This window comes from Xenorhabdus szentirmaii DSM 16338 (genome assembly GCF_002632585.1).
GTDB classification, from domain to species: Bacteria; Pseudomonadota; Gammaproteobacteria; order Enterobacterales; family Enterobacteriaceae; genus Xenorhabdus; species Xenorhabdus szentirmaii.
In genome coordinates this window covers 229143-286813 of sequence record NZ_NIBV01000001.1, presented here as the reverse complement: position 1 = coordinate 286813, position 57671 = coordinate 229143, and the positions used below count along the sequence as shown (strand labels likewise).

Here is a 57671-nt window from a genome sequence, read left to right as displayed (position 1 = left end):
GAATGAATTGTTCAATTTTGAAACAACACATCCTCCCCATTAAAATCAGATGATTTTATCTATTTTTCTGCCGTCACTTCGCTTCTGGCATGGTATGTCAGTGTATCTTCCTCGCCTTTTAAATTGCAGGATTGCGGGTTATGCGACTTGATTTTTTACAGCGGCACGCCAGTGATCGTTGCGTTGCAATTCGAAATCCATTAGGTATATATTCTATTTTTAAATATGATATTTGTTTTTTTTATAGGCTCATGCTGGATGAAGTACGCTAAGGAATGAGCTTTGATGAAATATCAGCCGGAAAAAAGATAATGTCATTGATTCCTGAGATTGTGACCGGCGCCTTTGTTGGTTTGATTATCAGTACAACTGGTGTGGGTGGAGGCGTGATAGTCTTGCCGATACTGACCTATTTCTTTGGGTTGGATGCATTGTCTGCGGTTGCTACCGCCAATCTTCTTTCGATGCTCATGAAAATATCATCTTCCTATATGCACTTTCGCATAGGAAATATCCCGCTATTTCAGTCTGTCGTGATCTTGCTGATTATGCTGCCCGGTACCGTATTGGCAAGTTATGGGGTCACAATACTGAGTCATTTGAGCCATTACCAAATGCAGCTTGAATGGGGGATCAATTTGTTGGTTGTCTTTGCCATCTTATTTTCGCTGTATCTTTTTTACCATCAAATAAGGCAGACACCGAAGCCTGACAGTCATGGCGGCTTGCAATCAGGGTGGGTTAAGTCACTCTTGTTGCCCGCAACAGGGGCCGGGTTAGTATTGGGTGCAACCGGTGTTGGTGGTGGCGTGGTCGTGTTGCCGCTGTTGCTGCGTTATACACAGATGAATATCAAACAGGCGATTGGCGTTTCTCTGTTTGTCACCATGATATTATCCGGCTCTTCGGCATTTGCTTATGCCTACGGCGATCACACTCATTGGAAATTGGCTGTAATGCTGTTCATGGGTTCTCTGCTGGCGATTCCCTTCGCTAAATATTTAATGAAATGCTTGCCTGACAACGTGTTTCAGTATGCAACATTCTCCCTGATATTATGCAGCGCGGTGTTAATGGGAATACGGCTCATTGAGTAGTTTCCCATGCTAATAAACCCATAAAAGGTGAAAGACCGGTTTCAAAGATCTAAAGAAGATGCATTACCCGTTGGTTTCGCCGATATTTTTCAGGGCATCAATCACTAATTGCCAAAATTTTGTCTGATCCAATTTAACGGCAACCTGAGTATGGCAATCTTCCGGTATAGGGTAACGGAAATCTGCAACGGTCATGCCTGTTGTTAACGCGCCTGCCAGCTCGATATTGACGGGGACTTTTTGCGTCGTCATTACGGTGGGATCAATAACATAAGCGACAGCGCAGGGATCATGTACCGGAGGGTAATTGAACCCCTGATTCTGGCGATATGTTTCTCCATAGAATTCCAGGGCATCTAAAACAAATTTAGCAGGGCGTGTTTTTATCCGGGAAATTGCTTCAATGACATCAGGCGTTGCTTGGGCTTGATGGGTAAGATCTAATCCGACCATCGTCAGCGGCCATTTTTCATTGAAAACAATGTGCGCGGCTTCCGGATCGATAAAGATATTAAATTCCGCAGTGGCACTTCGGTTACCCTTATGATATCCCCCGCCCATCAGGACAACTTCTTTCACCCTTTCAACAATGTGTGGCGCTTTTCGGACTGCCATTGCAATATTCGTTAATCCCGCAGTGGGAACCAAGGTCACACTTTTGGGGGGATTTTCCATAATCACATCAATAATGAGATCAACTGCGTGACGGGCATCTAATCTCATTGATGGATCAGGCAGGGTTGGGCCATCCAGACCTGTTTCACCATGAATATCGGGGGCAGTTTTGATTTCCCGTACAAGTGGCCGGTGACATCCGGCAGCAAAAGGAACATTGTGGATGTTAGCGATGCGGGCAATGCAGAGTGCATTACGGGTAACTTTATCCAGAGTTTGATTGCCGGCAACGGTTGTTACAGCCAAGAGTTCAATATTAGGGTTGCCGTGAGCAAGCAGCATCGCAATGGCGTCGTCATGCCCAGGATCACAATCAAGGATAATTTTCTTGGGTAACATACAGGTTCCTTTTTGTTATTAAATGAAAATATCTGTTTTAAGAATAATTCACTGTCAGAAAAATTCCTCAGCAGGCCATCACAAAATAGCAATACAAAAAATATCAATTATTAATGAGCGACTCATTAATTGTGATTTAATTAACATATAAACAGTAAATGGTTTGAGCATTTCATGTACATATGATTCATATATGATTAAAACAAAAAATAAATGAATAACCGTTATTTTTATTTTTCATTAACTTGTTAATATGACTCTTGGATTTCTTTACTGGCACATTTAGCTAACCAAATATTCAATGGATATGATAAATGCCCTTGTAACACAGTCTGATAAGGCAATTGGCTGTGGTTATCAAGGGGTGAATAGATGCTCACGGGGTATAACATGAATAATCAAATAGATTCATTAACATACTATGCGGCAACTAAGAAATATGATCTGCGCTTTCCTATCTTGAAAGAAGATCTTGATGTTGATGTTGTTATTATTGGTGGCGGTTTTTCCGGCATCAATACAGCACTGGAACTCGCTGAAAAAGGCATCACCAATATTGCGATCTTAGAAGGCCGGACATTGGGATATGGCGGTACAGGCCGCAATGGTGGGCAGGTTATGACAGGGATTGGTCATGATATAGAAAGGATCAGGCGTCATGTCGGTGACAAAGGTCTGGAAACCATATTTAAAATCAGCAACCTGGGTGCAGGGATCATTCGGGAGCGGATCGCCAAATATGATATTCAGGCTGATTTCTGTCGGGGCTATGCCTATCTTGGCTGGAATGCACGTCATGAAAAAACATTGCAGAGTTGGTTGAAAGAGTTTCGCTCGGCTTTACCGGATGAAGAAATTGAACTTTATACGGGTTCTGATGTTAAAAAAGTCATCGGCTCAGAACGCTATACCAGTGCATTAAAGCATATGGGAGGCGGGCATGTTCACTCACTGAATCTGATGTTGGGTGAAGCCAAAGCAGTGTCAGAATATGGCGTCAAGATTTTCGAAAACAGTCAGGTTTTGAATGTGGAATATGGCCCAAGAGTGACAGTGCGCACAGCTATGGGATCTGTCCGTGCCAATAAAATGTTGTGGGCATGTGATTCATTCCTGAACGGGCTTGAACCCACGATTTACAGAAAAACGATCAATACGTATGCCTTCCAGCTAATGACAGAAGAACTGTCAGATGAGCTTATCGAAAGGATCAGCCCGATCCGCGGAGCATACAGCGATATCAGTCCTATCATCGACTACTACCGTGTGACCAAAGAAAACCGCCTGTTATATGGCAGTGCGACACAGTTTATTGAATATATGCCTGCCGATTTAAAAGCATGGAACCGCAATATCATGCTGAAAACGTTCCCTTACCTGAAAGATGTAAAAATAGAACTGGCATGGGGCGGCCCAATGGCTTGCAGCGTTAATTTATTCCCGCAAATTGGTTCTCTGCCTGATCATGATAATGTGTTCTATGTGCAGGGATATTCAGGTTTTGGTGTAACACCGAGCCACATTATCTGCAAAGTTTTGGCTGAGGGCATGAGCGAAGGCTCTGATCGCTACTCGCTGCTGAGTTCGATCCAACATCTGAATATTATTGGGAAAGATGAATTGAGGCATGTCCTTTTATCTGCCGGCAAGATTTGGCATCAGGTTTCGGGTTACTGGATGGGACGTCTTTAATTTTATCTCTGTTTAGCATTTTTTCTTCTCTTTGTTTTTGAACGGTAAATATTGAAAGGTGAAAGTCATGATAAAGCCATTGATGCTAGATAACTCACTTCCTGAATTAATGCCAATCGGCAGTGTCACCAATCTTGGTTCTGTTGTCGTGGAAGGTGATCCACAGGCGAGTGGGGCAATGATCCACGGAGAGCCAACGGATAATCTGACTTGCGGTATTTTTGCCTGCACTAAAGGTAAATTCAAAATGACTTATCCCTTTGATGAAATGGCAACAGTTCATGAAGGCTCAGTGAAATTGACGGATGTTAAAACTGGCGTGGTGGTTGAATATCATAAAGGTGATTCGTGGTTTGCGGCGAAAGGAACTGAAGTCTTGTGGGACATCACGAGTGAGCGCTTCGTCAAACATTATATGGCCTGTATCAATGGGTAACTGTCTGGCTAAACAAGGGAAAAGATGATGAGTGAAATTAATTTGCTGGAGTCCGTTACGGCTTTTTTACAACGTACTCACGGCCACTATATTAATGGAGCCTCTGTTTTTGGTCAGGGAAATAAAACCTTCTCTGTCGTTAACCCGGCTTCCGGTGAAACCATCGCTACGGTCAATCAGGGTGAAGAGGCTGAAGTGAATCAGGCGATGCAGGCTGCATCAGAGGCTTTTCATGGAGTCTGGGCGCAAACTTCCCCTCTGGAACGGGGAAACTGCCTGAATCGATTGGCTGATTTACTGCAAAAAAATAGTGAGGAATTAGCCCAACTGGAAAGCGTATGTTCCGGTAAACCCATTCAATTGTCCCGCATACTGGATGTGGGAGCATCTGCTGATTATCTGCGTTATTTTGCCGGATGGTCGAGCAAAATCAGTGGCGAAACCCTGAATGTTTCATTGCCATCACTCAAGGGGGAGAAATATACCGCTTTCACCCGCCGTGAACCCATTGGTGTCGTGGTCGGAATTATTCCGTGGAATTTCTCCATCATGATTGCTATCTGGAAACTCGGGGCCGCATTGGCCAGTGGTTGTACGATAGTGCTTAAACCCAGTGAATATACCCCCGTAACCCTACTCCGTGTTGCTGAATTGGCAAAAGAAGCGGGTATCCCTGATGGCGTCATCAATATTATCAATGGCTCAGGCAGACATGTTGGCTCATCTTTGATTCATCATCCTCAGTGCGCCAAAGTCACTTTTACCGGCTCCATTCCAACAGGGATAAGTGTTGGCAAGTCGGCGTTGGAGCAGGGGTTGAAACGCACGACATTAGAACTTGGCGGGAAGAATGCAGCTGCTTTTTTGGCGGACATGAGCGTTGAAAAAATTGTCGATGGTATATTAGAAGCAGGATATGTGTATCAAGGACAAATCTGTGCGGCTGCTGAACGTTTCTTCATTCCTTCTGTGCATATGGAAGCGGTTCTGCAATTGCTCTCTGAGCGCTTATCAGCTATGAAGATAGGCTCCCCTCTTGATGAATCCACAGAAGTAGGGCCACTGGCAAATCGGGAACATTACGAAAAAATTCTCTCTTTATTTGATAAAGCGCGCCAAGAGGATTGTGAAATTGTCTATGGAGGCTATGCGCTGGAAAGGGCGGGGTTTTTTGTCGCACCGACGATCGTGAGGGCAAAGAGCACCGAAGACGCGTTAATGAAAGAAGAGACATTTGGGCCGATTGGTACGTTCCTCAGTTACGAAGATGAGGAAGAGTTAATTGCCATGATGAATGCGACACCATTTGGCTTGTCTGCCAGCTTATGGACGAATGACCTGAGCAAAGCAATGCGGATGATCCCGCGTATTGAAGCGGGTATTTTGTGGGTCAATATGCATACTTTCTTAGATCCTGCTGTCCCGTTTGGTGGTATGAAATCTTCAGGAATTGGCCGTGAATTCGGTAGTGCTTTTATTGAGCATTATACGGAACTGAAATCAGTGATGATGCGCTATTGATAGTAACAATTTAGTCAGCAAGCTTCTTATTTCAGGGAGTTTGTCTCAGTTTTTACAATTTAGCAAAATCCGCCATAATCCCTCGCCCAATGCGGGCGGGGATATAAGGCGGAAAGCCCGAGGGGTTTTAAAGAGCAATCAGGCGGTGATCAATCTGGATATCGCTTTTTCCCACTTCTTCAACCCGAAGCTGAAAGCGGGGCTCCCGAGTTTCAATTCAAGAAGTGCAGCCTCATATTCTGATTTAACCGTTAATATATTTTTCTTTTCCGGTACTGATCAGTACGGCATTGATCCCTCATTTATCATTGGGGCGGGATCGTGGAATGTATAGTTATTGCGTGCCAATCTTTCGACTAACCGACTCATCAAGCTTTGATTCACATTCAATAGATTCGCGAATTCCTGCATCCGCAACTCACCTTCGTGGGGAGTTGGAGAGAAGGTGCAATGCCCTATATTCAGACATGCGAATGTTATGTTTGTTATGAAGACGTTTTGCCACAAAATTTTTGGTTGAATCAAAAATATGTTGGAGTTTATGTCATATGGGTAATTGAGGACTCATTAGATAAATACCTTAAAAGAATGCAGGCATATGCTTTATCTCAAATGCTGTAATTATATACAAGTCTAATCATTGGATCTTCTCCCTGTTTTGAAGGTGGTAAAGCCTGAGGGATAATCAATAATATTATCTATTATCAAGTAATTATATTGATTTTATTGAGGTGGTGGCTTGCTTTTTTGTGTGTGTTTTTTGTTATTACCATGTAGTGATAAGTTCAAATAACTATTATTTGGTATATCAATAATCCTTATAGTTTAAGATGATAATTTCTTTTGCTTTATCTGATTACAAGGAAACTCTATGTCGCGTACATATCAAAAAAAATTGCTTGCTGCTGTGGTCACTACATTGATGTTGGGAGCAAATGTCCCTGCGTGGGCAATTGACGATTCAAATAACATCATGGCACAGAAGCGTGAAGCGCAAAGCGATATAACTCAATTTGGCGGAGCCCGTCGTTTGACACAAGATCAGACTGAAGCACTTAAGGCTGTATTGAGCAATACCAAAGCTAGGAATGTGATTTTGTTCATTGGTGATGGCATGGGAGATTCTGAAATTACGATTGCCCGTAATTATGCAGAAGGGGCTGGTGGGTTCTTTAAGGGCATTGATGCGTTGCCGTTTACCGGACAATACACCAATTATTCACTGAATGAAAAAACACATAAACCCAATTACGCGACAGATTCTTCTGCTTCTGCCACAGCCTTTGCGACAGGGGTAAAAACTTATAACGGTGCTGTAGGCGTTGATGTTTTTGGTCAGGCCCAGCAATCTATTCTGGAATTAGCCAAAAAGAATGGCAAAGCAACCGGCAATATCACCACAGCGATAGTACAGGATGCAACACCAGCATCGATGTATGCGCATGTGATACAGCGTAAGTGCTATGGACCTGAAGAGGTTTCGAAAAAATGTCCGGCCAATGCGCTAGAAAATGGCGGCAAAGGTTCCATTACAGAACAATTACTGGCAGTACGTGCTGATGTGACATTAGGGGGCGGTGCAAAATATTTTGATCAAAAATCCGTTTCCGGCGCGAATGCAGGAAAGACACTGAAAGATCAGGCTCTGGAACAAGGTTATCAGTGGGTTACCAATGCGGCGTCATTAACCAACGTTAAAGAAGCCAATCAACAAAAACCGTTATTAGGGTTATTCCATAAAGAAACGATGGATGTTGCCTGGCAAGGGCCGAAAGCGGTTTATCGCGGTAATATTAATGAAGCGCCTGTAAAGTGCGAAATAAATGCGAAGTTAGATCCTAATGCACCGACATTAGATCAAATGACAGAGAAGGCGATTGATTTACTTAAAGAGAATGAAAATGGCTTTTTCTTGCTAGTCGAAAGTGCATCAATTGATAAACAGAATCATAAATCCAACCCTTGTGCGCAAATTGGTGAAACTGTTTTACTAGATAAAGCCCTTCAAGTTGGCCTCAACTTCGCAAAAGAGCGTGGTGATACGTTGGTTATTGTGACCGGTGATCATGCTCATGCCAGTCAGATTATCGAACCTGAAATTGAATCACCAGGTTTAACCCGTTCTCTTATTACTAAAGATGGCGGGATCATGGCAGTCAATTATGCGACATCAGAAGATAAAGATGCCCAGGAGCATGCGGGTACACAACTGCGCGTTGCTGCTTATGGCCCACATGCTACCAATGTTGTTGGTTTGACTGATCAGACAGATCTGTTCTTCACGATACGTGATGCGTTGGGTTTAAAAGAGAGTGGCAACAAATGACAGAAAAATAAGCCTGTAACTGCTTTCTCTTGATATTGAATGAATTGATTGAGGAGGCATTTTCAGGTTTTGATTAAGCCGTCGCCATATATGGTGTTGTTAAACTCATCATTTCATCATCATTTAAGGTGGCGGTTTATTCAATGTGCTGTCAAACGCCGTCTCCGGCAGGTGTTAATAAGGACCCTGTGAAGCAGAATTTGCAGCGTACCGACAGAGTGAGTGAATGTTCAGCAAGAAAAGGGATTATACAAAGGAAGCTAAGGTGTAATGCTGAGGAAATAAAACCAGAGAAAGGGATTATGTAACAGTGGTGCGAAGGGGGGGACTTGAACCCCCACGTCCGTAAGGACACTAACACCTGAAGCTAGCGCGTCTACCAATTCCGCCACCCTCGCAGGTACTGCCATTTATCCGATTTATTTAACCAATAGTTATCTGATTTGGTGCGAAGGGGGGGACTTGAACCCCCACGTCCGTAAGAACACTAACACCTGAAGCTAGCGCGTCTACCAATTCCGCCACCCTCGCAAATTCAGACACTACCACTTAAATGCATAGTATGGAGGCGCATTCTAGAGATTTTATGGCTGGCGTCAATCATTATTTAGTGTGAAACAGTGTGATTGACGTAAAATTAGACACCTTGAAATAACGGAAAAATTGCCTGCTCATTAAACCGGAGCAGGCAAAGGTCGTCATGCAGGGCTAAGCTAGTTTTTCGTTGCTTGATACACCTTAAATTTACCTGTCTGAGCAATGACTTCATGCTTGCCAAAAGTGTGGTCCAGTAAATCAGGGTAAGGCAGAAAAGCATTTGCCACAATCCGCAGTTTACCGCCTGGTTTCAGATAGTTTGGTGCCATGCGGATCATATCATCAGCTGCCGCCAGATTAGTCTTCAGGCCATCATGGAAAGGGGGATTGGAGATAATCCAGTCAAACTTTTCTTCAATGGCAGAATACGCATTACTGGCGATAACCTTACCTTCCAGTTTATTGGCTTTCAGCGTTGCTTTACTGGAGGTAATTGCGGCAGCATTGACATCACTTAATGTCAGCGTTAATTCAGGGTTTTTCTTACCCAGAACCGCAGCCAATACTCCGGAGCCACAGGCGAGATCCAATAAATTGCCGGAAAGAGGGGCATCAAAAGTCGAAAGCAGCAGACGGCTGCCAATATCCAAATCGTCTTGGCTGAATACACCAGGCAGTGTATTGACAGTCACATCACCCACTTGATAGCTGTTCCACCAATTGTTCTGGTCAAACTGAACCTGATTTTTAAGCTGACCATAAAACAAGCTACAGCGGCGTGCCGTATCGATTTTATGGAAAGTCACAATGCCTTCCATTAATTTATCAACACTGCGCACACCACTGCGGTTTTCGCCTACCACAAAGATATCTGTGCCGGCAGGCAGAATGGAAAACAAACTGCGCAGTTGGAAACGTGCTTCCTGTTTGCTTTTTGGCCAATAAAAAATCAGCGTATTGCATCCTGCTATGAATGCGCTGTTTGCTTTGAGCCCAAACTGAGCATTGTCACCGAGTTGACGAATGAGAGATTGCCAGTGGTGATATTGATTGGTATGTACCTTGACATTTGCAGCTTCGATTTCTGTTGCTAGGTTGTCCTGCAAATCACCGGCGAAGAGCAGATTATGGGAGCGAAAGTGGTCTTGATGGCGCAAGATGACTTCGCTGGCCGGGGTTAAAACTGACATCTATGTATAGCTCCTTATAAATCTTTATCCAAGTATCAATACCAGCGGGCAAAACTGAGATGCCATGCTGATTGGCGCAGAGTTAAGCCCTCTGATAATATATTACCTGTTATTTTTTTATGGCAGATGGAATAAAACACGATGACGAAGCGTGACAGATTACTCTCCCGAATGGGAATTACCCAATGGGTTTTGCGTAGCCCGATGGCCTTGCAGGGTGAATTGTCTGTCCTCATCCCTGATTCAACCCGTCTATTGATCATTGCCTATGATCAGATTGACTTAAGTCATTCATTGTTTGCTGATATTTTCACAACCATGGGGATTGACGCCTCATTGGTATATTGCATCACGACAAAAGATGTTGAGCTACTTTCGGAATCAATCCATTGCCCATGCTGGTTGCTGGGAGTTGATATTACCTTATCAATACAAGGGATTTCTTTGAGAAGCCCGGCATTAAATGACTTATCTCTTGATGGGAATGCAAAACGCGCTCTTTGGCAACAAATTTACCATTATGAAGAATATTTCTCTATTAACTCACGTTGATCTTCCCGCAGCATTTCAAATAGAACAGGCCAGCCATGCGTTTCCCTGGAGTGAAAAAACCTTTTACACCAATCAGGGAGAACGCTACCTCAACTATAAAATGACGTTGAACGGCCGGATCATTGGTTTTGCAATAATGCAGTATGTCATGGATGAAGCCACCTTGTTTAATATAGCCATTCATCCTGAACATCAATCAAAAGGATATGGCAAAGAATTACTAACTCATCTCATCGATGTATTGCCTGAAAAACAGATAAACACGTTGTGGCTTGAAGTACGACGCTCAAACCAGCCTGCTATCCGGCTATATGAATCGCTTGGATTTAATGAAGTTTCCATTCGCAAAAATTATTACCCGACAGCAACGGGAAAAGAAGATGCGATTATTATGGCATTGCCGTTGTTTGGGGAAAATTGGTAGAAAACAATTGTGTTTTTTTGTGCTTTATTAGTTCAGAATCTCATTTCTGATGTCAGAATATATGCATTTTTCTGTTAAATAACATAAGGTTTTGTAACTCCTCTGGATAGGGGGAGAATATCAGTTGGTTAGCTATATGAATTTAAGGATTTTAGCTCTGTCTCACGTAGGCATTGGAATTTTCCTTCAACCATTTCAATGACAATCGAAATTAGCTTGTCCATTTTTTCATGAGCATTAGGTGTGATGACGCCGATGATTTGTATATGGATAGGATAAGTTCGATGTACGGCATAAATAAGAAAGCTGTCACTGCTCCTCTGAGGTTGCCTGACAGCTTTATTCCATGGTTGCTCTAGCACTGGTATCCTGACATGAGCTTTATAGATCCCAGCTGCGTTTGAGTGAGGATTTCTTTCGAAGCCACCTAACTTTCCTAGGTAACCAGATAACTTGTTTCTGTTTAAGAAATCAGCTAATGCTTTAGCAAAAAATATTTCCAATCGTTCCGATTCTGCATAAACGATCACGCTTACGCATTTGTCCATTTAGAAGGCTCCAGATTAAAGCGTATGTGATTATTTTCAATTGATTTTTTAAAAAACTCAGCTTCTTCTTGGCTAAATCCTATTTCATCATCACAATATTCAACATCTTCGTATTGCTTTATGAGCATAGCGACATCGAGAGTTAATCTTTTGTATTCGATGAAAGTATTTATTGTAGCGCGTTTCATCTGCTTTAACGTTAATAGATGTGGCTGCCAAACTGGATCTAGGTCAGCCCTAAAAAAAACATAAAGCAGTCTTGAAATCCCGTTATCGACTTCGTTTGCCATAGAAATAAGTTCTCTAGAAGATAAGCTAGGTATATCCATAGCTTGAATTTCTTCATCAGAACCAAAACTGATGATATCTATCACGGCTTTTGATTCATTAATCTTTGCCTTAACAACATTCATTAACGAATTAATTCTTTCTAATGCATTGGTTGATTGTTTTTGAGTGATAGACTTACTATGACTTCTATCGAAGTCACTAAATGGCCTTTCAATGGGGAATACTACGTCACTGAACAGGCTTTCTATGTTCCTCTCAGTATTTGGATTCAATAGAGCCATAAATTCTAACCCCGTCATAATCATGTGATCACCTTATAATTTTATAGGTTAAAAAATAAACACGCAATAAAGGGGAGTCATTTAACGCACCTAAACTAAAGAGAGCCTGGATCATACATCAGATTGTTTGAATTATATACATGAGGATGTGCGGTGATGTACATTTTTTGTATGACAGAGAAATATCCAACTCTTGAATTTGCATAAAACTTAAAATAGCAATCAATCATTGAAATAACCCTTCTTTCGAATCCTCTCAACCATTGCCGTGTTGGTGAGAATGGGGTATCTGACTGTTTTCCCGATAGCAGGTTGTATTTTGCAAAGAGGCACTATCAGTGTAAAATTTTCGCAAATTTATTTTCTGTACATAATTTTGTGCATAATTGGAAAAATTAATATGCGAGAACTTAGTTTTGCCAAGGAAGTGGCGGCAAGAAGAACTTTTGCAATAATTTCTCACCCTGATGCGGGTAAAACAACAATTACCGAAAAAGTATTATTGTTCGGACAGGCTATCCAGAAAGCGGGTACGGTAAAAGGCCGTGGTTCCAACCAACACGCTAAATCAGACTGGATGGAGATGGAAAAGCAGCGTGGTATTTCGATTACCACTTCTGTGATGCAGTTTCCTTACGGTGATTGTCTGGTTAACCTGTTGGATACCCCGGGACACGAAGACTTCTCCGAAGATACTTATCGTACTTTAACCGCTGTTGACTGTTGTTTGATGGTCATTGACGCCGCGAAAGGGGTTGAGGATCGTACCCGTAAATTGATGGAAGTTACCCGTCTGCGCGATACGCCGATCCTGACCTTCATGAACAAGCTTGACCGTGATATCCGCGATCCGATGGAACTGATGGATGAAGTGGAAAATGAGCTGAAGATCGCATGTAGCCCAATTACTTGGCCTATCGGCTGCGGTAAATCCTTCAAAGGTGTTTATCATCTTTACCTTGATGAAGTGTATTTGTATCAAACGGGTCAGGGGCACACGATTCAGGAAGTGCGGGCGATCAAAGGATTGGATAATCCTGAACTGGATGCGGCTGTGGGCGATGAACTGGCGAACCAATTACGTGAAGAGCTGGAGCTGGTTAAAGGCGCATCCCACGAATTTGATCAGGACGCTTTTTTACAGGGTGAGTTGACTCCTGTATTTTTTGGTACGGCATTAGGTAACTTTGGTGTTGACCACATGCTGGATGGCCTTGTTGAATGGGCACCGACGCCAATGCCCCGCCAGACTGATGCGCGTGAAGTGAAGGCCGCTGAAGAAAAATTCACCGGCTTTGTTTTCAAAATTCAAGCCAATATGGACCCGAAACACCGTGACCGTGTGGCATTTTTGCGTGTTGTTTCTGGTAAATATGAAAAAGGCATGAAACTGCGTCAGGTCCGCACAAAGAAAGATGTTGTTATTTCTGATGCATTGACTTTTATGGCGGGTGATCGTTCTCGCGTTGAAGATGCTTATCCGGGCGACATTATCGGCCTGCACAATCATGGCACAATTCAGATTGGTGATACGTTTACCCAAGGTGAAGAACTCAAATTTACGGGGATCCCGAACTTCGCACCGGAATTGTTCCGCCGCATTCGTCTGCGTGATCCATTGAAACAAAAGCAATTGCTGAAAGGTCTGGTTCAATTGTCAGAAGAAGGTGCTGTACAGGTCTTCCGTCCGCTGACCAATAATGATCTTATCGTTGGGGCAGTCGGTGTTCTTCAGTTTGACGTTGTTGTTGCTCGCTTGAAAAGTGAATACAACGTCGAAGCGTTGTACGAGCCTGTTAACGTTTCCACCGCTCGCTGGGTAGAATGTGGTGATGCGAAGAAACTGGAAGAGTTCAAGCGCAAAAATGAGATGAACTTGGCGCTCGATGGTGGTGATAACTTAACTTACATTGCACCGACAATGGTTAATTTAAATCTGACCAGTGAACGTTATCCTGATGTTTCTTTCCGCAAGACACGGGAGCACTGATACTTTTCTGGGCTGACTATTCTGTTGGCCCTTTTTATTTCATGAATATCATCTGCTTTTTTCTTAATTAAAAGAATAATTATTTGTCTTAATGAAAAAGTACGTTATTTTTTGTAAAGGCTATTTTATCGCCTGATTCTAGTTGACATACTGTTCCGGTAACGATTCTGGCTTATGTTAAAGAAGGTGGTAGGATGAAAAGTATCAAATTTACACATTCACTGCTGGCTGTTGTCCTGGGTTCGGTACTGATGAGTGGTAGCGCTCTGGCAGCAGAAAATTCGGTAGGAAAAGCAGTGGAAAATACGGGGCAAAAAATCGATAGCTCTGTAGACCATGCAGAGAAAAAGATTGATGATACCTTGCTGAATGCTGATGTTTACTTGGCTGACAGCGCCATTACGGCAAAAGTCAAAGGAGCATTGCTGGAGCATAAGGGTATCAACAGTAATGATATCTCCGTGAAAACAGAAGACGGCATTGTCTACCTTTCCGGTTTTGTCAAAAACAAACACCAGGCGGCACAGGTAGCTAAAATTGCTCATGGCGTGAAAGGTGTCAAGTCGGTGAAGAGTACCATTCAGATCAAAAAATAACAGGCAGACTGAAAGGGTGGCCAGGAACAAGCCACTCTTTTGATAACGGAATATTCACAACACGATAGCCATTCAAATTTGTACTGGCTTCAATGATATTGATGAATGTCACTTCTGATTCAAACAGGATATTCCTTTGTCAATGCATTTCCTTATTAATATATTCCTTTGTTAATAATAGAATTTTCCCATTTTTATCGTCTATCTCGTTGTCAAAAAGCATGATAAGCGTGGGGAAATTTTATTAATTGAGTTATGCTGTTTCCTGCATTATTAGGTAAATACGTTTAAACGGATATCCATCGTATCCTAGAATAGAGATATGACTGTTTAACTCAAGCATTACAAATAAGCTTTTTGAGTAACAATATACTGATAGAAACTCAGTAAATGCTTTAGTATTGCCAATAATGATTAGAGGGGAAAAGAGTGGGAAAACATATTTCAATTACGCTGGGTAATATAGAACCTTTAGCTTACAACTCGCAAATCAAACCAGGGAAAATTGCTCTTGTTTGTGAAGGAGGTGGGCAAAGAGGCATTTTCACCGCCGGTGTTTTGGATGAGTTTCTCCGCTTGGGTTTCAATCCGTTTGAATTATTTCTCGGGACATCGGCGGGAGCTCAGAATATTTCTGCCTATATTTGTGGCCAACGAGGCTACGCTCGTAAAATCATCAATCGTTATACGACGGATTCTGCCTTTTTTAATCCACTGCGCTTTGTCCGTGGCGGACACTTAATCGATCTGGATTGGTATATTGATACAATATCAGAACAATTACCCCTCAATATCTCTGCTGCGATGCGCCAATTTGATGCGGGGCGTGAATTCTACATGTGTGCCTGCCGTGCAGATGATTTTGTTGCTGACTATCTGCATCCCGATGAAAAAAATTGGATGAACGTTATAAAAGCTTCCAGTGCTATTCCGGGATTTTATCGTAATGGTGTTACCCTTGGTGATGTGGTTTATCAGGATGGCGGCATTTCTGATGCGATCCCTGTGCAAGAAGCTTATCGTCGTGGTGCAGATACGATTGTTGTGATCCGGACAGTTCCTTCCCAGCTCTATTATACTCCCCAGTGGTTCAAGCGCATGGAGCGTTGGCTGGAAACCAGCAGCCTGCAAAAAATGGTTAAGATGCTTAATCTCCATACCCAGAGCTACTATCAAACCCAGAAGTTTATTGAAAATCCACCGGAAGACGTGCAGATATTTGAAATTTACCCGCCTGCGCCATTATCTGCGATGGCACTCGGAAGCCGGATCAGCGCCCTGAATCAGGATTATCATTTGGGCCGGCGTTGTGGGCGGTATTTTTTGGCCACGATAGGGCATACTTTTGTTGGAGGGAAATTCGGGCATGCAGAGCGGAAGAGCTATGGTGCTTGCCGCAGCAGCATCAACAGCAATTGTTCACGGAGAAGTCATTTCCTGAACACAAGCCATCACCCGATAGAAAAAGTTGTATTCCCTGAGATAACCGACAATATTGTTACCGATAATGTCCAGGAAGCCGGGGCAGAGATCATCAATAATTTGGATAATTAGATGTTTTTTATTGATACACATTGTCATTTCGATTTTCCTCCTTTCTCTGGTAATGAAATAGCCAGTCTGGAACAAGCAAGGCAAGTGGGCGTGGAAAAAATTATCGTTCCGTCCGTTAGCCAAATGAATTTCCAGCGTGTATCCAGACTGGCAGAGGATCATCCTTCAATCTATGCCGCATTGGGTTTGCACCCGCTTTATATTCGTGAACATCAACATATACATCTGGATGAGTTAAGCCAGCGGGTGCAGGAAAGACGGGAAAAATGCGTGGCTGTAGGTGAAATAGGCCTCGACCTGTATATGCCTGGCCCGCTGTTTGAGAAACAGAAAAGTATATTGGATGCACAACTTAAATTAGCCAAACAGTGTGATTTACCGGTGATACTCCATTCTCGAAAAAGTCATGATCAACTGGCTGCAATCTTGCGGAAGCATCATTTACCCCGCACTGGCGTGATACATGGTTTTGCTGGGAGCTTATCTCAGGCGCAGGCTTTTGTTCGGCTGGGATTCTATATTGGTGTTGGGGGAACGATTACTTACGACAGGGCACAAAAGACCCGCCACACCATTTCGCAACTTCCCCTGTCATCTCTGGTATTGGAAACGGATGCACCAGATATGCCGTTATCGGGGTTTCAGGGACAGCCCAATCGACCAGAGAGAATTGCTCAGGTTTTCTCAGCGCTGTGTGAATTACGTCAGGAGTCATCAGAGGAAATTGCTAACCGAATTTATCAAAATAGTAAAGAATTATTTACTTTAATCTAACGTTATAACAGTAAAATAAAAACGATTTGGTGTTAACTGAAATATGGGATGTCATTTTTTAATAAACATTAATAATGCTTAACTTATATTAAGGTCTTATTTATCCTTTTTTTTAGCTTTTTTGCCGAGATATTATCTAAATCCTTCTAAATTAGGTGGCATTATGTGACACAAATCTCATTTTGGATTTTTATATTGCTTTTTGCTGCATTAATTTGTGATGTTAGTTGCTTGTTCGTTTTCACTCCTAGGTATAATCGCCCCACACACAATGTCAGTAGAAACTTACAGAATAACTGACATATTTTCTTATTATTTATTCAGTGAACAGGGACTCTTCCAATGCAACAAGCCTTCATGAGCCTGATCGGGATGGTAGTGCTGATCTTTATCGCAGTGCTCTTCTCCAGTAACCATCGAGCTATTAACATTCGTACCGTCTTGGGCGCCTTTCTGATCCAAGTTGCTATTGGGGGAATTGTACTTTACGTTCCCGCAGGGAAAAGAACTCTTCAGGGAATTGCAGATGGTGTTTCTAACGTCATTGGATATGGTCAGGACGGAATAAGCTTTATTTTTGGCGGACTGGTTTCCCCAAGAATGTTTGAATTGTTTGGCGGTAACGGTTTTATCTTCGCCCTGCGCGTCTTGCCTGTCATTGTTTTCTTCTCTTCGCTGATTGCGGTGTTGTATTACATCGGCATTATGCAGCTTGCCATCAAAATTCTGGGTGGTGCCTTGCAAAAAGTGCTGGGAACATCACGGACTGAGTCCCTGTCTGCAACCGCAAATATTTTCGTAGGCCACACCGAAGCGCCTCTGGTTGTGCGTCCTTATATTGCGACCATGACACAATCTGAACTGTTCGCTGTGATGTGTGGAGGCTTGGCTTCTGTCTCAGGTTCAGTATTGGCAGGATATGCTCAAATGGGCGTGCCAATGGACTACCTGATTGCGGCATCGTTCATGGCAGCACCGGGTGGCTTGTTGTTTGCCAAATTAATGGTACCGGAAACCGAAACAACTCGCGATACCGTTGATGCAGGAGCACTGATTACAGAAGAAAATCGCCCGGCGAATATTCTTGATGCGGCGGCATCCGGTGCAGCGTCTGGTATGCAACTGGCTTTGAATGTTGGCGCAATGTTGCTGGCATTTACCGCATTGATTGCGTTGTTGAATGGCATCTTAGGTGGTGTTGGTGGCTGGTTCAATTTCCCCGGGCTTTCCATGGAACTGCTTCTGGGTTGGGTTTTTGCCCCAATCGCTTATTTGATCGGGGTGCCGTGGCATGAAGCAAGCATCGCTGGTTCGTTTATCGGCCAGAAAATCGTGGTCAATGAATTTATGGCATTCGGGAACTTTGGTAAATATTTACAAGCGGATACTGTAGTTCAGGCAGCAGGCCTGCAAGTGCTTTCCGAGCATACCAAAGCGATTATCTCTTTTGCGCTGTGCGGCTTTGCGAACTTGTCTTCGGTTGCAATCCTGCTGGGTGGATTAGGGGGTATGGCTCCAAACCGTCGTGGAGATATTGCCCGTTTTGGCCTGAAATCAGTATTGGCCGGTTCACTGTCTAACTTGATGAGCGCAACAATTGCAGGATTCTTCCTCGCGTTGTAACCCTCAGAAATTGAATATCAAACTGAATGCAGGTGGGATCTCTCACCTGCATTTGTTTTTACTGAACTCTTTTATGTGATTTTATTCACAATAAAATGTTTGCTGTTGCAAATATGATTTGCTCAGCGTGAGTCTAAACACGCATTATTGCTCATTAACATGTTCAAATAATCATGAACAAAGATTTTCTGGAACAAAGCAATACTCGTGGCGACACTTTAGGGAACCAAGCCCGTTCGCTAACAAATGAACGATGTTATTGTTAAAAATCATTTGCCGTTAAAAAACCATTTGCCGTTAAAAAATAGTTTGTTATCAAACAACCGTGTTACAGCTTGATCAGTAACAACCGGGCGTTCGTCTAATATAATGATATAAAAGAATGTCCGGGCTGATTCAGTGACGATAATAATACTTGGAGAATTTTATGACCGATTTAACCGCTGCCGCTCAGCATGCGCTGAGTCTGATGGATCTAACTACACTCAATGATGATGATACTGATGAAAAAGTGATCTCACTTTGTCATCAGGCAAACAGCCCGGCCGGACAAACGGCAGCAATTTGCATCTATCCACGTTTTATTCCCGTGGCACGGAAGGTTTTGCGTGAACAGGGAACGCCGGATATTCGCATTGCCACAGTCACCAACTTCCCACACGGTAATGACGATATTGATATTGCACTGGCTGAAACCCGTGCAGCGATCGCCTATGGGGCTGATGAAGTGGACGTTGTTTTCCCTTATCGCGCCCTGATGGCGGGCAATGAGCAAATTGGCTTCGATTTGGTGAAAACCTGCAAAGCGGCCTGTGCTGAATCGGGTGTCTGGTTGAAAGTCATCATTGAAACCGGCGAGTTAAAAGAAGAGTCATTGATCCGTAAGGCATCTGAAATTTCGATTAAAGCCGGTGCTGATTTTATCAAAACCTCAACGGGCAAAGTCCCTGTCAATGCGACATTGGAAAGTGCAGAAATCATGCTGAGTGTGATCAGCGACATGGGCGTGGGTGACACCGTGGGTTTTAAACCGGCGGGAGGGGTCCGGACTGCTGAAGAAGCGGCGCAATATTTGGCACTGGCTGAGCGTATTATGGGTGACAAATGGGCTGATTCCCGTCACTTCCGTTTTGGGGCCTCCAGCTTGTTGGGGAGTTTGTTGACCGCACTCGGACATCAGGGCCAAAAGCAGAACAGTCATTATTGAGATCAATAACGAAGGCGTAAATCTACGCTAAGATAAGGTGCATCACTGCCATTCTTTTCAGAGAAAAATGATGGGGAGGTAGCTTTGTTTTTGGCACAGGAAATTATTCGCAAAAAGCGCGATGGTTATCCATTAAGTGAAGAAGAAATCCGCTTTTTCATTAATGGTATCCGTGATAATGCGGTTTCTGAAGGGCAAATTGCAGCATTGGCAATGTCCATCTATTTCCATGACATGACCATGGAAGAGCGGATTGCCTTAACATTAGCAATGCGTGATTCCGGTACAGTGTTAGATTGGAAACAATTGGATTTACCCGGCCCGATTGTTGATAAGCACTCAACGGGCGGGGTAGGCGATGTGACATCCCTGATGCTTGGCCCGATGGTGGCAGCGTGTGGTGGATATGTCCCGATGATCTCAGGGAGAGGTTTGGGGCATACCGGCGGAACATTAGATAAATTAGAATCCATCCCCGGTTTTGATATTTTCCCTGATGAGCATCATTTTCGTCACATGATCCGAGATGTTGGCGTGGCCATTATAGGGCAAACCGATTCACTGGCACCGGCAGATAAACGTTTTTATGCAACACGTGATATTACTGCAACGGTGGATTCCATCCCTTTGATTACCGCATCCATCTTGGGTAAAAAATTGGCAGAAGGATTGGATGCTTTGGTGATGGATGTCAAAGTCGGCTCAGGGGCATTCATGCCAACCTATGCGCAATCGGAGCAGTTGGCAGAATCCATTGTGAAAGTAGCCAACGGGGCAGGTTGCAAGACAACCGCATTATTGACAGATATGAATCAGGTTTTGGCATCCAGTGTGGGCAACGCGCTTGAGGTTCGTGAAGCCATCCGGTTTCTGACGGGGGAATTCCGCAATCCTCGGCTGTTTGACGTGACCATGGCATTATCTGCTGAAATGCTGGTTTCAAGTCATTTGGCAAGCGATCATGATAATGCGCGCAGAAAGCTACAAGTGGCATTGGATAGCGGCAAAGCCGCTGAAATATTCGGTCGCATGGTGGTTGCACAACAAGGCCCGACCGATTTTGTTGAAAATTACGCCCGTTACCTGCCAACAGCGGGATTCAGCAAACCCGTACTGGCGGGACATCATGGCATCGTTGCGGCAATGGACACACGTGCGTTAGGGATGTCTGTTGTTGCGCTGGGAGGAGGGCGCCGTAAGGCGGCTGATCCTATAAATTACAGTGTGGGACTGAGTGATCTTGTTGAATTGGGGGAAACCGTAAATGCAGATACCCCATTGGCAATGATCCACGCCAATAGTGAAAAAGATTGGCATGAAGCGGCTGAAACAATACGCAACGCCTTTATTGTTAAAGATGCGGTTGAGAACGTTGGAACACAAGCCACCCCACCGATGGTTTATCGGCATATCAGCGGATAACCCATCACAAGAATTCAAAACAGAGTTTAATAGCTGGCAGTTTCCGCATAAATAGCGTGAATTGGCGCAGGAGAAAATTATGAAACGTACATTCATCATGATATTGGATTCCTTTGGCATTGGTGCAAGTGCCGACGCGGAAAAATTTGGCGATCAGGGATCTAACACTTTAGGGCATATTGCAGAACAATGTGCCCGTGGTGAGGCTGATATCGGGCGTCAAGGACCATTGCATCTGCCAAATCTCAGCCGGTTGGGATTGGGGAAAGCGACGGAAGAGTCTTGTGGGACTTTTCCTGTTGGTTTGGACAAAGATGCTGAAATCATCGGCGCTTATGGCCATGCGAGTGAACTTTCTTCTGGTAAAGACACGCCATCAGGTCACTGGGAAATTGCGGGTGTACCCGTCCTGTTCGATTGGGGTTATTTCAGTGACGAAGAAAACAGTTTCCCGCAGGATTTGCTGGATAAATTGGTTGAGCGTGCGGGTCTTCCGGGATATCTGGGGAACTGCCACTCTTCTGGCACCGTGATTTTGGATAATCTGGGTGAAGAGCATATGAAAACCGGTAAACCGATTTTCTACACCTCAGCAGATTCTGTTTTCCAGATTGCCTGTCATGAAGAAACCTTTGGTTTAGAACGACTGTATGAACTGTGCGAAATTGCCCGTGAAGAACTGAATATTGGTGAATATAATATTGGCCGCGTCATTGCCCGCCCATTTGTGGGTGACAAAGCAGGCAATTTCCAGCGTACAGGCAACCGCCATGATCTCGCGGTTGAACCACCTGCACCAACGGTACTGAAAAAGCTGGTTGATGAGAAACAAGGTGAAGTGGTTTCCATTGGTAAAATTGCAGACATTTATGCAAACGTCGGGATCACCAAAAAGGTTAAGGCAACGGGCATTGACGCTCTGTTTGATGCTTCATTGGCTGAAATGGAGAAAGCGGGCGATAACACCATCGTATTTACCAACTTTGTTGATTTCGATTCTTCTTATGGTCACCGTCGTGACGTTGCAGGTTATGCGGCAGCACTGGAATTATTTGACCGTCGTCTGCCGGAAATGCTGAAGCTGGTCAAAGAAGATGACATTCTGATCTTTACTGCGGACCACGGTTGTGACCCGACCTGGGCGGGGACTGATCATACACGTGAGCATATTCCGGTTCTGGTTTACGGGCCTAAAGTCAAAGCGGGGTCATTGGGACATCGTGAAACATTTGCTGACATTGGTCAGACGGTAGCGAAATATTTCGACCTGACACCAATGGATTATGGTAAGGCGATGTTTTAATTTTTGCGGAGACCGAATGAGTCTCCCCATTTTCATTTATTTCATAAGCAATAGAAACAAGGAAACAAACTTATGGCCACCCCACATATTAATGCTGAGATGGGCGACTTTGCTGATGTTGTTCTGATGCCAGGCGATCCACTGCGTGCAAAATACATTGCGGAAACCTTTCTGGAAGATGCTCGTCAGGTTAACAATGTTCGCGGAATGCTGGGTTTTACCGGTACTTATAAAGGCCGTCGCATCTCTGTTATGGGCCACGGTATGGGGATTCCATCCTGCTCTATCTATGCGAAAGAATTGATCACCGAATTTGGTGTTAAAAAAATCATTCGCATTGGCTCTTGCGGTGCTGTCAGTGAAGACGTGAAAATCCGTGATGTTGTCATTGGCATGGGTGCATGTACTGATTCCAAAGTGAACCGTTTGCGTTTTAAAGATCATGATTTCGCGGCAATTGCTGACTTTGAACTGGTTCGCAACGCGGTTGATGCTGCCAAGGCCAAGAATATCAATACCCGCGTAGGTAATATCTTTTCTGCTGATCTGTTCTATACACCCGATCCTCAGATGTTCGACGTCATGGAAAAATACGGTATTTTGGGTGTTGAAATGGAAGCGGCGGGCATTTACGGTGTTGCTGCTGAATTTGGTGCAAAGGCACTGGCAATCTGTACTGTTTCTGACCATATCCGTACTGGTGAACAAACCACGGCTGAAGAGCGTCAGCATACCTTCAATGACATGATTGAAATTGCGCTTGAATCCATTTTGTTGGGTGACAATTAAAAAAGCGTAAATAATTCTAGCGTTTCATTAATAAATAAAAAGCCCTTTCCATTATTGGAAGGGGCTTTTTATTTATTAATGCATATTCAATTGATACATTTTTTAATAATCGTTTTGATCTATTTATTCAATAGGGATTTCCTTCTGTTTTTATTTGATCAAGAAATAGAAAGGAATAATGAATTTAACAAAAAGGACACTTTTTATTTTACATGATAATTTATTGATATAATTAGCGTGATAATTATTTTTGATTAATTAAACTGGCTTTTATTTTTACTTTGCTTTTGCTTAACTGGAAAATTAGATAATAAAATCCGAATATTATACTTATATCAGCATAAAAAAATACTCCGTTCTTTCAGAAGGATAAAATTGAGCAATAAAACAACACCAATGAAGATCCTAAAGTACTAAACATAGTTAGATATAATTTAGGGGAATAATCTAATAATAAAAAATTAACAGAAAAATATACTACTCATTACGCGCAACTTTTTATAAAAACTTATATTTAATATAACGTTAAAGTACATGGCTGGTTTTATCGGCTGAAATTTGACTTAGGGATCATAATGTAGAATGATGTGCGCAATTTGGTTCATTTTGACAACTTATTATTTTCGTCAAAAAACTAAATAACCTCTAAGCTGAGTGTCAGAAATTAATTTCTGAGCTGAGGCCCTCTTTTGGCTGTGCATCTATTTTTTTAAAACTAAAAGGTATAGGTAAAATTATGAAATTGAATAAATTGGCAATGGTTTTAGGTTTAGGTGTGGCTTTAACTGCTGGAATGGCAAATGCGGAAACGCATCAAGGAAAGGGAAAAGTAGAATTCACAGGTTCTATTATTAATTCAGTATGTTCAATCAAAGATAACGATCTGAAAGTTAATCTGGGAGAAATAGCGAGCCATACTCTGAGAAATGGTGGGTCATCGCACGCTACAAATTTCAACATTGAACTACGTGATTGTGAAATGGGTACTTTGAAAGGTGTAACAGCAACGTTTACAGGGGCAGAAGCTCAGGGATCGAAGAAAGGTTTACTGGCGATTCAGGGTCAGGACGCAAGTGGGGCTGAAGGTGCGGGTATCATGATTACCAATCATGACAACAAACATATTCCTTTGGATCAGAAATCAAATGTGATGCGTTTATATGATGGCAGTAATAATCTGAATTTCTCAGCTAAGCTGGTTGGCCTGCAACAAGATGGTGAAAACAAAGATGCTGCAATTAAAACAGGGGCGTTTATGGCTACCGCAAACTTTGTTTTAAATTACGAGTAATATATAAACTGACAAATAATTTCTATTGTCGAAAATCAGGAAACTGGACGCAATATTTATTGCGCATTTTCTGATGATGAATTCAGGGTATTTCTTGGAAATTATCAGTTAACTGAATGTGATATACAATATTCTGTCGGATATTCTGTTTTATTGATGTGAATCAATATTATTGAATATGGCATTAACAGAATATGCTATTAACTGAAATGAGCCTGAAGCGATAAATTGAAATACCCTTTTCTGCTTTAACTGATAGTGGTCTATTGACTCTACTCTTCAAACTTCGGTAACTCTGTGAATTTAAGGCAGTAAACATAATATATTAAAAATAAAAGAATAATAGGCATCTGCTTCTGCAATATCGGTATCAATGATGACCCGCCATTTAGGATGGTCAAATTTAGTGATGCCTTATTTTTGATGAAAACTCTATATAATTACAAATTTTATAGTATCAATTAGTGGCTAAATTTAAATTGAATAATTAACGATTTATTTTTCAGGGGATGCTATGGTTTTGTTTCCATATTCTATTACTGATTATTTTTTATCAGGTAATAGAAAGACGAATACGAGTAGAAAACACATATTTAATCAAAACAAAGCGGCCAATAAGAAAAAGGTGGCGAATAAAATAAAGAAAGAATATGCAATCTTTGGATTTAAACCGCTTTCAGCCCTTGTACTGTTTACACTATCTGGTATTCAGGAATCCCATTCGAATCCACAAATTGAATTTAATACTGATGCTTTGGATATCAGTGAACGCGCCAATATTGATTTGAACAAGTTTTCTCGTGCGGGTTATATCATGCCGGGCAATTATATGATGGCTGCCCGGGTGAATAAAAATTTGCTTCAGGATACATACTCTATCCATTTTTTCGAACCCGCAGATGATCCCAAAGGCAGTGAGGCCTGCATTTCCCCTGAGCTGGTGAAGCAGATAGCGTTGAAACCCGAATGGGAAGACAAATTGGGATGGTTCAATAATGGGCAATGCCTTGATCTCAATACATTGCCGGGAGTTTCTGCCCGGGGTGATCTGACGACGTATACGTTGTATTTGATCGTTCCTAAAATCTATCTGGAATATGATTTGCCGGACTGGGACCCTCCCTCACGTTGGGATAATGGGGTCGCAGGCCTTATGTTTGATTATAATTTCAACGCACAAACAACTAAGCCCAATCATGGCAGCAGTGATCACAATATCAGCGCCAACGGAACGGCGGGTATGAACGCGGGTGCATGGCGTTTTCGTGCCAATTGGCAGGCCAGATACCATCGTACCAAATCCCATGGTGATAAATCGGGCTACTCAAATGATCGTGAATGGGATTGGAGCCGTTACTACATGTATCGCGCCCTCCCGCGACTGGAAGCGAAATTGACATTGGGGGAGGATTACCTCAATTCCAACATGTTTGATAGCTTCCGGTTTACGGGGGTCAGCTTAGTCACCGATGAAAATATGTTGCCGCCCAACTTGCGCGGATATGCGCCTGAAGTGACCGGGGTTGCAAGAAGCAATGCCAAGGTGACCATCAGCCAGCAGGGCAGGGTATTGTATGAAACACAGGTTTCTTCTGGCCCATTCCGCATTCAGGATCTCAGTGATGCCGTAGCAGGCGTACTGGATGTCAGGGTTGAAGAGCAGGACGGTGGTGCTCAGGAATTTCAGGTCAATACTGCGAACATTCCCTATCTGACGCGCCCCGGCCGTGTGCAGTATAAATTGATTGGTGGTCAGTCGACGAATGAAAAGCACCGTCGTGAAGGACCTGCATTTGGTTTGGGAGAATTCTCCTGGGGGATAAATAACGGCTGGTCACTTTATGGCGGTGCTCTGGCCGCAGGAAATTACAATGCCTTATCACTGGGTATCGGGCGTGACCTGATGGTACTGGGGGCGCTGTCTCTTGATGTGACGGAATCAAGGGCAAAATTGCCGGGAGAGGATAAGACGCTGACCGGTGGGTCTTATCGCCTCAGTTATTCGAAACGTTTTGATGAATACAACAGTCAGGTGACGTTTGCCGGATATCGTTTTTCTGAACGCGATTTCATGAATATGGACCAGTATATTGATCGCCGTTATCGCAATACGCGCTCTGATAGTGGCAAAGAACTGTATACCATTATTTTAAATAAACAATTTACGGATATTGGCCTTAGCGCCCACTTCAATTATAGCCACCAAACCTATTGGAACCGGCCGACCAACGATCGCTATAACATTTCTCTGTCCAAATACGTAGATATTGGGCGCTATAAAAATATCAATATCAATTTATCCGCTTACCGTAACAATTTTGACAATAAAAAGGATGATGGTGTGTATCTGGGGTTTTCTATTCCTTGGGGAGACAGAGGGACTCTCAGTTACAGCGGAAACCTCAACCGGCAGGGCAATACCAATAACGTAGGTTATTTTGACCGCCTTGATGACCGCAATAATTATCGTATTTCAGCGGGTAATAATATTGATGGCAAGGCATCCGTGGATGGCTACTACACCCATTACGGCGATAAAGCATTGTTGACCGCCAGTGCCAGTTATCAGGATGGCGGCAATACGGCGGCGGCGCTTGGTCTGCAAGGGGGAATGACAGTCACGGCCAATGGCGCAGCCCTGCATCGCATCAATATGCCGGGAGCGACTCGCCTGATGGTTGATACGGAAGGGATCAGTAATGTGCCGATTCGGGGATTTGGTTCAGCGGTACACACCAACTATTTTGGTAAAGCGGTGCTGTCTGATGTGAACAGCTACTATCGCAACAAAGCCAATATTGATTTAGATAATCTGCCGGACGATGTCGAGGCACTTCGTTCTGTACAACAGGCCACCCTGACAGAAGGCGCTATTGGTTATCGAAAATTCCAAGTCATCTCAGGCATTAAAGCAATGACAGTGATCCGTTTACCTGATGGCTCATTCCCACCTTTTGGCGCTACTGTCACCAATGCGGATCAACGAGAAATCGGAATTGTAAGTGATGAAGGGTTCGCTTACCTGAGTGGGATGAACAAAGGCCAAAAATTGCAATTGCACTGGGATGGACAGGTTCAGTGTGAAATTACAGTTCCGGATGAAATTATAGAAGAATCTTTAACTTCATTTCTGCTTCCCTGTCACCTTTTAAAAGGTGATGGTAAGTAAAATGTAATGGAACAATCTAAATAATCGTTTTTAAATAGCGCATTGTATCAGTTTGATTTTTTGTGCGAAAACATTGAATGGCAAATATAGCAATATACACATAAGCCTCTTTTAAGTATGAGCAAATGACACTATGAAACTGAAAAAAATTCTAATGATAACGACCATGGTGGTAACCAGCCTGACGTCAGTTCATCAGGCAATGGCGGCGATAGGGTTGGATCGGACTCGTGTGATTTTTGACGGTAATGGGAAATCCGTGAGTTTGAACATTGAAAATCAGCATCCGGATTTGCCGTATTTGGCGCAGGCGTGGATTGAGGATGATAAGGGTAATAAGGTAAATGGCCCGTTGGTGGTTGTCCCTCCTGTACATCGTGTTGAAGCGGGGGAAAAGAGCCAGGTTAAAATTCAAACACTGCCAGCTGTAGCTCAGTTGCCGCAAGACCGGGAGAGTTTGTTTTACTTTAATCTTCGTGAAATCCCACCCCGCAGTGATAAACCCAATGTCATGCAAATCGCTTTACAGACACGGGTGAAACTGTTCTATCGCCCAGAAGCCGTTGTTGCACGCCGTATTGATATGGATAACCCATGGCAGGAAAAACTCACGTTAACGCGTCAGGGTAATCAATATATCGTGAATAATCCGACGCCTTATTACATCACGATTTCAGAAGCATCGAATAAGTTGGACGGTAAAAGCGTGGAAGGTTTTCAGCCTTTAATGCTTGAACCCAAAGGCAATGAAAAAATGGGCGGTTCAGTCAGTTCATTCGGTAATGCTCCTGTACTGACTTACGTCAATGACTATGGTGGGCATATACAGTTAGCATTCCACTGTAATGACAATGTTTGTACGGCAAAAAACTCTACGACCGATAAAAACTGATTGAGTCATGTATACCCAATGGGTTTCCCATCAATTCTTATGTTGATGGGGAGCATCGGAACATTAACCTATTCATAATGGCTTTTTTGAACACTAGTTGGGTAAATGATAATGACGACATTAAACATCAAACTATCCAAATATGTATTGTCGGCACTGTTTCTTTTCGGTATTGGCAGTCAGCAAGATACGTATGCAAAAGATAATCTTCGTCAAGATGTCAGGATCACGTTCACTGTACTTGCTCCAACTTGCACAATAAAGGCAGAAGATCAAAGAATGGAAGTGAATTTTGGGGAAATTCACAATAAGGATCTTTACCAGAAACAGCGTACAGCAGGTCAGCAATTTAATCTCCATTTAGAGAATTGCGATCCCAGAATAACAAAACGCCTAAAGATTAAGTTTTCAGGGCAAACAAGTCAGGCACTACCGGGGCTGCTGGCATTCAGTCCCGGCAGTCTAGCCTATGGTGCGGCTATTGGAATGGAAAAACCTGATGGAACACCAATGCCGTTTAATAAACCCACTGAATTCTCATTATTAGCTAACAGCAGAAATAATGTGATTCCATTCCGGGCTTATGTACAAGCTGATCCCAGCGCTATTCAACGGAAGGAAATTGGTGCTGGTCATTTCAGTGCAATTGCAACTTTTGAAGTTAATTATGACTAGTCATTCTGGCTGGTTTTTCATCTACGATAATTAGTCAGTTTGATACTATTTGGAAAATAAGTTATGCGCGATATTACAAAATCGTTGTTGAAACTAGCAGCTTTGTTGTTTTTAGTCAGTACCACACACGCTTATGGTGGTGCTTATGTCATGTTGGTTGATATGGTTCCATCAGGCCAGCGAGCTAAGGTGACCATGGAAATCATTGAGTGGACAGAGGAAGAGAATATTCCAAACCCTTGTTATGGAAATGTTAACTGCCATGTTGGCCCAGATGTTCAATATACAGGAAAACAACCAGGTATGTTCGGTTCTTGTATGGATGCAAAGGCCTGTCTGGGAAATGCAAATAGATACAGAACTACAGCGGAAGTCATGCGGGCTTATAAAAATCAGCTTGGTATACCTAAACGGGTTACGTTTCCTATCATAACTCAGCAGGCTGATTGTGTTGGGTTATTCTATACGACCCATATAAATTCAGGATATGGTAATGCCCAAAAATTCCCGAATTCTACTTGCAGTAAAATACCACCTCCGAATCAATCTTGTGAAATTTATGTGCCTTCTGAAATTGAATATGGTGAGTTGATTGCTTCAGAAGTGAATAATGCCAGCCGAACGGTTAATGGTTATTTTAAATGTGCTCTTGCTAGCAGTGTAATTAAATTGCGTGCCAAATCAATGGATGGTGAATCTAAAGTCTATTTTGATTCGAATAAACAAATATATGCGACTCTACAAATAAATGAAAAAGATGCAGCAAGCGGAGTGAATGTTATTACGAGAGGAAAGAATGCGAGCACTCCTTTCACTTTAAAATCAACATTACACACTTTGGCTTCACCACAATCCGGCAAATATGAAGGCACTGCAATAGTTTATTTAACGTATCTATAAATTGAGAGTAAAAGCATCATGCAAGTCAGTATGCTGGTAGGAAAAAGAATTCAAAAGAAAAGAAAAGAGATTGGCGTGACAGCAGCAGAGCTGGCAGACAGAATCGGAGTAAGCCACCAGCAGTTGTCACGTTATGAACGAGGCTCGAGTAAAATTAGTTTGGAGCACTTGGTTTCAATTTCTATTGCTTTAAAGACCCCCGCAAATTGGTTTTTGGAAGATTGCTTTGATTCCCCACAGGTTCATATGAATAATCAGTATGACTATATGGCGGAAACAATATTGGGTTTATAGCATTGGTTTGATTTTAATGACAAAAATTGGGTTTATCTGTATTGAAGCCATTCCTGAATAAGGAATGGCTTTTTTAGAACAAAAATCTATTGAATTACAGACTTCAACAGCCCTATTTGGTCAACAATTAGAACCAAACTGTTAACCTACAAATTATCCCACTTTTTTATCTCCACTTATTGTCACCTTATCAATAAAAATCAAAGTAACTATTTGATTATCGCCTAAAAAAAATCTCCTCTCTTTCACATTCACATGACATACCTTTCCTATTGTTGCTCTTCCACTTTCATGACAAATTGAACCATTATTTACATTGTTTGATATCGAAAGCCTTATAAATTACAGTTATTTGTTATGTTGGAATAATAATCCAAAATAATAACAAAACTAAGATTAATCGTCCTGTGTTAACAGTTTGGTTCTAATTGTTGACAATTTTCGTTTTCCATTTTCTTGCCATATCGTTTTGAAACGACCCACATTACTTGCGGTGTAGCGAACAGTGTGACGAATATTCCGATGCCCTAAATAGTCTTGAATCAAGCGGGTATCCACACCATTATCCGCCAGCGCATAACCACAAGAATGTCTCAACATGTGCGGATTCGCGCAAACTGCTAAATTTGCCTTTAAACTCGTCTGGCGAATGATTTTATAAAATTGCTGGCGCGACATGCGCGCTCCGGTTCGTGACAAAAATAGCCAATCGCTTTCATCACTGTTTTTGTAACGTTTTCGCAGAGAAAGCCACTTCTGTATGAGCTGAATTTCTCGCGCTACCATCGGGTGGGTTGTGGAAAAACCATTTTTAAGGCGCTGCACACGAAGCTTTTTTCCCTCCAAATCGAGATCAGACAATTTCAATCCAAGTAACTCAGATACCCGAAATCCATGGATAAATCCCATGAATATCATGCAGATATTACGGTCAGCATGGGGATGTTTTCCCAATTCCTCAAGCAGTACCTCAATTTCTGAGTGGGTTAAGTATTTACGCTTTAACATGACGTTTGGCACGGTATTTGACTCCCTATAATTAAAGATACCTATTATGATTGTTGCTGATTATTTACAGACTTCAATGTTAAGCGTTATTAATAAACTAAATACTCAATAAAAATAGCTTCCTTACTCGTTGGATTTCCAACTTTGGGGAAGCCATGTCTTAAAAGAGAGAGTCAATAATGGTGAACTCTCACCTTATTCATTCACTTGGTGATCTTGGCGTGCATTTCCTGTACAGAAATAACTTGTTCAGTCGGATCTGCACTGAGTGCCATCGTGGTTGCAAAACCGCCATTCAGGGTTGTGTCGTAATGTACTTTGTATTGCAGTGCGCTGCGACGTAGCAGCTTTGAATCTTCAATCGCCTGACGACCGGCAGTCGTATTGACAATATAGTCATACTCACCGTTTTTGATTCTATCCTGAATATGAGGGCGACCTTCATGAACTTTATTGACCAAACGCGGGTTAATTCCTGCTTCACCCAGAACAACGGCCGTACCGTGGGTGGCATCCAGTTTAAAGCCTTGTTTAAGCAATTTAGCCGCCAAATCAACGACGCGTTCTTTATCTTCTTCACGTACAGAAAGCAGTGCCCGGCCCTGTTTGTGCATGGTGGAGTTGCTGCCCAGCATGGCTTTTGAGAACGCTTCGGCAAAGGTACGGCCAACGCCCATGACTTCACCGGTAGAACGCATTTCAGGCCCCAGAATGGGGTCAACACCAGGGAATTTGTTGAATGGCAGGACCACTTCTTTTACAGAGTAATAAGGTGGAATGATCTCTTTAATCGCCCCTTGCTCAAGCAGGGATTGACCCGCCATCACGCGTGCAGCCACTTTTGCCAATGGCAGACTGGTTGCTTTGGAAACGAATGGCACAGTACGCGCTGCACGAGGGTTAACCTCAATCAGGTAAACTTCGTTATTTTTTACCGCAAACTGGACGTTCATCAAACCACGGACACGCAGTTCAAAGGCCAGTTTTTCAACTTGCTGGCGCATGACATCCTGAATCTCTTTGCTCAGGGTATAAGCAGGTAAAGAACAGGCTGAGTCACCGGAGTGAACACCGGCTTGTTCGATATGCTCCATGATGCCGCCGATCAAGACACGTTCACCATCACAGATGGCATCGACGTCAACTTCTATTGCATCATCAAGGAAACGATCCAGCAGGACTGGCGCATCGTTGGATACGCTAACCGCAGTCTGGAAGTAACGGCGCAGGTCAGCTTCGTCATACACGATTTCCATTGCACGGCCACCCAGTACATAGGATGGGCGAACGACCAGCGGGTAACCGATCAAATTACCTTTTTCAACTGCCTGTTCGATTGTGGTCACAGTGGCGTTTGCCGGTTGTTTCAGGCCAAGGCGATTAACGGCTTGCTGGAAACGTTCACGGTCTTCCGCACGGTCAATGGCATCAGGGCTGGTACCGATAATAGGAACACCCGCCGCTTCCAGTTCCCGGGCCAGTTTCAGTGGAGTCTGACCGCCGTATTGCACGATAACGCCTTTTGGCTGTTCAACACGCACGATTTCCAGCACGTCTTCCAGTGTGACTGGCTCAAAATAAAGACGGTCGGAAGTATCATAATCGGTAGAAACCGTTTCTGGGTTGCAGTTCACCATGATGGTTTCAAAACCATCTTCACGCAGGGCCAGTGAGGCATGTACACAGCAATAATCGAACTCAATGCCTTGCCCGATACGGTTAGGGCCACCGCCCAATACCATGATTTTCGGTTTGTTATTGTTCGGATTGGCTTCACACTCATCTTCGTATGTGGAGTACATGTAAGCCGTGTCGGTAGAAAATTCAGCCGCACAGGTATCCACGCGCTTATAAACCGGATACAGATTGTAATCGTGGCGCAGCTTACGGATCTCTTTGCCTGAAATACCCACAAGTTTCGCCAGACGAGCATCAGCAAAACCTTTACGCTTAAGGTGGCGCAGAAAATCAAAGGTCAGGCTGTTAACGCCCTGTTCTGCAACCTGTTCTTCCAGCCGGATCAGTTCTTCAATTTGTACCAAGAACCAGCGATCGATGTTGGTCAGATTAAAGATACCGTCAACGGACATGCCCGCACGGAAAGCATCGGCGACATACCAGATTCGATCTGCACCTGCGCTCTTCAATTCACTGCGGATTTTGGTCAGGGATTGTGGATCATCCAGGCTGGTTTTAGGATCAAATCCAGTTGCACCCACTTCCAGGCCACGCAGTGCTTTCTGCAAGGATTCCTGGAAGGTGCGGCCAATCGCCATCACTTCACCCACCGATTTCATCTGGGTTGTCAGGCGATCATTGCTGCCAGCGAATTTCTCGAAGTTGAAGCGGGGGATTTTGGTCACAACATAATCGATGGAAGGCTCGAAAGACGCCGGAGTGCGTCCGCCCGTGATGTCATTCATCAATTCATCAAGGGTATAGCCAACCGCCAGTTTTGCTGCAATTTTCGCGATAGGGAAACCTGTTGCTTTGGAAGCCAGTGCCGATGAACGGGAGACACGCGGGTTCATCTCAATAACAATCAGGCGGCCATTTTTCGGGTTTACGGCAAACTGAACGTTTGATCCCCCGGTTTCTACGCCAATTTCACGCAATACTGCCATCGAGGCATTACGCATGATTTGGTATTCTTTGTCGGTCAGGGTTTGTGCGGGCGCCACGGTGATGGAGTCACCGGTATGAATTCCCATCGGGTCGAAGTTTTCAATGGAGCAGACGATAATGCAGTTATCGTTTTTATCCCGCACCACTTCCATTTCATACTCTTTCCAGCCAATCAGGGATTCATCGATTAACAATTCATTGGTCGGGGAGAGATCTAAGCCACGTTCACAAATTTCTTCAAATTCTTCACGGTTGTAAGCGATGCCGCCGCCAGTTCCGCCCATGGTGAAAGAAGGGCGGATAATACAAGGGAAGCCAACGTCTTCAGCAACAGCCAGTGCTTCTTCCATGGTATGGGCAATGCCTGAACGCGCGGTATCCAGACCAATTTTTTTCATCGCCTTGTCAAAACGCTGGCGATCTTCTGCTTTATCAATCGCGTCGGCAGTTGCACCAATCATGGTGACGCCGAATTCGTTCAAGACGCCCTGACGTTCCAATTCCAATGCACAGTTAAGCGCCGTTTGCCCGCCCATTGTTGGCAAGATAGCATCCGGACGCTCTTTTTCGATGATTTTGCGTACAACTTCCCAATGTATTGGCTCGATGTAAGTTGCATCTGCCATTTCTGGGTCGGTCATGATGGTTGCTGGGTTTGAGTTGACCAGAATGACGCGATAGCCTTCTTCCCGCAGGGCTTTACATGCCTGCGCACCGGAGTAGTCGAATTCACAAGCTTGGCCGATAACAATCGGGCCAGCACCTAAGATCAGGATACTTTTAATATCAGTACGTTTTGCCATTTTTCTTCTTCTCCTGATTATTTAGTGGATTGACGATATTGTTCGATTAATTCGATAAAATGATCGAACAGTGAAGCGGCTTCATGCGGGCCAGGGCTGGCTTCAGGGTGTCCCTGGAAACTGAAGGCAGGTTTATCGGTACGGTGAATGCCCTGCAAAGTGCCATCAAACAGTGATTTATGTGTGATACGCAGATTGGCTGGCAGTGAGCTTTCATCAACAGCAAAGCCGTGGTTTTGTGCGGTGATCATGACAACATCGCGATCCAGATCTTTCACCGGATGGTTACCACCGTGATGGCCAAATTTCATTTTCACGGTTTTTGCACCACTGGCCAGTGCCAGCAATTGATGCCCAAGGCAGATACCGAATACAGGAATTTCAGTGCCCAGGAATGTTTTGATTGCGTCGATAGCATAATCACAGGGTTCTGGATCGCCGGGGCCATTGGACAGGAAGATGCCGTCCGGTGCCATTTTAAGCACTTCATCTGCGGCGGTTTTTGCCGGTACGACGGTAACACGGCAGCCACGATCTACCAGCATGCGCAGGATATTGCGTTTAACCCCAAAATCATAGGCGACAATGTGGTAAGGCAGTTCTGCTTCTTTACTCGCTTCTGGCAGCCCGTCAGTTAATGTCCAGCTGCCCTGAACCCATTGATAAGGTTGTTCAGTTGTCACTTCTTTTGCCAGATCCATTCCTTTCAAGCCGGGAAATGCTTTTGCTTTTTCCAATGCAATTTGGGCATCTGCCTCATTACCCGCGATGATGCAGCCATTCTGAGCCCCTTTTTCTCTTAATAGTCGGGTCAGTTTACGTGTATCGATGTCAGCGATAGCGACAATATTGTGACGTTTCAGGTAATCAGACAGATTTTCTTCACTGCGGAAGTTGCTGGTTATTAAAGGTAAATCACGAATAACCAGACCTTGGGCTTGAATAGTGGGGGATTCTTCATCAGCGGCATTGATGCCGACATTGCCAATATGAGGATAAGTAAGAGTAACAATTTGGCGGGAATAGGAAGGGTCAGTAAGTATTTCTTGATATCCGGTCATTGAGGTATTGAAGACTACTTCTCCAACAGCCACACCTTCTGCCCCAATGGCGCGACCGTGAAATTGGGTTCCATCTTCCAGAACCAATATAGCTGACTTAATCAAAACGCCCTCCAAAATGAATAATCAGTCGTGTATACTGCATATTAATTCATGATTAATGGTTGAAATCAATATTAATCATGATTTTTGTTAAAATTTTGGCAAATTGCGCGCATTCTAATGATGAGAGGTGGGCTTGTCTACAAAAAATGGCATTTTTATAGACTTTTATGCACCGATCAGTCTCTATTGAGGCAATGCAGCTGGAAAAAATAAGGAAAGTCGGTATGGATAATCGATTAATGTGACAGAAAACTTTAAAATCGAAAAAAGTGGGTGTTTTTTCTTACTTATGGAAAATAAGGTAACAAAAAGCCCCTTTGAATCTGTAAAAATAGTAGTTAATTTGATATATGAAGTGTTTTTTAATGGTATCCATTGTTATTAATGGTTATCTATATAAATTTCATTTATAACAATGGATTGATTTTTTATTTTATTAAATATTATCCAGATTAAGTACATCTTTCATATCATAAAGTCCATTGTTTTTACCCTTAAGCCATGTTGAAGCCTTAACTGCTCCGTTAGCAAAGGTCATTCGGCTGGAGGCCTTGTGACTAATCTCTACTCGCTCTCCAATATCAGCAAAGATTGCAGTATGTTCTCCAACTATATCCCCGGCCCGTATGGTGGCAAAGCCTATGCTTTTGGGATCACGTTCTCCGGTATGGCCTTCACGGGAATACACTGCACAGGTTTTGAGATCCCGGCCTAATGTATGGGCGATAGATTCTCCCATTGCCAGTGCTGTTCCTGATGGCGCATCGACTTTATGACGATGGTGAGCTTCAATAATTTCGATGTCAGTATATTCCCCCATAACAGTTGCGGCTTTTTCCAGTAATTTGAGCACCAGATTAACGCCAACACTGAAATTAGCAGCAAAAACAATGGGGATCTCACGGGATGCGTCTTCAATCGCTTTTTTGCCTGCTTCATCAAAACCGGTTGTGCCAATAATCATGGACTTGTGATATTGACGACAAATCTCGAGGTAAGCCAAGGTGCCTTCCGGGCGTGTAAAATCAATTAAGACATCAAATTTTTCAATCACCTGATGCAGATCATCACTGATAATAACCCCATTTTTCGTAATGCCCGCCAGTTCTCCTGCATCAGTTCCCACTAATGAAGAGCCGGAACGTACTAATGCTGCGCCGAGTGTCATGCCGTCCAGTTGTTGAACAGACTGAATAAGGCAGCGCCCCATACGACCACTGGCGCCAACGATAGCAATGCGAATATCTGAATGAGTCATAACGCTTCTCTCTATAATTTATGTGTAGCCGGAGTGACAAACGAAATTATTTCACAGCTTAACTGGCAACGACTGACTAAGCCAGCCTTAGAGAAAGACCATTAGAAAAACAGGGATCACAAGAAGAGTTATAAAAATACTAAATAGCGGAGGCATTGATGCCATTATCCATGCCCATACCCAATGGATGCCAAAATGTCGGGTATGTCAGATTTGATTATTCAAGATATATTATATGTATTGTCAAATTTCATAATCTAACAATAAATTATAAAATACATTTACCCCAATCGGACTAGCAATTTTATACAAAAGCAGGAAACTGCGTTATCAGGAACCACTCAGGATAAGAAGTAAAATTTATTTTATAATCAGGTGGTTATTTATGGCTGGACAAGAAAGTGTAAAAGAAAAAACCCATTTTTTTCATCTGAAAGAATTTAATGGGCTGGAAATGCTCAGGGCAACATACTGCAATCAAGTGTTTTCCCGCCATGTGCATGAAACTTTTTGCATCGGGGTGATCGAAGAAGGTGCCCAGCGTTTTCACCGGAAAGGTACGGAATATATTGCACCCAAGGGCGATATTATTCTGGTCAACGCAGATGAAATTCATACTGGCTCTTCTGCTGTGCAAACAGGCTGGTCGTATCAGGCGATATACCCATCACTTGAATTACTGCGTTCGTTATCCCGGGATTTTCAATATGAAAATGGCTCAATCCCCTGGTTTCCGTCTGCGGTTGTACATGATCCGGGGTTATCTGAGCAATTGCGCATGACGTTTAATCTGCTGGCGCAGAATGGTAATACATTGTTTAAAGAAACGATGCTGCTTTCTTCACTTGCATGGTTGGTGATGCGATATGGTCAAACTTATATTGCCGAGCAGACATTGTCTGATTCTGAAAAACAGATATTTCTGACGAAAGAATATATTGATTCCCACCCTGAAAATGACATATCTCTTAATCAGTTAGCTGATATGGTGCAATTAAGTCCATGGCATTTTTTACGGCAATTCAAGAAAGCTATCGGTGTGACGCCTCATATTTATCTGATTTTAGCGCGTTTACGTATGGCCCGGAGATTATTAACAGAGGGGGATTCCATATTGAATGTTGCTCTTCGTTGTGGTTTCTCTGATCAAAGCCATTTTAACCGCCATTTTAAAAATGCCTTAGGTATTACGCCGGGTAAGTTTGTACGCTCTCTAAAAGAATCTCATTAATATATTTAAATTGAACCTCCAAAAAACAAATACATTAATAAACTAACAGGCTGTTGCAACGCAATTTTATCCAATACTCCGGCACAGTCTATTCGTAATCTAATTTCACAATGATTGCTTCTCACCTTATTGATGTATATTGAATTATGGAAAAATCGCTCTTCGGTTCTGATACAGATACTCAGCCAATCACTTCTGCTTGGAAAGGGTTTTGGTCTGGTGTGTATAATATGTTACCACTCTGCTTATCCGTTATTCCATGGGGAATATTAGCGGGATCTGTCGCTGTGGAATCCGGTCTGACTATCGGCCAGAGCATTGGTATGTCTGCCATCTTATTTGCAGGGGCTGCACAATTAGTCACACTGGGATTATTAGCGTCCGGCGCGAGTATATTTACCTTGGTTATTTCGGTTTTTTTTATCACTGCGCAACATTTTCTATATGGGTTAACTTTACGTGAATATGTATCTGTATTAAAAGTGCGTTATCGATTGCCAATAGGCTTTCTGCTAACAGATGAATTATTTGCTCTCAGTTGTGCTAAAGAAAATAAAAATACTTTAACGCCCGGTTATTTGATTGGCGCGGGATTATGTTTTTATATCTGCTGGAATTTGTTTAGTTTGTTGGGGATTTTTATGGCTTCTACTATTCCCGACCTTGCAAAATATCATCTGGACTTTTCTATTGTAGCGACTTTTATCACCATTGTTGTACCGATGATTAAGAGCCTTAGTGTGCTTTTTGGGGTCTTGTTTTCATTGTTTTTATCCATGTTGTTATCTTATTTCCATGTTGAAGGGGCTGTTATTATTTCAGGTATAAGTGGAATGTTTTTCTCTGTATTGGTAGCCAGATTAGCCAAGGAGTCAACATGAGCTGGACTTTGATTTTTGTTTTAGCCGGTATTGTGTTTTTTAATCGATATGTTTTTTTGGAACCTAAAATGCCGGTAAAGTTACCTAAGATATTAAATGAGTCACTTAAATATTCCGCACCTTGCTTACTTATTGCAATATGCGGGCCTATTATATTAATGGAACAAGGGGAATTGAGAGAGCTACCCAATAATCCGTATTTATTGGGGGCATTGCTCACTACTGTATTTGCTTTTTTTATTCGTAATATTGTTATTTGCGTTATTGTCAGTTTAATCGTTTTTTATATTTTATCCACTATATTATAGATAGGAGGAAATTATGAAAACAGGAAATAATACTTATAAGGAGTCCATGACTATTAGAGATACATACAGAATTTTACCATTTCAAGGTGTATGGACTTGGTTAACGGGAAAGGATATTCCTGATAGAAAGCCATTATGGAAATCAAATTCTATTGAAATGATTTTCTGGTCAATTAGCTGGATGATAATCGGAACGCTATTCATTTATTGGGCTGTGACTAGCCAGATTTCACTGTTCTCTTCCATAATCATTTATTCCATAGGTGTATTATTTGCCTCTTCTGGTGCCCGATACGTTGTTGCGACAATCGTTCATCAAGGCGTTCATGGTAATTTACTTTCGACTCAAACAGGCAATAAAATATTATGTGAAATTTTATCTACCGTATTGATTACTCAACCGTATGATTCATACCGTCAATTTCATATTTATGAGCATCACGGCAAAGATTTTTCAACCACTGAGGACAAGGATCTGGCTGCAATATATAAATTGGGTTTTTTACCCGGAAAATCTAAAAAACAGCTCTATCTGAACTTGTTCCTGACATTACTAAGCCCATATTTTCATCTGTCATATTTTTGGGGCAGGATTAAATCAAATTTAGTCGGCGTCCCAAAATATAGATTGCTTATGACGATCATTCAACTTTTTGCCTTAGGTTATCTGGCTTGGCATATAGGAATAATGCTTTTCTTTTTATTTATTATTATTCCCTATGTCATAGTTTATCAAATTGCATCGTTATTACATTTAATCACGGAACATGTTTGGTTATTACGCAGAGAAAAAGAAACTATTCGTGATAGTCATATCAATAATTCCTTGGCGCGTTTCTGTGGCTCACCTTGTCCCGGGAGCTTTGCTGTAAAATGTTGGCCTCAATGGATAATGTGGTCTGTCCGGCATTTATTCTATCATTTGCCTATCAGAATGCTGGTAGTACAGGGATCACTGGTGTGTCATGATTGGCACCATCGCATGAGTAGTGTGAAGGATTGGTATAATTACGCTGCACGAAGGGAAGTGAGTGCTGCAAAATTAGCGGAAGAAGGCCACTATGATTACACTGAATTTTGGGGATTTCACCATGGCCTGGATTATGTACTAACAATGATAAGCGATGCTGAGCCAGTAACCGTTAGTAATTTAAAGTATAGACTCAATTGAAACATTTGTGCGGAATGACAATTGCAAAAATCACAATGAAATTATGGATGTTGATTCTGACTTTTTATTAAAAATGAGAGTGATCATTCAATGCATGAATAATGAGGTCTATCATTACTATCTGAATTTATGATGATAGACCTATTTAATATTTTAGTGATTGAAAGATTCAGCAACGTGATTTTAATCAATCTCTTTCACTTCAACCCGCAGTTCTTTGGGGACTTCAAAAACAATATTTTCTTCGCGACCATGCAATTCATTAACTGTTTTCGCACCAAGCATTTTCAGGCGTTCAATCACTTGCTGTACCAGAATATCCGGTGCTGATGCCCCCGCAGTGACACCGATCGCATTCACTTTTTCAATCCATTCTTCTTGGATATCATCCGCAGAATCAATCAAATAAGCTGGTTTTCCAACGCGCTGTGCCAATTCGGCCAGCCGGTTTGAGTTTGATGAGTTTTTGGAACCAACGACCAAAACGACATCAGCTCCGGAAGCTAAATCGCGAACAGCTTCCTGGCGGTTGGTGGTGGCGTAGCAAATGTCATCTTTACGTGGGCCGATAATTTTTGGAAAGCGGGCATTAAGTGCGTCAATCACTTCGGATGTATCATCGACAGAAAGCGTTGTTTGCGTCATGAAGCAAAGATTGTTTTCATCTTTCACTTGCAGCTTCCAGACATCTTCCGGTGATTCCACCAAATACATGCCGCCTTCAGGGTTATTATATTGACCCATCGTGCCTTCCACTTCAGGATGACCGGCATGACCAATCAGAATCGCTTCTTTGCCTTTACGGCTTGCCCTTGCCACTTCCATATGTACTTTAGTGACCAACGGGCAGGTAGCATCAAACAACATGGTCAGGTTGCGGCTGCGGGCTTCTGCGCGAATGGCTTGGGAGACGCCGTGAGCTGAAAATATCAGGATTGCACCATCAGGAACTTCAGATATTTCCTCAATGAAAATAGCGCCACGTTTTCTCAGGTTATCAACGACATAACGGTTGTGCACAACTTCATGGCGCACATAAATGGGCGCGCCGTACAATTCTAGTGCACGTTCTACAATGCTGATGGCACGATCTACACCAGCACAGAAACCACGAGGGTTAGCCAGCAATATTTGCATGGGTTTCCTCCAACTGAGGGTCAATTTCCAACACTTCAATATCAAAAGTGATGTTCTGTTCAGCCAGCGGATGGTTAAAATCAACAGTGATGGAGCCTTCAGCGACTTCTTTGATCAACCCCGGCATCTCACTGCCGTTCATGGCTGTAAACAGCATGATGGTTCCAACTTCTGGCGTACCGGCATCAGCGAAATCACGCGGAGTAAAGTATTGCACCAAATCAGGATTGTGTTTACCAAAAATGGTTTCTCCCGCCAGCGTGAATTGATGTTTATCACCCGCTTTCAATCCAAGGAGTTGCTGCTCCAATGGGGTAGAGAGGCTACCATCACCAAGGCGGAATAATGCGGGCTTGCCTTGGCTGTAAGTCGAGTCTGCTGTTGAACCATCATCCAGCTTTAATGTGAAGTGTAATAAAACAGCACTATGCGCTTGCGCCTGCATTGACATGTTGCTCAGACCTTTTGCTTAAAAAGTGATTACAAGTATACCGTATGACAGTATGAAATCATCAGCCCCAGTTTTGTTAACCGGGGCTGATTTATTATCATTCTTTGAATGACTAGGCTTTTGGCGCTTTTTGCTCGTCATTCAGTGGGTTGTCATCCCGTTGCTTGTCATTCGGACCGATAAAGCTTTCTATGATAATGAGGGCCGCCCCGATGCAGATTGCTGAATCTGCGATGTTAAAGGTCGGCCAGTGCCATTCCCCGACATAAAAATCGATGAAATCGACAACAAACCCATGTACCAGCCGATCGAATAAATTCCCCAATGCCCCACCAATGACTAAAGCGTAGGCGATATTGCTCAGTTTTTGTCTGGCGCTGGAACGGTACATCATGACCATCAATACAAGGGTAATGACGGTTGCAACCAAGGCAAAGAACCAACGCTGCCAGCCACCCTTATCAGCCAGAAAGCTGAAAGCAGCCCCTAAATTCTGAGCATAAGTCAGATTGAAATAAGGCATCAACGGAATGGATTCGTATAGCGAGAAGTTTTGCAGTACTAGGTACTTACTTCCCAAATCCAATATCAATACCACAGCAACCAGCCAAAGCCAGCGAAGTCCGGTGGAACAAATGGGCTTATTCATCAGGCAAATTTACGCTCTTCACCGTTGCCGGCAACGTTAATCACACAGCGGCCGCAAAGTTCTGCATGTTCCGCCACCAGACCCACATTTTTAGAATAATGCCAGCAACGTGGGCATTTCTCACCGTCTGCTTTGCGGAAAGAAACTTTCAGGCCAGCAAGCTCGCTTTGCTGTGCATCGTCACCCGCAGTTGCATATGCCGCTACATCAGCCCGAGAAGTCAGCAGGACAAAACGCAATTCGTCAGACAGTTTGTTGAGTTTTCCTGCCAGTGCTTCATCAGCATAAAGCGTGACAGCGGCTTCCAGTGAACTGCGGATATGTTTATCAGCACGGGCCTGCTCAAGAACTTTGTTGACTTCACCGCGTACTTCCAGCAGCTCAGCCCAGAAAGTATCGTTCATATCTTCGCCACTTGCCAAACCGAACAGTCCTTCATACCACTCTTCGGTGAAGACATACTGAGCGCGTTCACCCGGCAGTTCATTCCAGACTTCATCTGCGGTGAAAGACAGAATGGGTGCCATCCAGCGGACCAGCGCTTCAGCGATATGGAATAATGCTGTCTGGCAGCTGCGACGGGCAAGGCTGTCACCTTTCGCGGTGTATTGGCGATCTTTAATGATATCCAGATAGAAAGAACCCATTTCCACGGAGCAGAATTGCATTAAACGCTGAACCACAGAGTGGAAATCGTATTCGTCATAAGATTTGAGGATATCGGCTTGTGCCGCTTGAGCACGGCCCACTGCCCAGCGATCCAGAACAACCATATCTTCGGCTTTGACCATGTGTTGCTCTGGGTTGAAACCATTCAGGTTTGCCAGCAGGAAGCGGGCGGTATTGCGGATACGGCGGTAAGCATCAGCAGAACGCTTCAGGATCTCGTCAGAAACAGCGATTTCGCCGCTATAGTCAGTGGAGGCAACCCATAAACGCAGAATATCTGCGCCCAGTTTGTTCATGACATCTTGTGGGCTGACGGTGTTGCCGATGGACTTGGACATTTTACGGCCTTGTTCATCAACGGTGAAACCATGTGTCAGCACTTGGCGATAAGGGGCTTTGCCTTTAATCGCAGTAGACAGCATCAGTGAGGACATGAACCAACCACGATGCTGGTCAGAACCTTCCAGATAGATATCGGCAGCATGGCCGTGGAATTCCGGACGGGTATCAACTACGGAAGAATGGGTGCTTCCTGAATCAAACCAGACATCCAGGGTATCCTGAGCTTTGATGTAATCAGCGGCCTCATCACCCAGCAGTTCTGTTGCGTCCAGATCCCACCAAGCCTGAATGCCATCGATTTCAACGCGCTTGGCGACTTCTTCGATCAATTCGACGGTGCGCGGATGAGGTTCCTGAGTCTCTTTATGAATAAACAGAGACATGGGCACGCCCCAAGTGCGCTGACGGGAAATACACCAGTCAGGGCGATTTTCTACCATGGATTCGATACGCGCTTGTCCCCAGCCCGGTATCCACTGAACGTCTTTGATCTCTTTCAGGGACTGCTCACGCAGACCGTTTTTATCCATGCTGATGAACCACTGAGGTGTTGCACGGAAAATAATCGGTTTTTTGTGGCGCCAGCAGCAAGGGTAGCTGTGCTGGATTTTGTGCAGACTCAGCAATGCGCCTTTTTCTTTCAGCAGTTCGACGATGATATCGTTCGCCTTGAAGACAAATACACCATCCAGAGACGGATAAGTGCCAGAGATGTAGCAGCCATTCGGCCCCACAGGGTTGGCTATCTCAAGGCCGTATTTCAGGCTGATGGAGTAGTCGTCCGGCCCATGGCCACCTGCGGTGTGCACTGCACCGGTACCGGCTTCAAGCGTAACGTGATCACCAAGGATGGCTGGTGCGTCGAAGCCCATGAATGGATGGTTGAAGCGCATCAGTTCCAGATCGGCGCCCGTACAGTTGCTGACAGCTTCCCATGATGTGATACCTGCGCGTTGCATGACCTGTTCGACCAGCTCAGCCGCCAGGATCAGGTATTCATTGTCCACTTTGACCAATTGGTAGGTGATTTCTGCACCCAACGAAATTGCACGGTTGGCAGGCAATGTCCATGGTGTGGTTGTCCAGATGGCCAAAGAAACTGGCAGCCCCTGAGGTTGCACACCAAATTTGGCATACACGGCATCTGCATCAACGGCAGGGAAACTCACATCAATGGAAGGAGAAGTTCTGTCGTAGTATTCCACTTCCGCTTCGGCGAGAGAGGAGCCACAGTCAGTACACCAGTGGACGGGTTTCACACCTTTCAGCAAATGACCATTCTTGATGATGCGACCCAGAGCACGAATGATGTCTGCTTCTGTTTTGAAATCCATCGTCAGGTAAGGTTTGTCCCAGTCGCCCAGCACACCCAGACGCTTGAAGCCCGCTTTTTGTGTTTCGACCTGGGTCATCGCATATTTACGGCACTCAGCACGGAATTCAGCAGCGGAAAATTTTTCCCCCGGCTTGCCGATAATTTGCTCAACCTTGAGCTCAATTGGCAAACCATGGCAGTCCCAACCGGGAATATAAGGCGAATCGTAGCCTGATAGCCCTTTGGACTTAACAACAATATCTTTGAGAATTTTATTAACTGAGTGACCAATATGAATATCGCCATTTGCATAAGGAGGGCCATCATGCAAAATAAACGTTTTCTTGCCAGACTTTGTTTTTCGGATTGCCTGATACAAACCTTCCTTGTACCAACGTTTCAACATATCTGGTTCGCGCTTAGCTAAATCCCCGCGCATGGGGAACCCTGTTTCCGGTAAATTCAGGGTGTCTTTATAGTCACTCATTATAGATTCTCAGTTCCAATTTTCCGCTATATCCTTATCCGTTATCTTTCACATTGCAGCTGTACTGGCTACGTTTTCGTTGCCCGGTTACCGCATGGCCACTATCTATATAGCTATATAGTATAGTGACCATTGCACAGTGAGCAGATCGTCACCGACATGCTTGGGTATTCGTTTACTCGCCGTCATGCCGTAAAATGAAATCTATTGGATATCAGATACATGACTCGGATCGCTGCAAGAGATAATTTCTTGCGGCAACCACATCATTTGCGATTTGCTGTTTAAGCGCATCAAGCGAAGCAAACCGCTGCTCATCACGCAATTTTTTGCGTAACACCACGTCGATATGACGCCCATAGAGATCCATCCGGGCATCAATCAAATGTACTTCGAGTTGTTGGCCTTGGCCCGCAACGGTGGGGCGATTGCCTATATTGGCAACCCCCGGCAAGGGTTTATCCCCCAATCCATGGACTTCAACAGCATAAACACCCTTAACAGGTGCAACCAGCCGCTTCAATGGTAAGTTAGCCGTGGGAAACCCGATGGTACGCCCCAGCTGTTTACCGTGAACGACTCTGCCGCTTATGCTGTAGGGATGCCCCAATAATAGCTCTGCCAAGGCCAGATCATCATCTTGCAATGCCTGACGAATGGCTGTACTGCTGATCCGAAGACCGCTGTCACAAAAGCTGCCTGTGCTGGCGACATCAAAATGGTATTGTTTACCTGCTTGTTGCAAATATTGAAAATCGCCGAGGCGATTTTTACCAAAACGGAAATCATCCCCTATTGCCAGAAACTTAACACCCAGTTTTTCAACGAGCAACTGTGAAACAAAGGATTCAGGCGAGTTGGCTGCAAAATGTTTGTCAAATTTCACACACAACAGGTAATCAACGCCATTTCGTACCAGATATTTTATTTTATCTCTTAGCCGCGTCAGGCGAGCTGGCGATTTATCTGCAACAAAAACTTCCAGTGGCTGCGGTTCGAAGATCATGACCATAGTCGGTAATCCGAGACGCAACCCTTCTTGCTTCAAGTGTTTTAATAAAGCTTGATGCCCGCGATGGACACCATCAAAATTACCAATCGTCAGCACGCAACCATGGTGACGCGCCCGGATATTGTGTATACCGCGAATTAGCTCCATAGCTGGCTCAATACCGTGGAAATTGCCGGATTATACCTTGTACGACGTGCAAGGTTAACCCACGATCACAAAGGGTTTTAATTAATAACCTGATTCATACAATAAAAATAGGCCAGATGCCCGAAAAATATTTAATTTATCGCATTTATCTGTGATTCATTCAGTTTTTTATTGCGAAAGACTGTATTCCCTTTCAGTAAGCTGATAAAATCCCGCCCCATCACAACGTAACCAGCGTCGTCGTACAGCGACGCTTATTTGCACAAATCCATTGACAAAAGAAGGCTGAACAGGCATATTCCTCGGCCTTTGAATTGTCCTCGATAGAATATATTTGGGAGTTGGACCTTGGCTAATATCAAATCAGCTAAGAAACGCGCCGTACAGTCTGAGAAACGCCGTCAGCACAATGCAAGCCGTCGTTCTATGGTGCGTACTTTTATCAAGAAAGTATACGCGGCCATCGCTGCTGGCGATAAAGAAGCTGCACAGAAAGCATTCAATGACATGCAACCAATTGTTGATCGTCACGCCTGCAAGGGTCTGATCCACAAAAACAAAGCAGCACGTCATAAATCTGCTCTGGCAGCGCAAATCAAAGCAATGTAATTATTTGTTTTGGTTATGCTGAAAAAAACCGGCATTTAGCCGGTTTTTTTGTATCTGCTCATTTGCAGACGATGAGCTTAAAGTCATTTCAGCATTGTTCTAACGTAATTTTTCAGGGCTGCTTTTAAGCGGTGTATTGAATAAAGCAGAAAAATCCTTGTTGCATACCCTTTGAACTGCCGGATGCTGGATCATTCGCTCGGCAAAAATGACGTAATACTCTTCCTGAACGGCGTCTAATCGCCCTATCTCAACAATATCACTATCTGCAAAAATGTCATTGGCGTAGAAAGAAGGCGCAATGAAAATGGCATTGTGGTACATACCAAAGGCTTTCATCAACGCAGCGTCATCAAATTCGCCCAACACTTCAACCTGAAGGTTTTTATTGTGTATCCAGGTCAGAAGTTTTCTGCCCAGCATTGAACGACGACCCGGGATCAGCAAGCGGCGCTCTTCCAAACACTCAGGAAACGATTTTTCAGGAATTGGCTGGCGACAGTAAAAACTAATGTTGCATTCACCTAATTTTACTGAAAATAGTCCTTCCTGTTGTGACGAATCGACCGGACAATCTGACAGGATCATATCCAGTTTATGCTGACTGAGTTGTTCAAGCAGCATTTCATGGGTTGATTCAAAACAGCGCAAGTGAATTTTTTCATGTTCTGCAACGGCCGTTTCCAGCACTTTGCTGACTAAGGTTTTGGACAGTGCATCAGCGACACCGACATCAAACAGCAGATTTGATTCACGGCTATAAGTAACGATGTCCAGCATTTCCTGACTAAGGGTAAACATTTTATCCGCATAACGGAAAATCAGCTGTCCTAATTCAGAAGGGACTAAGCCTCTGCCTTGGCGTTTGAAGAGTTTCCCACCGAGGCGTTCTTCTAATGCCTTAATTTGCCCGGTAATAGTTTGTGGTGTTAGATATAATGCTTCTGCTGCGCCGACAACAGAGCCTTCCTTGCAAACGTGCCAAAAATAATAAAGATGGTTAAAATTTAAATGTGAAACCCGCATATTTTTATCCTTGTATTGCCTCACATCTGTATACCTTTCATCTTTCAAGACGCAGTTTCGTTGGCTGTTCCGGATCATGTCGCCATATTCAGCTTGTGACCGAAGGTCTATTTATTGACCACCATACTGTAATTTGAAATTTGTCGGTATTAACAGCCCTGACAATATACATTGTAGGCCGCCAGACTGTAGCGTTCTCCTATTTTTTGTTGAGGTGAAATATCAGCGGCACAGCGGTGGTTCATGTTATGCCGCCGATATCAAAGGAATGAGTAATTTCGGCAATTGATAATGGAACTGCGCTTAAATTAATCTATTCATCTACGTTTGGCTACGTTTTTTTCTTTGGCAATATCTTGGGCAATAGCAAGTTTAATAGCCCATAACCGATTATTGCGGCAGTCGTAGAACCAATTAAAATACCTAAGCGAGAGTAGGTACTGAAAGCATCGTCCTGGCCTTCAAATGCCAGTCCCGAAATAAAAATGGACATGGTAAAACCGATCCCACAAAGTACGGAAACGGCGAAGATTTGTTTCATGCCGATTTTTTCCGGTAGCTTAGCAATACCCAGTTTTACTGAGATCCAGCTAAACAAAAAGATCCCCAATGGCTTGCCAATGAATAAACCAAGGGCAATACCAACAGGCAGCATACTGGTTAAGCCATTCAATGTGACGCCCTGCAATGAAACCCCCGCATTGGCAAAGGCAAATAAAGGGAGAATCAAATAGGCTACCCAAGGATGAAGTTCATGCTCCAACGCTTCTGAGGGGGATTCTCCTTTCTTATCGCGAAGAGGGATCAAAAAACCAACGATAACACCTGCAAGTGTGGCATGAACACCTGACTTTAAGATACAAACCCACAAAACAATGCCTACAACCAGATAAGCGGAGGTTTTGGCTATTCCTTTCCAGTTCATCCAGGCCAGTATCGCGATCATGGCCGCGGCAAGAGCAAGTGCCGTCAAAGAAACTGTTTTGGTGTAAAACAAGGCAATAATAACGATGACACCCAAGTCATCAATAATTGCCAACGCAAGTAAAAATACTTTTAATGCGGTGGGAACTCTTTTTCCCAACAAGGCCATGATGCCAAGCGCAAAAGCGATATCTGTTGCCGCCGGAATTGCCCAACCTTGCCGTGCAATGTCATCGTTTCCATTAAACAGCAAATAGACGAGAGCAGGGGCCAACATTCCGCCAAGTGCGGCAATGGCAGGAAAAATTGCCTTATCGCGGCCTGCAAGTGAGCCTTCTATAAGCTCACGTTTGACTTCCAGCCCGACGATCAGGAAAAACACCGCCATTAATCCATCGTTTATCCATAGTAATAATGGCTTATTGATTTCTAAAGCGGCGAACTGTACGGCAACGGGAAGATTGAGAAATTGATGATAAATGCCGTCTAATGGCGTGTTAGCCATAATCAGGGCGATAATGGCTGCAATGATGAGAAGAATTCCACCAGCTGCCTCCAATTTCAAGAATTGGCGAATAATTGCAGTCATAAACAGATAACCTATGAAATTGATCGAAGTGCTAATGTTATGACAGTTATTATATCGGAAAAAGTAGTTTATATGTGCTATTTTAGTCGTTATTTTCGAATCATTTATTTTTGAAAGTAGTTTTTTTCGGCAGAGTGGGAGATTGATAAATAACAATAGATAATAGAAGATGCTTTTATCACCAATTAGCTAATAACATGAGTAAAATATCCCGTGACCACTTCAGTCTTCTTAACCGTCCTTGGTGCAGCTCTGTTGCATGCGAGTTGGAATGCTTTAGTTAAGATCAGCGTTGATCGGTTCTTAGGCATCTCTATCATTGTTTTTTTTGCCGGAATAATTGCAACACCGGGATTGCTCTGGGTTGGTTTACCGACTTCTGCCTCTTTGCCGTGGTTAGTATTATCTGCTGTTTTGCATACAGGTTATTGCCTGTTTTTAAGCCGTTCTTATACAACGGGAGATTTAAGCCAGGTTTATCCGATTGCCAGAGGATGTGCACCATTAATTACTGCTTTGCTGAGTTGGCTAATTTTGCAGGAAAGGTTGCCGTCTTTTGCGATCCTGGGGGTAGGTTTAATTATAGTGGGGATCATGCTAATTGCCTTTCCCAAAGGGAAAAAATCCATCCGGTTGGATCAAAAAACATTCCTGGCCGCGGTTATCACTTCGGTATTTACGGCCTGTTATACCTTGTCCGATGGTGTCGGCTCCCGTATCAGTGAGAATGCTTTAACTTATATTTTTTGGATGTTTGCGATTAATGGCTGGCTAATGGGGGTCATTATGTATTCCAAATATCGAAATACCATCGGAAAAAGTATTCGCCAATATTGGAAGCAGGGAGTTTTAGGCGGATTAATGCAGTTATTGAGTTATGGCATCGTTATTTGGGCAATGAGCCATGCTCCTATCGTGCTGGTTGCTACATTGCGGGAAACAAGCGTGTTGTTTGCGATGCTATTGTCAGTGGTTATTTTGCGGGAGCCTTTCAATAAGATGCGATTATTGGCTTGTGTTGTTATTGTGGCGGGAATTATTGGTATGAAATTAGGGTAATATTTCATTGGAAAATAAGTAATTATGAATTTTGTAAAAATTTTTGTATAGAAAATAATCGGTTGATAATTATATTCTGAGATTAATGTATCACTTTCATTCACATAAAAATTGCCCCTATAGGGACAATTTTTATGTCTATACTAAATAAGTAAATTTCTCAGTAAATATACTATTTTAATGTAGTTTAAATTTTATCTCTAATAAGTGACACATTTAATATTTACAGTAAAATCTCCTTTCATATTATCTAAATTAACATCAACTCCATTTTTACTCGATACTATATAACTTTTTATATACTTCATTAATAGGGTACACCATCTATAAATATCTTAGTGGTATCATCACCATAAAAATGTATGTTTTTCATATCTTCAGATCCATTTGTAGTAACATATACCGTAGCCCCATTACCACCTGCATGAATTTCAGGACTTTTTAAATTACGTAAATTAACACCAACTCCATTTTCAGTACTTGTTAACCGAATTCTATCAGCATACATGCCACCTAATTCTTTAACATTAATTGAAAATTCAGGTTTGGCTCCTTCACCGGCAATTAAGCGAGTCAGACTAGGGTCTTTCATATGAGGTGATATGGCCCCGGTCATTGCAACAATGATGGGAGCTTTAATTATTCCATTTACTTCTAAAGCCCTGCTAATAAGAGAAACTCCTTTGGGGCCGTTACCTCCTTCAGTTTTAAGCTCTAAACCCTTTTCACCAACAGTAATGTTACCTTTGGTTACGTCTAAAGTAAGTAGATCTTTTTTATTAAAAGTAGGTTTACCTGTGGTCAAAGTAAATTCATTGTTATTAATAAAATTAACTCCATTGACCCTAATGCCATTAGGGTTGGCTATAATAACTTTAGCTTTATCTCCAACTACTTCTAAAGCTCCTAATAGTTGAGATTGATTACCACCAACTACTTCGTTAACAATTAATGCTGCGGATCTGTTTTTAAGGTTAGGGTTTTTATCTAATTGACCTGCTAATTCAGAACTTATCACATCCAGTGAATTGTTTAAAATCAGGCCCTGTTTTTCAATGTTAAATTCTTTATAGGTATTTCTAGACATTCCAGAAAGAGTGGGAGTAGCTATGTTAACAACTGGAACATTATTAATATTTTTAACTTGAGTATTCGCATCGTTAGGAATTATACCTCCTGAAAAAGCTGAATTAGTAGAAAATAATAAAGATACAAGAGAAAATGAAGCTAATTTCACAAAATAGGTAGTGTTTTTAAATATTATCATAAATAACTCATTTTTATTTAATGGTCTCTGTTCTTAGAGGTTAATCTAAAAATGTAGAGGTTATTTTATAGGATTTAAACTAATTTAATAAATTACAATAACAAATGGCTTGTAAAAATTAATGGAATATTTTTACTCTTCTGTAATATAATAATTTTCTGGGCCAATCCAAGTTATAACTTTATATTATTTTAACTTAATTCCTTTATCATATTTATACTATTTTAGTACTTCAGATGGATGCCAGCTATGTCCATATGAAAAGAGAGCACCTTTACTAATTAATTTTTTAATTATTTCTAGTTTATCATTTTCATTGTTTGCAGATAATTCAATAAAATAGGGGGATGAAGAGTCATTTTTATATGACTCATAAGTTACTAAAGAAAAATCCAATAATTTCATTTGGTTAATTAATTCATTTTCATTTCTTGAAATTATGAGTCTTAGCGTATCTCCTGCTATATCTGAAACAATAATTGAGTTATCTGGAAGTTTACTTATTTTACGTTTAGTTTTATGGAAGTAGGAACAGAGTTTAATCATTTCAGTAACTCCTCAATAAATTAAGAAATATCTCAGATCTATAAATTTTTTATTTAAACTTACTTAAATTTTTATTGAATCTGAGATCTTTTAAACGTTTAACTAATCAGTTGAACAGGAAAAATAACTTCTCTACCCTCAATATAATTCCATGCAACTCTATTAAAATTTTTAGTAACTTGAGAATCAATAATCATCAAAGACATTAGAAAATTAAATAATTCATCGGATTCATCAATTGCAGAAATGAATTTTACTTTTCCTTCTTCATTATTTACAATAGCAGGAAGTATTTTCTCTTCATTAGCATGTAAAAAATAAAAAATAATTTTTTTAGTATCACTATCGTAATCTATTCTAGTGATCTGTACATTATTTTTGTTTAAACACGGCAATTTCATTCCACACCTTATTAAAATTATCTATAGTCATCTTATAGCTAGTTCCTTTCCACGGATCGTGTATCAAAATATTTCCTGCTTTATCAATACCTTTTACAACTACCCAATGACCAATTCTACTACCTTGATCCCACATCATAGCGGCCCAAGAACCTGTAGAATTTAATATGTGAAAGTTTTCTAATCCTACAAAACCACCATCCCAATCACTACTATATTTATTGAGATCTCTAGCTAATTGTTCAGGACTTTTTAATCCTCCACCTAATTCTGTTTGAGAGACGGGAACTTTTCTATCTTTAAGTAACATCTCACCACATGCTGCACCACATCCTGTTGGAGTTTTTTGTTTTACTACATTTGGATCGACTATTTCATCTAGTACGTTCCAATTTCCACCAGCACCACCTTTTGGTGTAATAGGTTTGATAGTTACTTTATTAAGAATCCCTTCTCCTCGTAATACTCCTAAAGGTACTTTAGCTCCTATTAAAAATCCTGCAACATTTTCTAAAGATTTTTGATCACCTTGAGCTGCTTTTGCTACTGTTACCTTAATACCTTCCCATGCATAGCCATTTCTAATAGAGTCAAATGCATTTGCAACAGCTTGATCTTTTTTAGCTAAATCACTTCTTGCTCTATCACAATAATTACTTCCCGTTGCACAAGTTATTAAGGCTGCTGTTGCATCAAATGTAGTATCTAGTCCAGCAACTCCCAGATGACCTGTTTCGTACAAGAAAACCAACACACCATTAACCATTGCGGATGCTACATTTTCACCCATCTTTTCACGAACTAAAAATTTCATATAGTCTGCATCTGCTTCAAGTGCCTTTCTAGCCTTATCTCCAGCTAGTGAATTAAATTCAATAGCAAGTTCACCAGCATGGGCACCACTATGAACTCCGTCAGCACTATTTGAAGCAATACCTCCAGCAATAGCACCTATAATTTTAGTTTTAAGTAAACCTTTAGTGGTATCTTGGTAAAAATTCTCACCCATACTGAGAACTGCAACTTCTGCTGCTAATGCTCCAGCAGATGCAGCCAGAGGATCATTTCCTCCAATTTCTGCGGCTAAAGCAGAAATCGCGGCATGACTAAATAATTTTCCAGGTATTCCTAAAGCAGGAGTATTTTCTGAAACTAACTTAGCTCCTTCTGCATGTATTTGATCAGCAGTAGTGGAAAGTAAAGATTGAACGAAATTATCTTTAAAACTACCTCCATTAATTGAAGTAGTTAATCCAGATTTAATTAATGATTGACCTGCAACCCTTTGAGCGGTTCTAGTACTACAGCCGTACGCCCCATTGTGGCATGATAGCCCTGACATTTTTTTCCTGAAAATACGGGAAGGTGTTCAATGCACTCACCGACCAATGCCTGGGAACAGGCACTTCTCTCACTCCATACCCGTCTGGCTCCCTTGTTTCACCATCCCGGCCCACAACAACGCAGCCTCGCTTATCTCCGGGGGCTGCTCAGTGACGTTGAACGTAAAAATGGCTGGCAACTGGCGGAATGGATAGGCGAACGCACGCCTGATGGCGTTCAGCATCTGCTGGAGCGAACTCATTGGGATGTCGACGTCGCCCGCGATATTCTGCGGGATTATGTGACAGAACATCTGGGCGATGAACAGGGTGTACTTATTGTGGATGAAACGGGCTTTATCAAAAAAGGCACGCATTCTGCCGGGGTTCAGCGTCAATACAGTGGCACCGCCGGGCGCGTCGAAAACAGCCAAATAGGCGTCTTTCTCTGTTATGCCGGTCAGGGCGGTCATGCCTTTATTGACCGGGCGTTATACCTGCCCAAACCCTGAACGGATGACCGGCCTCGCTGTGAAGCCGCGGGTATTCCTGACCCGATCACCTTTGCCACCAAACCGCAACTCGCCCGGCAGATGCTGGAACGCGCATTAGAGGCCGGTGTGCCCTGTCGCTGGGTGACGGCCGATGCCGTTTATGGTCAGGATCGTCGCCTGCGCTGTTGGCTGGAGTCCCGATATCAACCCTTTGTACTGGCGATCCCCAAAAATGAACCGTTGTGGTGGCAAGGGCCGGCCTATCGCAGAGCGGACCACATTGTGGACAGCCTGACGCCTCCACAATGGGAACCACATTCTGCGGGGCGGGGAGCGAAAGGCGAACGTCAGTATGACTGGGTTTTGGTGCCACTCTGGCGCTTACAACGGAGTGAGAAAGACCGGGAATATGGCCATTATTTGCTGGTCCGGCGCCGCCGGGATGAAAAACAGGCACGGGCTTACTAGGTTGTGTATGCGCGCCGAGAACAGGCTGATCTGAAAACCCTGGCTCAGGTGGCAGGCTATCGCTGGGAAATTGAATGTGGTTTTGAAGAAACGAAGGGAGAATGCGGTCGGGATCATTATGAAGTGCGGCAATGGCATAGCGGGTATCGGCACATTACCTTATCGCTACTGGCCCATGCGGTTCTGGCGGTCTTACGGAGACGGGAGAAAAAAAACGCCGACGGGGCTGATAGCCTTCAGTGTGGCGGAACTGCGTAAGCTGTTGTCAAAATTGATGGAAAAGGCCGGAGAGACCGTCGAACAGGTTTTACATTGGTCATCTTGGCGACGACGACACCAATACTGTGCACAACAATGTCATTATCGCCGTAGGGATAACCTTATGATTACAGAGCCGTTACGGCTGTAGTACTAATAAAGTGTGAAAATTAGTTCTTAGTGTACTTGCTGCATTTGCCACAAAGAAAATAGCAAGTGCTAACAAAAGCCCTTGTCTTTGCTTATTCATGGGTAACATTGCAACAAATAACGGAGAACCCAAGACATATGCCAATGTAAAAGCTGTCACTAACTGTGCGGCCATAGCGACTGATACAGAAAAAGATGTTTCAATCAAAGGGATCAGGCCAGCCGTAATCTGAGACGTAAACAGAAGGCCTTATTCCGTAAGAAAAAAGGCAGTGCGAATCGTCGCAAAGCCCGCCTACAGCTTGCAGATGTACACGAACGGGTAGCCAATGCCCGTGCTGATTTTCAACACAGACTGTCCCGCACAATTGTTGAAGAAAACCAAGCGGTAATTGTAGAGACGCTGAAATCGGCGAACATGATGAAAAACTATCATCTCGCCCGTGCCATCGGCGATGCAGGATGGAATGGATTCATCACGAAACTGGAATATAAAGCCGCAGAGAAAGGCGTGCATCTGGTGAAACTGGAACAATGGTTCGCCAGTTCGAAAACCTGCCATTGTTGTGGTCACAAAATGCCGGAAATGCCGCTGAATAAGCGCATCTGGCAATGTCCTTGTTGTGGTGTTGAACATGACCGCGATATCAACGCGGCAATTAACATCCGGCACAAAGGCATAATGGAATTACAGGCGGCGTGACTCGTCGTCTCTGCCCATGGAGGCCAGCGTAAATCCGTCAAACAGACGGTTACGGCCTGAGAAGTGGGAAGCCTTGCCGTTTACGGCGGGGAGCAGTCACAATGGTTTACTATGCTATAAAAGAGGAAGATCGAAATGAAACTTTTAATAACTGGCTAATGTCAAAAAAATAAATACTGTAATAACAGCTTGTTTTATTGGATATAACGATTCCCCTTTTATTCTTAGCAAGCTAATTCATAACTTAAAAGAGATATTCAGGGGAATGTTATAAAAGATCTTACAAAAGCATTAAATTACTTTGTCAAATCATCAAAAAATTTCTTTACGCCATCAAGGAAGCTTTTAGAGCGGGGGCTATTGTTTTCGCCACTTTTTCCACCAAAAGATTCACCTAATTTACGCATCAGCTCTTTTTGTTCTTCGTTAAGCTTAACCGGTGTTTCTACGACAACACGGCACAGCAAGTCACCTTGTGCGCCACCACGAACAGATTTAACGCCTTTTCCTTTCATGCGGAACAGCTTGGCAGTCTGAGTTTCTGCCGGGATCTTCAGGCTGACGCGACCATCAAGGGTTGGCACTTCAATTTCGCCACCCAATGCGGCTGTTGCGAAATTGATGGGAACTTCACAATAGAGGTTGCTGCCATCACGCTCGAAGATATGGTGAGTCTTGACCTGAACCTGTACATACAAATCACCCGCCGGGGCACCATGTTCGCCTGCTTCACCTTCACCACCCAAGCGAATGCGATCACCGGTATCAACACCTGCCGGAATTTTAACAGAGAGGGTTTTGTATTTT

At 43.0% G+C, this 57671-nt stretch carries 49 protein-coding genes, 2 tRNA genes and 3 pseudogenes (2 of these 54 cut by a window edge); 32 read left to right on the top strand and 22 right to left on the bottom strand.

The features are described 5' to 3' along the window. On the top strand, nucleotides 1-43 hold the 3' portion of the coding sequence (locus Xsze_RS01375) for a helix-turn-helix domain-containing protein (protein WP_038235033.1). It extends 128 nt beyond the left edge of the window; 43 of the gene's 171 nt are visible here — the last part of the coding sequence; its start codon lies off the left edge, out of view; it ends in the stop codon at nucleotides 41-43. A gap of 268 nt (nucleotides 44-311) precedes the next feature. Then, nucleotides 312-1097 carry a sulfite exporter TauE/SafE family protein gene (locus Xsze_RS01370; protein ID WP_038235030.1) on the top strand — a complete coding sequence of 262 codons (786 nt, stop codon included), beginning with the start codon at nucleotides 312-314 and terminating at the stop codon, nucleotides 1095-1097. 63 nt (nucleotides 1098-1160) lie between these two features. Here Xsze_RS01370 and uriH read toward each other — a convergent pair whose 3' ends face one another. Further along, a complete protein-coding gene (gene uriH / locus Xsze_RS01365) occupies nucleotides 1161-2111 on the bottom strand; it encodes a uridine-preferring nucleoside hydrolase UriH (protein ID WP_038235028.1) in 951 nt (316 codons plus the stop codon). Between the two features lie 390 nt (nucleotides 2112-2501). Between uriH and Xsze_RS01360 the strand changes: the two genes are divergently transcribed. From Xsze_RS01360 to phoA, 5 genes and pseudogenes are all read left to right on the top strand, one after another. Next, a complete protein-coding gene (locus tag Xsze_RS01360; RefSeq protein WP_038235180.1) occupies nucleotides 2502-3803 on the top strand; it encodes an NAD(P)/FAD-dependent oxidoreductase in 1302 nt (433 codons plus the stop codon). Between the two features lie 67 nt (nucleotides 3804-3870). After that, nucleotides 3871-4239 carry a cupin domain-containing protein gene (locus Xsze_RS01355; RefSeq protein WP_038235025.1) on the top strand — a complete coding sequence of 123 codons (369 nt, stop codon included), beginning with the start codon at nucleotides 3871-3873 and terminating at the stop codon, nucleotides 4237-4239. 27 nt (nucleotides 4240-4266) lie between these two features. Further along, nucleotides 4267-5760 carry an aldehyde dehydrogenase family protein gene (locus Xsze_RS01350; RefSeq protein ID WP_038235022.1) on the top strand — a complete coding sequence of 498 codons (1494 nt, stop codon included), beginning with the start codon at nucleotides 4267-4269 and terminating at the stop codon, nucleotides 5758-5760. Nucleotides 5761-5899: 139 nt separating this feature from the next. Beyond that, nucleotides 5900-5981, top strand: a pseudogene (locus Xsze_RS01345) (helix-turn-helix domain-containing protein); the annotation flags it as partial. Nucleotides 5982-6631: 650 nt separating this feature from the next. Beyond that, nucleotides 6632-8086, top strand: coding sequence for an alkaline phosphatase (gene phoA, locus Xsze_RS01340; RefSeq protein WP_038235018.1), 1455 nt, complete (start codon nucleotides 6632-6634; stop codon nucleotides 8084-8086). 311 nt (nucleotides 8087-8397) lie between these two features. On the opposite strand, the gene Xsze_RS01335 is transcribed toward phoA, so the two are convergent. From Xsze_RS01335 to rsmC, 3 genes are all read right to left on the bottom strand, one after another. Next, nucleotides 8398-8484, bottom strand: a tRNA-Leu gene (locus tag Xsze_RS01335). 46 nt (nucleotides 8485-8530) lie between these two features. Next, nucleotides 8531-8617: transfer RNA gene (locus Xsze_RS01330), tRNA-Leu, on the bottom strand. Nucleotides 8618-8799: 182 nt separating this feature from the next. Continuing rightward, a complete protein-coding gene (gene rsmC, locus Xsze_RS01325) occupies nucleotides 8800-9813 on the bottom strand; it encodes a 16S rRNA (guanine(1207)-N(2))-methyltransferase RsmC (RefSeq protein WP_038235016.1) in 1014 nt (337 codons plus the stop codon). 141 nt (nucleotides 9814-9954) lie between these two features. Between rsmC and Xsze_RS01320 the strand changes: the two genes are divergently transcribed. Beyond that, entirely contained in the window at nucleotides 9955-10365 is a 411-nt protein-coding gene (locus Xsze_RS01320; RefSeq protein WP_038235013.1) for a DNA polymerase III subunit psi, read from the top strand. Beyond that, nucleotides 10334-10789: a ribosomal protein S18-alanine N-acetyltransferase gene (gene rimI / locus Xsze_RS01315; protein WP_038235010.1), complete on the top strand. Its 456-nt coding sequence runs from the start codon at nucleotides 10334-10336 to the stop codon at nucleotides 10787-10789. The genes Xsze_RS01320 and rimI overlap by 32 nt, the downstream gene beginning before the upstream one ends. 128 nt (nucleotides 10790-10917) lie before the next feature. Here the strand turns inward: rimI and Xsze_RS01310 are convergent, their stop codons facing one another. Beyond that, nucleotides 10918-11337: a type II toxin-antitoxin system YafO family toxin gene (locus tag Xsze_RS01310; RefSeq protein ID WP_038235007.1), complete on the bottom strand. Its 420-nt coding sequence runs from the start codon at nucleotides 11335-11337 to the stop codon at nucleotides 10918-10920. Next, on the bottom strand, nucleotides 11322-11927 hold the full coding sequence (locus Xsze_RS01305; protein WP_038235177.1) for a hypothetical protein: 606 nt from the start codon (nucleotides 11925-11927) through the stop codon (nucleotides 11322-11324). The genes Xsze_RS01310 and Xsze_RS01305 overlap by 16 nt, the downstream gene beginning before the upstream one ends. Before the next feature lie 382 nt (nucleotides 11928-12309). On the opposite strand from Xsze_RS01305, the gene prfC reads away from it, so the two are divergent. The 15 genes from prfC (at nucleotide 12310) to Xsze_RS01230 (ending at nucleotide 30388) form a co-directional block, all read left to right on the top strand. Then, nucleotides 12310-13899, top strand: coding sequence for a peptide chain release factor 3 (gene prfC / locus Xsze_RS01300; RefSeq protein WP_038235005.1), 1590 nt, complete (start codon nucleotides 12310-12312; stop codon nucleotides 13897-13899). 194 nt (nucleotides 13900-14093) lie between these two features. Further along, nucleotides 14094-14495 (top strand): BON domain-containing protein, encoded by a 402-nt coding sequence (locus Xsze_RS01295; protein ID WP_038235003.1) that lies wholly within the window; start codon nucleotides 14094-14096, stop codon nucleotides 14493-14495. Between the two features lie 429 nt (nucleotides 14496-14924). Continuing rightward, on the top strand, nucleotides 14925-16049 hold the full coding sequence (locus Xsze_RS01290) for a patatin-like phospholipase family protein (protein WP_038235000.1): 1125 nt from the start codon (nucleotides 14925-14927) through the stop codon (nucleotides 16047-16049). After that, on the top strand, nucleotides 16050-16823 hold the full coding sequence (locus Xsze_RS01285) for a TatD family hydrolase (protein ID WP_038234998.1): 774 nt from the start codon (nucleotides 16050-16052) through the stop codon (nucleotides 16821-16823). 357 nt (nucleotides 16824-17180) lie between these two features. After that, complete coding sequence (locus tag Xsze_RS01280; RefSeq protein ID WP_038235175.1) at nucleotides 17181-18446, top strand: NupC/NupG family nucleoside CNT transporter; 1266 nt, start codon at nucleotides 17181-17183, stop codon at nucleotides 18444-18446. 427 nt (nucleotides 18447-18873) lie between these two features. Next, the gene (gene deoC / locus Xsze_RS01275) at nucleotides 18874-19653 is read left to right on the top strand and encodes a deoxyribose-phosphate aldolase (RefSeq protein WP_038234996.1); all 780 of its coding nucleotides are present in this window, start codon (nucleotides 18874-18876) and stop codon (nucleotides 19651-19653) included. Between the two features lie 84 nt (nucleotides 19654-19737). Beyond that, complete coding sequence (deoA, locus tag Xsze_RS01270) at nucleotides 19738-21075, top strand: thymidine phosphorylase (protein ID WP_038234993.1); 1338 nt, start codon at nucleotides 19738-19740, stop codon at nucleotides 21073-21075. 79 nt (nucleotides 21076-21154) lie between these two features. Further along, complete coding sequence (gene deoB / locus Xsze_RS01265; protein ID WP_038234990.1) at nucleotides 21155-22378, top strand: phosphopentomutase; 1224 nt, start codon at nucleotides 21155-21157, stop codon at nucleotides 22376-22378. Between the two features lie 72 nt (nucleotides 22379-22450). Then, nucleotides 22451-23167 carry a purine-nucleoside phosphorylase gene (deoD, locus tag Xsze_RS01260; protein WP_038234988.1) on the top strand — a complete coding sequence of 239 codons (717 nt, stop codon included), beginning with the start codon at nucleotides 22451-22453 and terminating at the stop codon, nucleotides 23165-23167. 736 nt (nucleotides 23168-23903) lie between these two features. Beyond that, the gene (locus Xsze_RS01255) at nucleotides 23904-24458 is read left to right on the top strand and encodes a fimbrial protein (protein WP_038234986.1); all 555 of its coding nucleotides are present in this window, start codon (nucleotides 23904-23906) and stop codon (nucleotides 24456-24458) included. A 514-nt stretch (nucleotides 24459-24972) separates the two neighbouring features. Continuing rightward, the gene (locus tag Xsze_RS01250) at nucleotides 24973-27627 is read left to right on the top strand and encodes an outer membrane usher protein (protein ID WP_051462301.1); all 2655 of its coding nucleotides are present in this window, start codon (nucleotides 24973-24975) and stop codon (nucleotides 27625-27627) included. A gap of 133 nt (nucleotides 27628-27760) precedes the next feature. Next, entirely contained in the window at nucleotides 27761-28519 is a 759-nt protein-coding gene (locus tag Xsze_RS01245) for a fimbria/pilus periplasmic chaperone (RefSeq protein WP_038234983.1), read from the top strand. Nucleotides 28520-28630: 111 nt separating this feature from the next. Beyond that, nucleotides 28631-29194: a fimbrial protein gene (locus Xsze_RS01240; protein WP_038234981.1), complete on the top strand. Its 564-nt coding sequence runs from the start codon at nucleotides 28631-28633 to the stop codon at nucleotides 29192-29194. A gap of 63 nt (nucleotides 29195-29257) precedes the next feature. After that, nucleotides 29258-30094 (top strand): MrpH family fimbial adhesin, encoded by an 837-nt coding sequence (locus Xsze_RS01235; RefSeq protein ID WP_038234979.1) that lies wholly within the window; start codon nucleotides 29258-29260, stop codon nucleotides 30092-30094. Nucleotides 30095-30112: 18 nt separating this feature from the next. Next, nucleotides 30113-30388: a helix-turn-helix domain-containing protein gene (locus tag Xsze_RS01230; RefSeq protein WP_038234977.1), complete on the top strand. Its 276-nt coding sequence runs from the start codon at nucleotides 30113-30115 to the stop codon at nucleotides 30386-30388. A 396-nt stretch (nucleotides 30389-30784) separates the two neighbouring features. On the opposite strand, the gene Xsze_RS01225 is transcribed toward Xsze_RS01230, so the two are convergent. The 4 genes from Xsze_RS01225 to dapB form a co-directional block, all read right to left on the bottom strand. After that, complete coding sequence (locus Xsze_RS01225; RefSeq protein WP_099138458.1) at nucleotides 30785-31396, bottom strand: tyrosine-type DNA invertase; 612 nt, start codon at nucleotides 31394-31396, stop codon at nucleotides 30785-30787. Between the two features lie 203 nt (nucleotides 31397-31599). Then, a complete protein-coding gene (gene carB, locus Xsze_RS01220; protein WP_038240533.1) occupies nucleotides 31600-34824 on the bottom strand; it encodes a carbamoyl-phosphate synthase large subunit in 3225 nt (1074 codons plus the stop codon). A 17-nt stretch (nucleotides 34825-34841) separates the two neighbouring features. Further along, complete coding sequence (gene carA / locus Xsze_RS01215; protein ID WP_038240534.1) at nucleotides 34842-35990, bottom strand: glutamine-hydrolyzing carbamoyl-phosphate synthase small subunit; 1149 nt, start codon at nucleotides 35988-35990, stop codon at nucleotides 34842-34844. A 436-nt stretch (nucleotides 35991-36426) separates the two neighbouring features. Beyond that, nucleotides 36427-37248, bottom strand: a complete 822-nt coding sequence (gene dapB, locus Xsze_RS01210; protein ID WP_038240535.1) for a 4-hydroxy-tetrahydrodipicolinate reductase — start codon at nucleotides 37246-37248, stop codon at nucleotides 36427-36429. A gap of 385 nt (nucleotides 37249-37633) precedes the next feature. Here dapB and Xsze_RS01205 point away from each other — a divergent pair, with 385 nt between their 5' ends. From Xsze_RS01205 to Xsze_RS01190, 4 genes are all read left to right on the top strand, one after another. Beyond that, complete coding sequence (locus Xsze_RS01205; RefSeq protein ID WP_038240536.1) at nucleotides 37634-38479, top strand: AraC family transcriptional regulator; 846 nt, start codon at nucleotides 37634-37636, stop codon at nucleotides 38477-38479. A gap of 146 nt (nucleotides 38480-38625) precedes the next feature. Continuing rightward, the gene (locus tag Xsze_RS01200) at nucleotides 38626-39360 is read left to right on the top strand and encodes an AzlC family ABC transporter permease (protein WP_038240537.1); all 735 of its coding nucleotides are present in this window, start codon (nucleotides 38626-38628) and stop codon (nucleotides 39358-39360) included. After that, a complete protein-coding gene (locus Xsze_RS01195; RefSeq protein WP_038240538.1) occupies nucleotides 39357-39668 on the top strand; it encodes an AzlD domain-containing protein in 312 nt (103 codons plus the stop codon). The genes Xsze_RS01200 and Xsze_RS01195 overlap by 4 nt, the downstream gene beginning before the upstream one ends. Before the next feature lie 13 nt (nucleotides 39669-39681). Then, nucleotides 39682-40839 (top strand): hypothetical protein, encoded by a 1158-nt coding sequence (locus Xsze_RS01190; protein ID WP_209435302.1) that lies wholly within the window; start codon nucleotides 39682-39684, stop codon nucleotides 40837-40839. Between the two features lie 183 nt (nucleotides 40840-41022). On the opposite strand, the gene ispH is transcribed toward Xsze_RS01190, so the two are convergent. The 5 genes from ispH to ribF all read right to left on the bottom strand — a co-directional run bounded on the left by ispH (nucleotide 41023) and on the right by ribF (nucleotide 47048). Beyond that, the gene (gene ispH / locus Xsze_RS01185; protein WP_038240539.1) at nucleotides 41023-41976 is read right to left on the bottom strand and encodes a 4-hydroxy-3-methylbut-2-enyl diphosphate reductase; all 954 of its coding nucleotides are present in this window, start codon (nucleotides 41974-41976) and stop codon (nucleotides 41023-41025) included. Beyond that, nucleotides 41957-42427 carry an FKBP-type peptidyl-prolyl cis-trans isomerase gene (gene fkpB, locus Xsze_RS01180; RefSeq protein WP_038240540.1) on the bottom strand — a complete coding sequence of 157 codons (471 nt, stop codon included), beginning with the start codon at nucleotides 42425-42427 and terminating at the stop codon, nucleotides 41957-41959. Before fkpB ends, ispH begins: the two co-directional genes overlap by 20 nt. A gap of 112 nt (nucleotides 42428-42539) precedes the next feature. Further along, nucleotides 42540-43076, bottom strand: coding sequence for a signal peptidase II (lspA, locus tag Xsze_RS01175; RefSeq protein WP_038240541.1), 537 nt, complete (start codon nucleotides 43074-43076; stop codon nucleotides 42540-42542). Further along, nucleotides 43076-45889 (bottom strand): isoleucine--tRNA ligase, encoded by a 2814-nt coding sequence (gene ileS / locus Xsze_RS01170; RefSeq protein WP_038240542.1) that lies wholly within the window; start codon nucleotides 45887-45889, stop codon nucleotides 43076-43078. The genes lspA and ileS overlap by 1 nt, the downstream gene beginning before the upstream one ends. A 214-nt stretch (nucleotides 45890-46103) precedes the next feature. Further along, a complete protein-coding gene (gene ribF, locus Xsze_RS01165) occupies nucleotides 46104-47048 on the bottom strand; it encodes a bifunctional riboflavin kinase/FAD synthetase (protein ID WP_038240543.1) in 945 nt (314 codons plus the stop codon). Between the two features lie 348 nt (nucleotides 47049-47396). Here ribF and rpsT point away from each other — a divergent pair, with 348 nt between their 5' ends. Beyond that, entirely contained in the window at nucleotides 47397-47657 is a 261-nt protein-coding gene (gene rpsT / locus Xsze_RS01160) for a 30S ribosomal protein S20 (protein ID WP_038240544.1), read from the top strand. 99 nt (nucleotides 47658-47756) lie between these two features. Here rpsT and nhaR read toward each other — a convergent pair whose 3' ends face one another. After that, nucleotides 47757-48683: a transcriptional activator NhaR gene (gene nhaR / locus Xsze_RS01155; RefSeq protein ID WP_038240545.1), complete on the bottom strand. Its 927-nt coding sequence runs from the start codon at nucleotides 48681-48683 to the stop codon at nucleotides 47757-47759. 331 nt (nucleotides 48684-49014) lie between these two features. Then, on the bottom strand, nucleotides 49015-50196 hold the full coding sequence (gene nhaA / locus Xsze_RS01150) for a Na+/H+ antiporter NhaA (protein ID WP_038240546.1): 1182 nt from the start codon (nucleotides 50194-50196) through the stop codon (nucleotides 49015-49017). A 213-nt stretch (nucleotides 50197-50409) separates the two neighbouring features. Between nhaA and Xsze_RS01145 the strand changes: the two genes are divergently transcribed. Continuing rightward, nucleotides 50410-51255: a DMT family transporter gene (locus Xsze_RS01145; protein ID WP_038240547.1), complete on the top strand. Its 846-nt coding sequence runs from the start codon at nucleotides 50410-50412 to the stop codon at nucleotides 51253-51255. A 307-nt stretch (nucleotides 51256-51562) separates the two neighbouring features. Here Xsze_RS01145 and Xsze_RS01140 read toward each other — a convergent pair whose 3' ends face one another. The 4 genes from Xsze_RS01140 to Xsze_RS01125 form a co-directional block, all read right to left on the bottom strand. Further along, nucleotides 51563-52522, bottom strand: coding sequence for a filamentous hemagglutinin N-terminal domain-containing protein (locus tag Xsze_RS01140; RefSeq protein WP_038240548.1), 960 nt, complete (start codon nucleotides 52520-52522; stop codon nucleotides 51563-51565). Nucleotides 52523-52741: 219 nt separating this feature from the next. Continuing rightward, nucleotides 52742-53068, bottom strand: coding sequence for a hypothetical protein (locus Xsze_RS01135; protein ID WP_038240549.1), 327 nt, complete (start codon nucleotides 53066-53068; stop codon nucleotides 52742-52744). 98 nt (nucleotides 53069-53166) lie between these two features. Then, nucleotides 53167-53469, bottom strand: coding sequence for a hypothetical protein (locus tag Xsze_RS01130; RefSeq protein ID WP_038240550.1), 303 nt, complete (start codon nucleotides 53467-53469; stop codon nucleotides 53167-53169). Next, nucleotides 53441-54811 carry a DUF637 domain-containing protein gene (locus Xsze_RS01125; RefSeq protein ID WP_099138452.1) on the bottom strand — a complete coding sequence of 457 codons (1371 nt, stop codon included), beginning with the start codon at nucleotides 54809-54811 and terminating at the stop codon, nucleotides 53441-53443. The genes Xsze_RS01130 and Xsze_RS01125 overlap by 29 nt, the downstream gene beginning before the upstream one ends. A gap of 30 nt (nucleotides 54812-54841) precedes the next feature. On the opposite strand from Xsze_RS01125, the pseudogene Xsze_RS01120 reads away from it, so the two are divergent. Together Xsze_RS01120 and Xsze_RS01110 are read left to right on the top strand one after the other, a co-directional pair. Further along, nucleotides 54842-56011, top strand: a pseudogene (locus tag Xsze_RS01120) (IS701 family transposase). Between the two features lie 367 nt (nucleotides 56012-56378). Beyond that, nucleotides 56379-57003: pseudogene (locus Xsze_RS01110) on the top strand (RNA-guided endonuclease InsQ/TnpB family protein); the annotation flags it as partial. A 157-nt stretch (nucleotides 57004-57160) separates the two neighbouring features. On the opposite strand, the gene dnaJ reads toward Xsze_RS01110, so the two are convergent. After that, nucleotides 57161-57671, bottom strand: partial view of a molecular chaperone DnaJ gene (gene dnaJ / locus Xsze_RS01105; protein ID WP_038238639.1) — the final stretch only. It continues 626 nt past the right edge of the window; 511 of the gene's 1137 nt are visible here — the last part of the coding sequence; its start codon lies beyond the right edge, outside the window; the stop codon is at nucleotides 57161-57163.

Coding starts and splice junctions, on each gene's coding strand:
- Xsze_RS01255 (WP_038234986.1), top strand. CDS start 23,904: ATGAAATTGAATAAATTGGCAATGGTTTTAGGTTTAGGTGTGGCTTTA.
- uriH (WP_038235028.1), bottom strand. CDS start 2,111: ATGTTACCCAAGAAAATTATCCTTGATTGTGATCCTGGGCATGACGAC.
- Xsze_RS01360 (WP_038235180.1), top strand. CDS start 2,502: ATGAATAATCAAATAGATTCATTAACATACTATGCGGCAACTAAGAAA.
- nhaR (WP_038240545.1), bottom strand. CDS start 48,683: ATGCGGGTTTCACATTTAAATTTTAACCATCTTTATTATTTTTGGCAC.
- deoB (WP_038234990.1), top strand. CDS start 21,155: ATGAAACGTACATTCATCATGATATTGGATTCCTTTGGCATTGGTGCA.
- Xsze_RS01285 (WP_038234998.1), top strand. CDS start 16,050: ATGTTTTTTATTGATACACATTGTCATTTCGATTTTCCTCCTTTCTCT.
- deoC (WP_038234996.1), top strand. CDS start 18,874: ATGACCGATTTAACCGCTGCCGCTCAGCATGCGCTGAGTCTGATGGAT.
- Xsze_RS01190 (WP_209435302.1), top strand. CDS start 39,682: ATGAAAACAGGAAATAATACTTATAAGGAGTCCATGACTATTAGAGAT.
- Xsze_RS01245 (WP_038234983.1), top strand. CDS start 27,761: ATGAAACTGAAAAAAATTCTAATGATAACGACCATGGTGGTAACCAGC.
- rimI (WP_038235010.1), top strand. CDS start 10,334: ATGAAGAATATTTCTCTATTAACTCACGTTGATCTTCCCGCAGCATTT.
- Xsze_RS01320 (WP_038235013.1), top strand. CDS start 9,955: ATGACGAAGCGTGACAGATTACTCTCCCGAATGGGAATTACCCAATGG.
- Xsze_RS01140 (WP_038240548.1), bottom strand. CDS start 52,522: ATGATAATATTTAAAAACACTACCTATTTTGTGAAATTAGCTTCATTT.
- Xsze_RS01225 (WP_099138458.1), bottom strand. CDS start 31,396: ATGTTAAAGCGTAAATACTTAACCCACTCAGAAATTGAGGTACTGCTT.
- Xsze_RS01305 (WP_038235177.1), bottom strand. CDS start 11,927: ATGACGGGGTTAGAATTTATGGCTCTATTGAATCCAAATACTGAGAGG.
- Xsze_RS01230 (WP_038234977.1), top strand. CDS start 30,113: ATGCAAGTCAGTATGCTGGTAGGAAAAAGAATTCAAAAGAAAAGAAAA.
- Xsze_RS01125 (WP_099138452.1), bottom strand. CDS start 54,811: ATGTCAGGGCTATCATGCCACAATGGGGCGTACGGCTGTAGTACTAGA.
- Xsze_RS01130 (WP_038240550.1), bottom strand. CDS start 53,469: ATGAAATTGCCGTGTTTAAACAAAAATAATGTACAGATCACTAGAATA.
- Xsze_RS01355 (WP_038235025.1), top strand. CDS start 3,871: ATGATAAAGCCATTGATGCTAGATAACTCACTTCCTGAATTAATGCCA.
- Xsze_RS01200 (WP_038240537.1), top strand. CDS start 38,626: ATGGAAAAATCGCTCTTCGGTTCTGATACAGATACTCAGCCAATCACT.
- Xsze_RS01350 (WP_038235022.1), top strand. CDS start 4,267: ATGAGTGAAATTAATTTGCTGGAGTCCGTTACGGCTTTTTTACAACGT.
- Xsze_RS01310 (WP_038235007.1), bottom strand. CDS start 11,337: ATGGACAAATGCGTAAGCGTGATCGTTTATGCAGAATCGGAACGATTG.
- Xsze_RS01205 (WP_038240536.1), top strand. CDS start 37,634: ATGGCTGGACAAGAAAGTGTAAAAGAAAAAACCCATTTTTTTCATCTG.
- nhaA (WP_038240546.1), bottom strand. CDS start 50,196: ATGACTGCAATTATTCGCCAATTCTTGAAATTGGAGGCAGCTGGTGGA.
- Xsze_RS01195 (WP_038240538.1), top strand. CDS start 39,357: ATGAGCTGGACTTTGATTTTTGTTTTAGCCGGTATTGTGTTTTTTAAT.
- prfC (WP_038235005.1), top strand. CDS start 12,310: ATGCGAGAACTTAGTTTTGCCAAGGAAGTGGCGGCAAGAAGAACTTTT.
- Xsze_RS01235 (WP_038234979.1), top strand. CDS start 29,258: ATGCGCGATATTACAAAATCGTTGTTGAAACTAGCAGCTTTGTTGTTT.
- rsmC (WP_038235016.1), bottom strand. CDS start 9,813: ATGTCAGTTTTAACCCCGGCCAGCGAAGTCATCTTGCGCCATCAAGAC.
- dapB (WP_038240535.1), bottom strand. CDS start 37,248: ATGACTCATTCAGATATTCGCATTGCTATCGTTGGCGCCAGTGGTCGT.
- Xsze_RS01370 (WP_038235030.1), top strand. CDS start 312: ATGTCATTGATTCCTGAGATTGTGACCGGCGCCTTTGTTGGTTTGATT.
- carB (WP_038240533.1), bottom strand. CDS start 34,824: ATGGCAAAACGTACTGATATTAAAAGTATCCTGATCTTAGGTGCTGGC.
- ribF (WP_038240543.1), bottom strand. CDS start 47,048: ATGGAGCTAATTCGCGGTATACACAATATCCGGGCGCGTCACCATGGT.
- Xsze_RS01135 (WP_038240549.1), bottom strand. CDS start 53,068: ATGATTAAACTCTGTTCCTACTTCCATAAAACTAAACGTAAAATAAGT.
- fkpB (WP_038240540.1), bottom strand. CDS start 42,427: ATGTCAATGCAGGCGCAAGCGCATAGTGCTGTTTTATTACACTTCACA.
- phoA (WP_038235018.1), top strand. CDS start 6,632: ATGTCGCGTACATATCAAAAAAAATTGCTTGCTGCTGTGGTCACTACA.
- ileS (WP_038240542.1), bottom strand. CDS start 45,889: ATGAGTGACTATAAAGACACCCTGAATTTACCGGAAACAGGGTTCCCC.
- ispH (WP_038240539.1), bottom strand. CDS start 41,976: ATGCAAATATTGCTGGCTAACCCTCGTGGTTTCTGTGCTGGTGTAGAT.
- Xsze_RS01240 (WP_038234981.1), top strand. CDS start 28,631: ATGACGACATTAAACATCAAACTATCCAAATATGTATTGTCGGCACTG.
- Xsze_RS01295 (WP_038235003.1), top strand. CDS start 14,094: ATGAAAAGTATCAAATTTACACATTCACTGCTGGCTGTTGTCCTGGGT.
- lspA (WP_038240541.1), bottom strand. CDS start 43,076: ATGAATAAGCCCATTTGTTCCACCGGACTTCGCTGGCTTTGGCTGGTT.
- Xsze_RS01250 (WP_051462301.1), top strand. CDS start 24,973: ATGGTTTTGTTTCCATATTCTATTACTGATTATTTTTTATCAGGTAAT.
- deoD (WP_038234988.1), top strand. CDS start 22,451: ATGGCCACCCCACATATTAATGCTGAGATGGGCGACTTTGCTGATGTT.
- Xsze_RS01280 (WP_038235175.1), top strand. CDS start 17,181: ATGAGCCTGATCGGGATGGTAGTGCTGATCTTTATCGCAGTGCTCTTC.